General features: G+C 61.5%; 39 protein-coding genes (2 of these 39 cut by a window edge). 27 read left to right on the top strand and 12 right to left on the bottom strand.

Annotated elements, in window-relative coordinates:
- Positions 1–199 carry the end of a sulfate ABC transporter permease subunit CysW gene (gene cysW / locus J3P96_RS26995; RefSeq protein ID WP_434602451.1) on the top strand. The gene continues 671 nt to the left of window position 1, outside the view, so the window shows 199 of its 870 coding nt (coding positions 672–870); its start codon lies beyond the left edge, outside the window; it ends in the stop codon at positions 197–199.
- A gap of 3 nt (positions 200–202) precedes the next feature.
- Positions 203–1,192 (top strand): sulfate/molybdate ABC transporter ATP-binding protein, encoded by a 990-nt coding sequence (locus J3P96_RS26990; protein ID WP_434654275.1) that lies wholly within the window; start codon positions 203–205, stop codon positions 1,190–1,192.
- Positions 1,193–1,280: 88 nt separating this feature from the next.
- Here J3P96_RS26990 and J3P96_RS26985 read toward each other — a convergent pair whose 3' ends face one another.
- The gene (locus tag J3P96_RS26985) at positions 1,281–1,805 is read right to left on the bottom strand and encodes a DUF962 domain-containing protein (protein WP_434654272.1); all 525 of its coding nucleotides are present in this window, start codon (positions 1,803–1,805) and stop codon (positions 1,281–1,283) included.
- An 87-nt stretch (positions 1,806–1,892) separates the two neighbouring features.
- On the opposite strand from J3P96_RS26985, the gene J3P96_RS26980 reads away from it, so the two are divergent.
- The 3 genes from J3P96_RS26980 (at position 1,893) to J3P96_RS26970 (ending at position 4,172) form a co-directional block, all read left to right on the top strand.
- Positions 1,893–2,579, top strand: coding sequence for a Crp/Fnr family transcriptional regulator (locus tag J3P96_RS26980; RefSeq protein WP_434654270.1), 687 nt, complete (start codon positions 1,893–1,895; stop codon positions 2,577–2,579).
- A gap of 113 nt (positions 2,580–2,692) precedes the next feature.
- Positions 2,693–2,941 carry a helix-turn-helix domain-containing protein gene (locus J3P96_RS26975; RefSeq protein WP_434654267.1) on the top strand — a complete coding sequence of 83 codons (249 nt, stop codon included), beginning with the start codon at positions 2,693–2,695 and terminating at the stop codon, positions 2,939–2,941.
- Positions 2,934–4,172 (top strand): type II toxin-antitoxin system HipA family toxin, encoded by a 1,239-nt coding sequence (locus J3P96_RS26970; RefSeq protein ID WP_434654265.1) that lies wholly within the window; start codon positions 2,934–2,936, stop codon positions 4,170–4,172. Before J3P96_RS26975 ends, J3P96_RS26970 begins: the two co-directional genes overlap by 8 nt.
- A gap of 107 nt (positions 4,173–4,279) precedes the next feature.
- On the opposite strand, the gene J3P96_RS26965 is transcribed toward J3P96_RS26970, so the two are convergent.
- Complete coding sequence (locus tag J3P96_RS26965; protein WP_434654262.1) at positions 4,280–5,284, bottom strand: AraC family transcriptional regulator; 1,005 nt, start codon at positions 5,282–5,284, stop codon at positions 4,280–4,282.
- 99 nt (positions 5,285–5,383) lie between these two features.
- On the opposite strand from J3P96_RS26965, the gene J3P96_RS26960 reads away from it, so the two are divergent.
- Positions 5,384–6,457, top strand: coding sequence for a fatty acid desaturase (locus tag J3P96_RS26960; protein WP_434654260.1), 1,074 nt, complete (start codon positions 5,384–5,386; stop codon positions 6,455–6,457).
- 93 nt (positions 6,458–6,550) lie between these two features.
- Here the strand turns inward: J3P96_RS26960 and J3P96_RS26955 are convergent, their stop codons facing one another.
- The 3 genes from J3P96_RS26955 to J3P96_RS26945 all read right to left on the bottom strand — a co-directional run bounded on the left by J3P96_RS26955 (position 6,551) and on the right by J3P96_RS26945 (position 10,626).
- Entirely contained in the window at positions 6,551–9,055 is a 2,505-nt protein-coding gene (locus J3P96_RS26955) for a TonB-dependent siderophore receptor (protein ID WP_434654257.1), read from the bottom strand.
- A gap of 85 nt (positions 9,056–9,140) precedes the next feature.
- Positions 9,141–10,136, bottom strand: coding sequence for a FecR domain-containing protein (locus tag J3P96_RS26950; protein WP_434654254.1), 996 nt, complete (start codon positions 10,134–10,136; stop codon positions 9,141–9,143).
- On the bottom strand, positions 10,126–10,626 hold the full coding sequence (locus J3P96_RS26945) for a sigma-70 family RNA polymerase sigma factor (RefSeq protein WP_434654252.1): 501 nt from the start codon (positions 10,624–10,626) through the stop codon (positions 10,126–10,128). The genes J3P96_RS26950 and J3P96_RS26945 overlap by 11 nt, the downstream gene beginning before the upstream one ends.
- A gap of 261 nt (positions 10,627–10,887) precedes the next feature.
- On the opposite strand from J3P96_RS26945, the gene J3P96_RS26940 reads away from it, so the two are divergent.
- The gene (locus J3P96_RS26940; RefSeq protein WP_434570461.1) at positions 10,888–12,768 is read left to right on the top strand and encodes a methyl-accepting chemotaxis protein; all 1,881 of its coding nucleotides are present in this window, start codon (positions 10,888–10,890) and stop codon (positions 12,766–12,768) included.
- A 332-nt stretch (positions 12,769–13,100) separates the two neighbouring features.
- Here J3P96_RS26940 and J3P96_RS26935 read toward each other — a convergent pair whose 3' ends face one another.
- From J3P96_RS26935 to J3P96_RS26915, 5 genes are all read right to left on the bottom strand, one after another.
- Positions 13,101–13,565, bottom strand: a complete 465-nt coding sequence (locus J3P96_RS26935) for an SRPBCC family protein (protein ID WP_434654249.1) — start codon at positions 13,563–13,565, stop codon at positions 13,101–13,103.
- A gap of 31 nt (positions 13,566–13,596) precedes the next feature.
- On the bottom strand, positions 13,597–17,022 hold the full coding sequence (locus J3P96_RS26930) for an amino acid adenylation domain-containing protein (protein ID WP_434654246.1): 3,426 nt from the start codon (positions 17,020–17,022) through the stop codon (positions 13,597–13,599).
- Between the two features lie 10 nt (positions 17,023–17,032).
- Positions 17,033–17,965: a diiron oxygenase gene (locus J3P96_RS26925; protein ID WP_434654244.1), complete on the bottom strand. Its 933-nt coding sequence runs from the start codon at positions 17,963–17,965 to the stop codon at positions 17,033–17,035.
- Positions 17,962–18,738 (bottom strand): DUF3050 domain-containing protein, encoded by a 777-nt coding sequence (locus J3P96_RS26920; RefSeq protein WP_434654241.1) that lies wholly within the window; start codon positions 18,736–18,738, stop codon positions 17,962–17,964. The genes J3P96_RS26925 and J3P96_RS26920 overlap by 4 nt, the downstream gene beginning before the upstream one ends.
- A 688-nt stretch (positions 18,739–19,426) precedes the next feature.
- Positions 19,427–20,107, bottom strand: a complete 681-nt coding sequence (locus J3P96_RS26915; RefSeq protein ID WP_434626617.1) for a GntR family transcriptional regulator — start codon at positions 20,105–20,107, stop codon at positions 19,427–19,429.
- Positions 20,108–20,339: 232 nt separating this feature from the next.
- On the opposite strand from J3P96_RS26915, the gene lapG reads away from it, so the two are divergent.
- Positions 20,340–21,002 (top strand): cysteine protease LapG, encoded by a 663-nt coding sequence (gene lapG, locus J3P96_RS26910; RefSeq protein WP_434570450.1) that lies wholly within the window; start codon positions 20,340–20,342, stop codon positions 21,000–21,002.
- 14 nt (positions 21,003–21,016) lie between these two features.
- A complete protein-coding gene (gene lapD, locus J3P96_RS26905; RefSeq protein WP_434654239.1) occupies positions 21,017–22,963 on the top strand; it encodes a cyclic di-GMP receptor LapD in 1,947 nt (648 codons plus the stop codon).
- 184 nt (positions 22,964–23,147) lie between these two features.
- Here lapD and J3P96_RS26900 read toward each other — a convergent pair whose 3' ends face one another.
- Both J3P96_RS26900 and J3P96_RS26895 read right to left on the bottom strand, forming a co-directional pair.
- A complete protein-coding gene (locus tag J3P96_RS26900) occupies positions 23,148–23,486 on the bottom strand; it encodes a tryptophan synthase subunit beta (protein WP_305497599.1) in 339 nt (112 codons plus the stop codon).
- Positions 23,487–23,606: 120 nt separating this feature from the next.
- Positions 23,607–37,436 carry a retention module-containing protein gene (locus J3P96_RS26895; protein WP_434654236.1) on the bottom strand — a complete coding sequence of 4,610 codons (13,830 nt, stop codon included), beginning with the start codon at positions 37,434–37,436 and terminating at the stop codon, positions 23,607–23,609.
- A gap of 360 nt (positions 37,437–37,796) precedes the next feature.
- On the opposite strand from J3P96_RS26895, the gene J3P96_RS26890 reads away from it, so the two are divergent.
- The 18 genes from J3P96_RS26890 to J3P96_RS26805 all read left to right on the top strand — a co-directional run.
- The gene (locus tag J3P96_RS26890; RefSeq protein ID WP_434654233.1) at positions 37,797–39,146 is read left to right on the top strand and encodes a TolC family outer membrane protein; all 1,350 of its coding nucleotides are present in this window, start codon (positions 37,797–37,799) and stop codon (positions 39,144–39,146) included.
- Positions 39,147–39,182: 36 nt separating this feature from the next.
- Positions 39,183–41,339 (top strand): type I secretion system permease/ATPase, encoded by a 2,157-nt coding sequence (locus J3P96_RS26885; protein WP_305497596.1) that lies wholly within the window; start codon positions 39,183–39,185, stop codon positions 41,337–41,339.
- The gene (locus tag J3P96_RS26880) at positions 41,329–42,696 is read left to right on the top strand and encodes an HlyD family type I secretion periplasmic adaptor subunit (protein WP_434602468.1); all 1,368 of its coding nucleotides are present in this window, start codon (positions 41,329–41,331) and stop codon (positions 42,694–42,696) included. The genes J3P96_RS26885 and J3P96_RS26880 overlap by 11 nt, the downstream gene beginning before the upstream one ends.
- A 348-nt stretch (positions 42,697–43,044) precedes the next feature.
- Entirely contained in the window at positions 43,045–43,947 is a 903-nt protein-coding gene (locus J3P96_RS26875; RefSeq protein ID WP_434654231.1) for a TauD/TfdA dioxygenase family protein, read from the top strand.
- 37 nt (positions 43,948–43,984) lie between these two features.
- On the top strand, positions 43,985–45,010 hold the full coding sequence (locus tag J3P96_RS26870; RefSeq protein ID WP_434654228.1) for an ABC transporter substrate-binding protein: 1,026 nt from the start codon (positions 43,985–43,987) through the stop codon (positions 45,008–45,010).
- 5 nt (positions 45,011–45,015) lie between these two features.
- The gene (locus J3P96_RS26865) at positions 45,016–45,876 is read left to right on the top strand and encodes an ABC transporter ATP-binding protein (RefSeq protein WP_434626611.1); all 861 of its coding nucleotides are present in this window, start codon (positions 45,016–45,018) and stop codon (positions 45,874–45,876) included.
- A 12-nt stretch (positions 45,877–45,888) separates the two neighbouring features.
- Entirely contained in the window at positions 45,889–46,755 is an 867-nt protein-coding gene (locus tag J3P96_RS26860; RefSeq protein ID WP_434626610.1) for an ABC transporter permease, read from the top strand.
- 320 nt (positions 46,756–47,075) lie between these two features.
- On the top strand, positions 47,076–47,564 hold the full coding sequence (locus J3P96_RS26855) for a cell division protein (RefSeq protein WP_434654225.1): 489 nt from the start codon (positions 47,076–47,078) through the stop codon (positions 47,562–47,564).
- The gene (locus J3P96_RS26850) at positions 47,557–48,999 is read left to right on the top strand and encodes a TIGR01777 family oxidoreductase (RefSeq protein WP_434654222.1); all 1,443 of its coding nucleotides are present in this window, start codon (positions 47,557–47,559) and stop codon (positions 48,997–48,999) included. Before J3P96_RS26855 ends, J3P96_RS26850 begins: the two co-directional genes overlap by 8 nt.
- Positions 49,000–49,008: 9 nt before the next feature.
- Positions 49,009–51,444, top strand: coding sequence for an alpha/beta hydrolase (locus J3P96_RS26845; protein WP_434654219.1), 2,436 nt, complete (start codon positions 49,009–49,011; stop codon positions 51,442–51,444).
- A gap of 56 nt (positions 51,445–51,500) precedes the next feature.
- The gene (locus J3P96_RS26840; protein WP_434602476.1) at positions 51,501–51,746 is read left to right on the top strand and encodes a DUF2789 domain-containing protein; all 246 of its coding nucleotides are present in this window, start codon (positions 51,501–51,503) and stop codon (positions 51,744–51,746) included.
- 223 nt (positions 51,747–51,969) lie between these two features.
- Positions 51,970–52,551 (top strand): alpha/beta hydrolase, encoded by a 582-nt coding sequence (locus J3P96_RS26835; RefSeq protein ID WP_434570425.1) that lies wholly within the window; start codon positions 51,970–51,972, stop codon positions 52,549–52,551.
- Positions 52,552–52,598: 47 nt separating this feature from the next.
- Entirely contained in the window at positions 52,599–53,534 is a 936-nt protein-coding gene (locus tag J3P96_RS26830) for a sigma 54-interacting transcriptional regulator (RefSeq protein ID WP_434654216.1), read from the top strand.
- A 277-nt stretch (positions 53,535–53,811) separates the two neighbouring features.
- The gene (locus tag J3P96_RS26825) at positions 53,812–54,594 is read left to right on the top strand and encodes a MetQ/NlpA family ABC transporter substrate-binding protein (RefSeq protein ID WP_434602478.1); all 783 of its coding nucleotides are present in this window, start codon (positions 53,812–53,814) and stop codon (positions 54,592–54,594) included.
- Positions 54,595–54,994: 400 nt separating this feature from the next.
- The gene (locus tag J3P96_RS26820) at positions 54,995–55,660 is read left to right on the top strand and encodes an amino acid ABC transporter permease (protein WP_434654213.1); all 666 of its coding nucleotides are present in this window, start codon (positions 54,995–54,997) and stop codon (positions 55,658–55,660) included.
- Positions 55,641–56,300 carry an amino acid ABC transporter permease gene (locus J3P96_RS26815; RefSeq protein ID WP_434654210.1) on the top strand — a complete coding sequence of 220 codons (660 nt, stop codon included), beginning with the start codon at positions 55,641–55,643 and terminating at the stop codon, positions 56,298–56,300. The genes J3P96_RS26820 and J3P96_RS26815 overlap by 20 nt, the downstream gene beginning before the upstream one ends.
- Complete coding sequence (locus tag J3P96_RS26810) at positions 56,297–57,079, top strand: amino acid ABC transporter ATP-binding protein (RefSeq protein ID WP_434654207.1); 783 nt, start codon at positions 56,297–56,299, stop codon at positions 57,077–57,079. The genes J3P96_RS26815 and J3P96_RS26810 overlap by 4 nt, the downstream gene beginning before the upstream one ends.
- On the top strand, positions 57,076–57,671 hold the 5' portion of the coding sequence (locus J3P96_RS26805; protein ID WP_434654204.1) for a transporter substrate-binding domain-containing protein. It continues 286 nt past the right edge of the window; only the first 596 of its 882 coding nucleotides appear in the window; the start codon lies at positions 57,076–57,078; its stop codon lies beyond the right edge, outside the window. Before J3P96_RS26810 ends, J3P96_RS26805 begins: the two co-directional genes overlap by 4 nt.

Genomic DNA, 57,671 nt, shown 5'->3' with positions numbered 1-57,671 from the left:
GTCGGTGGTTTCCGGGCACATTCGCGGGGTGACCAACACCCTGCCGCTGCACGTCGAGATCCTCTACAACGAATACAACCATGTGGCCGCGTTCGCCGTGGCGAGCCTGTTGCTGATCCTGGCGCTCTTCATCCTGCTGCTCAAGCAGTGGAGCGAAAACCGAATCAACCGCCTGCGCGCCAGCGCCGCGGAGGAATAAGTCATGTCGATCGAAGTCCGTAACGTCAGCAAGAATTTCAACACCTTCAAGGCCCTCGACGATATCAGCCTGGACATCCAGAGCGGCGAGCTGGTGGCGCTGCTCGGCCCGTCGGGCTGTGGCAAGACGACCCTGCTGCGGATCATTGCCGGCCTCGAGACGCCGGACCAGGGCAACATCGTGTTCCATGGTGAAGACGTATCCGGCCACGACGTGCGTGATCGCAACGTCGGTTTTGTGTTCCAGCACTACGCCCTGTTCCGCCACATGACGGTGTTCGACAACGTCGCTTTCGGCTTGCGCATGAAGCCCAAGAACCAGCGCCCGAACGAAAGCCAGATCGCGACCAAGGTTCATGAGCTGCTGAACATGGTGCAGCTCGACTGGCTCGCCGACCGTTATCCGGAGCAGTTGTCCGGCGGCCAGCGCCAGCGTATCGCCCTGGCCCGCGCCTTGGCGGTAGAACCCAAGGTGTTGCTGCTGGACGAACCGTTCGGCGCCCTCGACGCCAAGGTCCGCAAGGAATTGCGCCGCTGGCTGGCGCGGCTGCACGAGGACATCAACCTGACCTCGGTATTCGTGACCCACGACCAGGAAGAGGCCATGGAAGTCGCCGACCGGATCGTGGTGATGAACAAGGGCGTTATCGAGCAGATCGGCTCACCGGGCGATGTGTACGAGAACCCGGCCAGCGATTTTGTCTATCACTTCCTGGGCGACTCGAACCGTCTGCATCTCGGGGAGGACCGGCATGTGCTGTTCCGTCCGCATGAAGTGTCGCTGTCGCGCTCGGAACTGGAAGACCACCACCCCGCCGAAGTGCGCGACATTCGCCCGCTTGGCGCGACCACGCGGGTGACGTTGAAGGTCGAAGGCCAGAGCGAACTGATCGAGGCCGAAGTGGTGAAGGACCATGACAGCCTGGTTGGGTTGGCGAAGGGCGAGACGCTGTTCTTCAAGCCGAAGGTCTGGCAGAAGGTTTCAAACCTTTAAAAGCTTCGCGAGCAGGGCTCGCTCCCACAAGGGATTTGTGTACGACGCCAATCCAATGTGGGAGCGAGCCCTGCTCGCGAAGGCGGCCTCAGGCTGCGGCCCGCTTCTGATTGACCCTTACCGGCCCGGCCTGCGCCTCGATCTGTTGTTTGAGGTCATGGCGCATGCCCAGCAGGAATCCCGCCTCGACCACGACGAACAACGGCCCGACAATCAACCCGGTCAGATCATCGACGAACGCCGGTTTGCGCCCTTCGTAATAGTGGCCGACGAACTGGATCACCCAGCCCACCACAAACATGCCCAGGCCGCCGGCCAGCCATATCGCCGTGCTTTGCGCGGCGAGCACCTGTCCCAGCCAGACGGCAAGCCCCAGCAGCACGGTCATCAGCACACCCAGGCGTAATTCCAGGCGCAGGTAGAACCAGGCACTGGCCGCTGCCACCAGCAGCGCGGGCGAAATCAAAATCGCGCCAACCGGCCATCCCGGTCGTGACAACAGCACGGCGACGGCAACGAAAATCAGCGGAATACCGATGAAGTGGCTGGCGATGTTGCGTGGGTCGCGGTGATAGGCCGCGTATTGACTGAGATGATCGACGAGGCTTTTCATTGTTGTTCCTCCTGAGGTGATGCCCGCATGATGCCCAGGTTCCACCAGGCGCTCTGTCAGCTAGCCGACACTTGTCCCGGAGTTTCCATGATTACTCATCCCTGGCATGCGCACTTGATGACCGGCCACTGGTACAGCCATCTGCCCGCCGAGTTACAGAATAGTCTGCTGGAGATGTCGCGGCTGCGTCGCCTGTCGCCCGGTCAGCGGTTGTTCAAGCGCGGCGATCCGCCGTGTGGCGTGTACGCTGTGCTCGAAGGGGCGGTGCGGATCGGCGCCGTCAGTGAGCAGGGCAAGGAAGCGCTGCTGAGCGTCGTGGAGCCACCCTATTGGTTCGGCGAAATCAGCCTGTTCGATGGCCAGCCACGTACCCATGACGCGCAGGGGGTCGGGCAATGCACGTTGTTGCATGTACCTCAGGCCGGGCTGTTGGCTTTTCTCGAAGAACAACCGGGTTATTGGCGGCAGCTGGCCTTGTTGATGAGCCACAAGTTGCGCCTGACCTTCGTCAACCTCGAACACCTGAGCCTGATGCCTGCTCCGGCCCGCGTGGTCCATCGCTTGCTGATGATTGCCGAAGGCTACGGTGAAATCGAACCGGCCCGCCGGGTTCTCCAACTGCCCCAGGACCAACTGGCGTTAATGCTTTCCCTGTCGCGCCAAACCACCAACCAGATTCTCAAGGATCTGCAGGGGCAGGGCATTCTTCAGCTTGGTTATGGCGAGATCGAAATCCTCGATATCGAGCGGCTGCGGCGCCTGGCTTCTACCTGATGTCGACCACTCGTACAGATCGTGATTGCGCTACACTCGGATAAAATGAATTAAATATAGTGCATTTTGTGTTTTTAATGATTTTTGCACTGTATACGATGCGGAGTTGGCGTATGGAAACCCTCGGTGCGTTGATCAGGCGATTGCGCAAGGAACACCGTCTTTCCCAGCAGGCATTGGCTGCGCAGTACGGCATGAGCCGCGCGACGATTTCCGGGATCGAAAACAATACTATTGCTGAAGTCGGCATTCGTAAGGTCGAAGCTATTCTCAACGGTTTCGGCTATGAGTTGACAGCGATTGCCCGTCCGGCGAAGCGCCCGACACTCGACACACTGAAAAAGGACTCTTTCCATGGCTGATGAACAAGGTCTGGACAGGTTGCAAGTCACCGTCAGCGAAGCGGCTATCGGCGTCCTTGGGCGAGGTCAACAGCGCAGCGATTCAGTGTTCACTTACGCATCTGACGCGGATGAGGAGCATTCGGTTTCGCTGACCATGCCAGCGCGTCTTGAAAGCTATAGCTGGGAGCCCGGCGTACCACCGATCTTTGAAATGAACCTGCCGGAAGGCGCCTTGCGTGACGAGCTGGTGCGCCGTTTCAGTAAGGCGGTGCGGGGCTTTGACGACTTCGCCATGCTTGCCATCGTGGGACCTCATCAGCTGGGCCGGGTGGGTATTGGTCGTTTGCGTACCGAGGCCGGGCCGCCCGAAACCAGTTTGGCGGACTTGTTGGTGCATGACGGGGCCGAGGGGCTGTTCGAGGATTTGCTGGACACCTACGGGCGATATTCGGGTGTTTCTGGAGTACAACCCAAAGTGTTGGTACGCGACAGCGCATCCGCTGTTGATCGCTTGACTCACCGGGGTGCTACACATCTGGTCAAGGCGTTTCGCTCGGACGAGTTCCCCGAGTTGGCCGCCAATGAATTCTTTTGCATGCGGGCCGCGTTGCATGCGGGGCTTGAAGTGCCGGAATTCGAGTTGAGCGAGCGCGGAAAATTTTTGATCGTCAAGCGTTTTGATCTGCCACGCACTGGCGAATATCTGGGCTTTGAGGATTTTTGTGTGCTCAATGGCTCGCCATCGAAAGCCAAGTATGACGGTTCGTATGAAGGCGCGGCCCGGCAGATCAAGGCGTTTGTTTCGCCTCATATGCTCAATCAGGCACTGGAGTCCTTGTTTAAAATCGTGGCTCTCTCGGCCGGATTGAAGAATGGTGATGCGCACCTGAAAAATTTCGGGGTGCTTTATAACCACTGTGGCGCGGATGCATCTATCCGGCTCGCACCCGCCTACGACCTCGTCAGCACAGCGGTTTATATTCGTAACGACAACATGGCGCTCTTGTTAGGCGGTTCCAAAGCCTGGCCGAAATATAAAATGCTGATGGGGTTTGGCCGCTCGGCCTGCAATCTGACGGAGAGGCGCTGCAAGGATTTGTTGGAGCAGGTTATTCATGGGATGGACCTTGCGCTGGCCGAGATGCGTCGCTACATGGACGCTAATCAAACGTTCAGAGCAACTGGCGAAGCAATGGTCGAGGCGTGGAAGGCGGGGCTTGCACGCAGCCTCAAAGCTGACAACGACTGACCTAGGCCATCCCAAACAGGCTCGCTCCCACAGGTTCTGTGGGCGCCGCAGATCAAATGTGAGAGCGAGCTTGCTCGCGATGAGGCCGGCCCAGGTACGGTAGATCCCTAACGCAAGCCATCCCGAAACTGCCCCGGCGTCATCCCGGTCCAGCGCTTGAACGCGCGGCTGAAGCTGCTGGTATCAGCAAAGCCCAGCAGATAACTGACCTCGCTCAATGAGCATTGCGGATCGCGCAGGTGTAGCAGCGCCAGGTTTTCCCGGCATTCATTGAGCAGCGCGTCGAAGCGGCAACCTTCGTCGGCCAGATGCCGCTGCAGACTGCGCAGACTCAGGTGCATGGTCTGGGCGATGCGTTCGGCGCTGGGTTCGCCTTCGGGCAGTTGTGCTTCGATGGCGGCGCGGACCTTGCGCTCCCAGGTCAACGGCTGGAGCTGGGCGAGGGTGCGCTTGAGCACGGTTTCGTTGTGTTCGGCCAGCTCCGGGTTGGCGTCGTCCAGGTGACTGTCGAAATCGGCGAGGCTGAACTCCAGGCAATCGTGTCCGGCATCGAAGTGCACCGGTGAACGGAACACTTTGTGCCAAGGGGCGGGGTCTGCCGGCTCCGGTCGCCGCAGATAAACCGCCAGCGGGGCGTAATCGCGGCCGAGGCGGTTACGGCAGGTGCGCACGTAGATCGCGGCGAACGCGTCGATGGCTTCCAGGGCCGGCGCCGGATGTCCCGCCGGTACGTCGAGACTGAAGCGGTAGCGATCCACGCCACGGCTCAGTTGCAGGGTCAGCGCATCGCTGACCACCGGGTGATAGCGCACGATCCGCTCGAACACTTCCCGCAGGCTGCCGCTGGCTACCAGGGCATAACCCAGCGCATGAAAGGTGGTGGGGCTGACAAAGCGCGACACCCGCAGGCCGATCGCCGGATCACCGCTGGCCTGCACCGCGAGCGCCCACAGGCGCGTGGTGGCCGAGAGCGGATAACGGGCGTTCGGGTCATCCATCCATTGTGGGTCCAGGCCCGCCTCCAGGCACAAGGCATGGCTGTCCAGGCCCAGTGCATCGAGCTGTTTGCGCAGGGCGCGGGTCCAGCTGGCGAGGGAGGTTGGTTCCGTCATGGCAATTGGCGCTTGCGGTCAACAGGTTGGCGTCTGCGGCTATCACCCTGTGAGGCAAGGCCCGGCAGGATTAGCTCATCGATAACAGAGGATTAAGCCATGCACGGCACTTGCGCAAGCCCCGAGCGATTGAATGCACAGCAGCGCTCCGCCCATATTCGCCAGGTGGTCCTGGCCCGGGGCGAAGAATTGCGCGAGCGCTATCCGATCCTGCGGCACCAGGATGCGCTGGGCGCGGGCATCCTGGCGTTCGCCCTGGCGGGGATGACCGGCTCGGCGCTGCTCTACATCAACGGCTATCTGGCCGGCTGGGCGTGCCTGCTGCTCAACGCCTTTTTTGCGTCCCTGACCCACGAGCTGGAACACGACCTGATCCACAGCATGTATTTTCGCAAGCAGCGCGTGCCGCACAACCTGATGATGGGCCTGGTCTGGCTGGCGCGGCCGAGCACCATCAATCCGTGGATTCGCCGCCACCTGCACCTCAATCATCACAAGGTTTCCGGCAGCGAGGCGGACCTGGAGGAGCGCGCGATTACCAACGGCGAGCCGTGGGGATTGGCGCGCTTGCTGATGGTTGGCGACAACGTGATGTCGGCGTTCATTCGCCTGCTGCGAGCCAGGACCTGGGCGCACAAGCGCAGCATCCTCAAGCGCACGCTGAAGGTGTATTTCCCGTTGGCGCTGTTGCATTGGGGCGCGTGGTACGTGTTCCTCGGTTTCCATGGCGCCAACGCGGTTGCCGGGCTGCTCGGCACTTCGATCGACTGGTCGACCAGCACTCTGGCGACCCTGCACGTCATAGACATCGCGGCGGTGGTGATCATCGGCCCGAATGTGCTGCGCACCTTTTGCCTGCACTTCATCAGCTCGAACATGCATTACTACGGCGACATCGAGCCAGGCAACGTCATCCAGCAGACCCAGGTGTTGAACCCTTGGTGGCTGTGGCCGTTGCAGGCGTTCTGCTTCAATTTCGGCAGCAGCCACGGCATCCATCATTTCGTGGTGAAGGAGCCGTTCTACATTCGCCAGATGACGGTGCCGGTGGCGCACAAGGTGATGCGGGAGATGGGCGTGCGCTTCAATGATTTCGGCACGTTTGGGCGGGCGAATCGGTTTGTGGGTAAGGAAGGCGTTGCGAGGGAAGAGGCGAAGGCGGTTCAGGCCTAGGGCAGAGATATAGCTTTGTGGCGAGGGGATAAATCCCCTCGCCACAGTAACCATTCTTCAGGCCAGACAAATGCGTCTGGCCTGAAGAGCGGGTCAGAACTGATAACTCACCGTAGCCGCCACGTTGCGCTCCTCGCCCATGTAGCAATAGCTGAGGCTGGCGCATGACGCGATGTAGGTCTCGTTGGTCAGGTTGTTCGCGTTCAGGCGAACATCCACGCCCTTCAAGCCGACCTTGCCCAGGTCATACCCCACCGAGGCATCGAACAACGTGTACGACGGCACCTTCATGGTGTTTTCCGCGTCGGCCCAGCTGTAGCCGACATACCGCACGCCGCCGCCCAGCCGCAGGCCATCGAGCGTGCCGCTGTCGAATTTGTAGTCGGCCCACACAGATGCCATGTGGCGCGGGGCCTGGGTCGGAGAGTTGCCTTTGTTTTCGATGATGTCGGTGGGCGTGCTAAGGGTGCTGACCATCGATTTCGAGTATTCGATGTCGGTGAAGGTGTAGCTGCCCAGCACCTTGAACTGCTCGGTCAACTGCATGTGCGCTTCCAGCTCCAGGCCCTGGGAACGAACAGCGCCAACGGCGCGGTAGAAGTTTTCCTGGGGCAGCTTGGTCGCCAGATTCTCCTGGTCGATGCGGAACAGCGAGGCAGTGTACAAGTCGTCGGTGCCCGGCGGCTGGTACTTCAGGCCCAGTTCCCATTGCTTGCCGTCGGTGGGCGGCAGCGGGTTGCCGGCGCTGTCGGCGTAGGAGTTGGGGTTGAACGACTCCGAGTAGCTGATGTACGGCGCCAGGCCGTTGTCGAACAGGTACAGCGCCCCGACCCTACCGGTGAGTTTGGTGCGCTTGTCGTTGATCTCGGTGCCTTCCGGACGGCCGAATTCGGCAATGCGGTTCTCGTCCGAGGTCTCGACCCAATCCTGGCGCAGGCCCAGAGAGAAGCGCCACTTGTCCATTTCGATCAGGTCTTGCAGATAGACGCCGGTCTGCTCCAGGCGCCGCAGGTAGCTGGTGGGGCTGAAGTAGCTGATCGCCGAGTTGCCGTAGACCGGGTCGAAGGCGTTGATCGGCGCGAGGCTGCCGCTGGTCCAGTCGACCACGGTCTTGCGCCGCTGGTAGTCGGCGCCCATCAGCACGGTGTGTTTGGTGGCGCCGGTGAAGAATTCCGCCTGGAGCATGTTATCGACGATGAAGGCGTGGAGCTTTTCTTCAGCGCCGGTGTAATAGCGGTTCAGCTCGTTGCTGGTCGGCGTGGTCCAGTCATAGGCATAGACCTGGTCATTGCTGACGTCCGAATCCAGGTAGCGGAAGTTCTGTCGGGCGGTGAAGACGTCGTTGAAGCGGTGTTCGAACTGATAGCCGAACGACTGCTGGTCACGTTCGTAGCCGTCGACGCCAGGCTCGCCTTCGAAGAAGTTCTCCGAAATCCGCCGGCCGTTGCGCTTGTGCAAGGTGCCGTTCGCCGGCATGCCGCCGTGGTAACCGCCGTCGGGGTCATGCTGCAGGTAGGCTTGCAACGTCAGCGAGGTGTCTTCGCTAAAGTCGATGCTCACCGTGGGCGCGAGGGCGAAGCGCTTTTCCTTGTTGTGGTCAAATTGCGTGTCGGACGTATCGGCCAGGCCGACCAGGCGGTAGGCGATGCGCTTGTCGTCATCCACCGGGCCGCTGAGGTCGAAACCCATGCCGCGTTGGCCTTGGGTACCGACCGTGGCCTGGATCTGGTGATAGGCCTCGTACAGCGGTTTCTTGCTGGTGAGCGCCACCAGGCCACCCGGCGAGCTGCGGCCATAGAGCACGGAGGACGGGCCCTTGAGGATGTCGACCCGCTCGAGGAAATACGGATCGACCTGAATCGAGCTGTAGGTGCCGCTGTCACCCATCGACTTCAAACCGTCCAGGTAGATGTTGTCCACCGAGCCATCGTTGAAGCCGCGCATCGCCACGTAGTCGTAGCGGTGGGTCGCGCCATAGGGGTTGGTCAGCACGCCAGGGGTGTAGCGCATTGCCTGGGACACGGTTTGCGCGCCCTGGTCGTCCATTTGCTCGCGCGTGACCACCGATACGCTTTGCGACGTTTCCCGCAGGGCGGTACTGGTCTTGGTCGCCACCTGGCTGTGGGTGGCGTTGTAGCCTTCCATGCTGCCGAGAGCGTTACCCAGGGCGAAGCCTTTGACGTCGGTGGTCGGCAACGCCAACGTGCTTTCGGGGGCCACGGTTTGCAGCACATAGCTGCCGCTATCCTGGCTGACGGCAACCAGCCCTGAGCCGCTGAGCAACTGCTGCAGGGCCTGGTCCGCCGAATATTCGCCTTTCAGGCCCGGGGACTGGACGCCGCTGGTTTGTCCAGGGGTACTTGCCAGGGTGATGCCGGCCTGGCGGGCGAACTGGTTGAGCACCTCGCTCAGCGGGCCGGCGGCAATGTTGTAGATCCGGGGGCCGGCGATCGCGCCATCCTGCGCCGCGACAGCGGACATCGGTAGGGCGCCGACACCGAGCGCAGTGCTCAACAGCGCGGCGCGGATGGCCTGGCGCAGCAGGCCGGTGGGCGAGGAACAGCCGAGGGAAGTCTTGAGAGTCACGCGCTCAGTCATTGTAGGTTTCCGTTGGAGTCGCTGGAGGCAGATAAGCGTTGCTTACTGTCCTAGCCGGACGCCCGCGCAAAACCCGCCAAAAAAATCAGGCCGTACGCTCCACCGTGATCCACCAGCGGGTTCGGTAGTGTATTTGCACGGGGAGCGTGTGCGGCAGGACGGCCAGCAGCTTGTCGGTGTCTGCCAGACGGAAGACGCCTGACAAGCGCAAATCGGCGATCGAGGCGGCGCATTTCAGGTAGCCCCGACGGTAACGTCCCACTTCGTTGAGGAAGTCTTCCAGGCGCATGTTGCGCGTGACGATCAAGCCGTCCGCCCAGGCGCCGGCGTCCATGTCCAGGGGGGGCGCGAGCGTCGCGGTGGATGCGCTGATCAGGTAGCTTTGTCCAGCTTCCACCTGGATCGGGGCGCCGTCGCTGCCGACATGCGAGCGGATGGCGACGTGTCCGCTGGCGACACTCAGGCGCGTGCAGTCGTTGTCCTGGCGCACGACGAAGCGGCCCTCCAGCCCCTCGAACAAGCCGTGTCGGCTTTTTACCAGTAATGGGCGTCCGGGATCGCGGCCGCAGGTGAGCATGATTTCGCCGCGCGTCAACGTGATCAGGCGTTGTGAAGCCGTGTAGTCGAGGTCGGCCGCGCTGTTGGTATTGAGCTCCAGTCGCGTGCCGTCTGGCAGTTGGAAGCCGCGTCGTTCGCCGGTGGCAGTCGCAAAATCGGCGCTCCACGGCTGCCAGCCCAGGTCCTTGCCCAGCCAGGCGGCGCAGCCCATCACCGCCACGCCTGACAACAGCTTCAGGGCCTGGCGCCGGCCGAGGCGCTGGGCGCTGGTCTCCAGGGTATCGAGGGCAGTCCGGGCACCAGGTACCGCCCGCAGGCTGGAAGTCAGTTCGCTGTGCAGCGATTGCACCCGTTGCCAAGCCAGTTCGTGGTCATGGTGAGCGATGCGCCAGGCCTCGCACTGTTGGCGCAGGGCCGGGTTGGCGGCATGGTTGCGCAGGCGCAGCAACCAATGGATCGCTTGCTTGACCACCTGCTGTGATGGGCCCCGGCCCGAAGACTGGTCCATCGGTTCAATCTTCATAGCGCAGCACATAGCAGTGGTACAACGCGTCGGCAACGTAGCGTTCCACCGAGCGCAGGGAAATGCCCATCTGTTCGGCGATCTGCTTGTAGGTCAGGCCTTCGCACTGGGCCAGCAGGAACGCCTTGCGCACGTTGGGCTTGAGGCCTTCGAGCATCCGGGCGATGGCCTCCAGCAGTTCCAGGATCAATGCCTGGGCTTCGGCGCCGGGCGTTTGCGCTTCCGGCAGGTGCGCGATGGTCTCAAGGTAGGCGCGTTCGATTTCCGCTCGGCGCCAATGGTCAATCACCAAGCCTTGGGCGATGGTGCGCAGGAAGGCGCGTGGCGCCTTGAGTTCCAGGCGTTCGGTGCGTTGCAGCAGGCGCACGAAGGTGTCCTGGGCCAGGTCCGCTGCATCGGCGGCATTGCCCAATCGGTTGCGCAGCCATGTGTGGAGCCAGCCGTGATGGCTGCTGTAGAGCGCCTGTACTGCAAACTGGGGGGATGACATGAACGCGACGGCCTGGAGTCACAAATGATAATAGGTCGCATTGTCATCAGCGCGGGTCAATTTTGCAACCACCATTCATTCGCCTGCGGCCGTCACGGGACGCCGATCAAGCCGTTCCGTCGGACAATCGAACAGCGGCCTAATTTTTTGTAGGCATTGGCCGACAGAGTGATATAGGTGCACCAAAATGGAGCGGATCCAATATCGCGCCCACCGGTTACATGGCAGTTGCACTCCACTTCCTGCATAAGAAGCCCACCCATGAATCTCAAGTTCAGTCACAAAATCCTCCTGGCCGCCTCTGGTGTGGTGGTCCTGGCTTTTGCCCTGTTCACGCTCTACAACGATTACTTGCAGCGCAACACCATCGGTCGAAGCCTGGAGTCGTCCATCGAGCAATCCGGCGACCTGACAGCCAGCAGCGTCCAGAATTGGATGAGTGGCCGTGTGCTGGTGTTGGAGAACCTGGCGCAGAACATTGCGCACCAGGGCGCCGGGGCCGATTTGCCGGGGCTCGTCGACCAGCCGGCATTGACCTCGAATTTCCAGTTCACCTATGTCGGCCAGAACACCGGCGTTTTCACTCAGCGGCCGGACGCCAAGATGCCCGACGGCTACGACCCGCGTCAGCGCCCTTGGTACAAGCAGGCGGTCGCCGCGGATAAAACCATGTTGACCCCGCCCTACATGGCAGCCGTCGGCGGGCTGGTGGTAACCATTGCCCTGCCGGTCAAGCACAACGGCGAACTGCTCGGTGTGGTGGGTGGCGACCTGAGTCTGGAAACCCTGGTGAAGATCATCAACTCGGTGGATTTCGGCGGCATCGGCCATGCGTTCCTGGTCAGCGGCGACGGTCAGGTGATCGTCAGCCCGGACAAAGACCATGTGATGAAAAACCTCAAGGACATCTACCCAGGCACGCCGGTGCGCATCGGCAAAGGTATCCAGGAAGTCGAGTTGAACGGGGAGGACCGCATCCTTTCGTTTACCCCGGTGGCAGGCTTGCCGAACGCCGAGTGGTATATCGGACTGTCGATCGACAAAGCCAAGGCCTACGCGCCGCTGAGCCATTTCCGTACGTCTGCGTTGATTGCGATGTTCGTCGCGGTGGCGGCGATTGCGTTGCTGCTGAGCCTGCTGATCCAGGTCTTGATGCGTCCGTTGACCACCATGGGCCGCGCCATGCAGGACATTGCCCAGGGCGAAGGCGACCTGACCCGACGTCTCGTCGTGCAGGGCAAGGATGAGTTCGCTGTGCTGGGTGGTTCGTTCAACCAGTTCGTGGAGCGCATCCATGCATCGATTGCTGAAGTGTCTTCGGCCACGCGGCAGGTACATGATCTGTCGCAGCGGGTGATGACGTCGTCCAACGCCTCGCTTGTCGGCTCGGATGAGCAGAGCGCCCGCACCAACAGCGTGGCCGCTGCGATCAATCAGTTGGGCGCCGCGACCCAGGAAATCGCCCGCAATGCCGCCGATGCTTCGCAACAGGCCAGCGGCGCCAGCGAGCAGGCCGACGACGGGCGCCAGGTGGTGGAAAAAACCATCCAGGCGATGACCGCGCTGTCGCAGAAGATCAGCCTGTCGTGCACCCAGATCGAAACCCTGAACGCCAGCACCGACAACATCGGGCACATCCTAGATGTGATCAAGGGCATCTCTCAGCAAACCAACCTGCTGGCGTTGAACGCCGCCATCGAAGCGGCCCGTGCCGGTGAGGCCGGGCGTGGCTTTGCGGTGGTGGCCGATGAGGTGCGCAACCTGGCGCACCGCACGCAGGAGTCGGCTGAAGAGATCCACAAGATGATCACTTCGTTGCAGGTGGGTTCTCGTGAGGCGGTAACCACCATGAACGCCAGCCAGGCCTCCAGCGAAGAAAGCGTGGAAGTGGCCAACCAGGCCGGCCTGCGCCTGGTCAGCGTGACCCAGCGTATCGGTGAGATCGACGGCATGAACCAGTCGGTGGCCGCCGCGACCGAAGAACAGACCGCCGTGGTGGAAACCCTCAACATGGACGTCAGCCACATCAACCTGCTGAACCAGCAGAGCGTCGCCAACCTCAACGAAACGCTGAAGGATTGCGATGCCTTGTCCCAACAGGCCAATCGGTTGAAGCAACTGGTGGACAGCTTCAAGATCTGATCAGCCGAACCAGCGCCATCGCGAGCAAGCTCGCTCCCACATTGGTCTTGGGTGTACTTGAAACCCAGGACCACCGCCGGTCTCCTGTGGGAGCGAGCTTGCTCGCGATGGCGATGCATGGTTCTCCATGGGTTTCCTTGTGGCGAGGGAGCTTGCTCCCGCTGGCCTGCGAAGCGGGCCCCGGCAGTCTCCAGGCGGACCGCAGCAGCCGGTTTGGCGACTGCTGCGCAGCCGAGCGGGAGCAAGCTCCCTCGCCACGGGGTTTTGGGTTGTCCATGAGGGGGCGGTGTCCGGGCTGACGCCTTCGCGAGCAGGCTCGCTCCCACAAGTGGTCAGGTGAACATCTTCACCACGTTCTCCATCGCTTCATCGGCGAACCCTTGCAGGAAATCCCTGAAGCCCGACGGGGTATGGGCGTCGGTGTGGTCGGCAATGATGGTCCAGGTGGCGCGGCAGCGGTTGTCCGCCAGGGGCTCCACGCGCATGGCCGCCCAGAGGTTGTCGATGCCCAGGGTGTTGTAGATCAGCGTCCAGGTCATGTGCATGGCCTGGTCGTCACGGCTGTTGAGCTGTTCCACCACCAGGTTCTGTCCGTCGACGAAGAATTTCTTGCGCAGGGATCTCACCCCTTCGCCGGTCATCTCGATGCGCTCAAGTGCGGGGATAAAGCGGTTGAACCCGCCAAAATCGCCGACCACTTCCCAGACTCGCGCCGCGTCAGCGGACACTTGCACCGAGGTTTCAACGTGGCAGGCTTGAGGATTCTTGATCAGTGTGTTGGGTTGAAATGTCGTCATGGTCTTGCTCCTTGCTTTGGGGTGGGATGGTTCAGATGAAATCAATGGCCTTGAGGTAGTCCGCGCCACGGCGTAGCAGGGCCGGGGATTTTTCCGGGTAGCGCGCGCCCATCTGCCGGACGCCGGACCGGGCGTTGTCATGGCGGATCAGCGAGATGTCGCCGATGTCCTCCTCGAAGCCGTTCAGATAGAAGCCCAGCACGCCGAACAACGCGTTGTCGGCATCGACCCGCGCCAATTGCCGTTGCCAGTCGGCGACGCTCACCAGGGAAAACGCCCGGCCGCTGTCACGGAACGACGCCACGTAGGCGTCCCAGCTCAGCGGTTCGGGGTTGTGCAGATTGAACACGGCCTGGTTCGGTTGGTAGCGGCTGGCGTGGAAGGCGATGAAACGGGCCAGGAAGTCCACCGGCATCAGGTCGAAGTTGAGCGACAGGGCCGGCACCTGGCCGAGCTGGATCGAGCCCTTGAGCATCAGCATCAACCGGTTCTTGTGGGGTTGGCAGACCCCCGTCTGGCTGTTGAAGCTGATGTTACCGGGGCGGAACAGGTTAACCCGCACGCCAAGGTCACGGGCCCGCTGCAGGATCCGCTCGCCGACCCATTTGGACAGGTTGTAGCCGTTCTTGATATAGATCGGCGGTGTCTGCGCCGCCGGTTGCTCCAACACCTGGCCATCGGCGTCCAGGGCGCTGGAAGCCGAGAGCGTCGAGACGAAGTTGAAGATCTTCTTGCGCCGGCCTTCGCACAGGCGCAGGCATTCGAAGATCGGCTCGACGTTGTCCCGCGCCAGGGACTCGTAGTCGAGCACGTGGTTGACGTGGGCCGCATTGTGCACCAGCGCGCCGAAGGTGCTGTCGATGCGTTGGTAGATGTCGTCCGGCAAACCTAGTTGCGGTTGGGTGATGTCGGCGGCGTAGACGCTGACGCGACTCAGGTCCAGGTGCTCCAGGCGATTGTCCCGCAGGGCCTGGGCGAACCGTTCGGCCGCGCTTTGCCCGCCGGACTCACGTACCAGGCACGCAACCTCGGTGGCGCCCCACGCCAGCAGCGCCTCGACGATGTGTACGCCGAGAAAGCTGTTGGCACCGGTCACCAACACTTTGTGGACGTCACCGCTCTGGCTGATGGGCAGTGGATCAAGGTTGAGCTCCGCCTCGGCATCGATGAAAGCCTGCGGGCTCAGCGTTGACGTACCGCTCTGTTCGGAGTCGTCGAGCAGCTTCGCCAGGGTGATCAGCGTCGGCGCTTCGATGAAGCGATTGATCGACAGGCTACGGCCGAACGACTGGCGGATGCTCAGCAGCAATTGCGACAACAGAATCGAATGCCCACCGAGGTTGAAGAAGCTCTCGTCGGTGGCGATGTCCTCGGCCGGCAGTTCCAGCAGCTCGGCCCAAAGCGCACGCAGCTGGTTTTCCAAGGCGTTCTGCGGCTGGCGTCCCTGGCCTTCGGCCTGGACCGGCCCCGCCGAGGCAAGCAACGCCCGGCGATCAACCTTGCCATTGCTGGTGTAAGGCAGGCTGGGCAACTCGATGTAGGCCGTCGGGTGCATGTAGCTGGGCAACCTGTCCTGCACATGCTCGCGCAATGCCTGAAGAGCCGCGCCGGGCCGCTCTTGCACAGGGTTCACCAGGAACGCCAGGATCCGCCGGCGTTCATCCACCCCCACCGCCACCTGACGAAACAGCTGGCTGTCGCGCAGGCAATGCTCGATCTCCTCGGGCTCGACCCGAAAGCCACGGATCTTCACCTGGTTATCGCGACGTCCACACAGCTCGATCCCATCGTCCGTCCACTGGCCGATATCACCGGTGCGATAGGCCCGCAGCGTCTGCCCGGTGGGCAGCGTCAGGTTGAGGTAGCGCTCGGCGGTCAATTCCGGAGCGTTCAGGTACCCCAGGCCGACACCCGGCCCGGCAATGTAAAGCTCACCGGGCGTGCCGTCGGGCACCGGTTGCCGTTGCTCGTCCAGAATCAGCAACCGGGCATTGGCTATGGGCCTGCCAAGGTTGCGATTGTTGTCGCCGCTGCCGAACTGCCGCGTGGTCGCCAGCACCGTGGTTTCGGTCGGGCCATAGATATTGTGGAAGCGGCACTGTGGCGCCAGTTGCTCGATCACATACGGCTCGCAGACATCCCCTCCGGTGACCAGGTGATCCAGCCCCAGCGGCGCGTCCAGCGGCAGTACGCTCAGCAGTGCCGGTGGCAGGAAGGCGTGGCTGACGCGCTGTGCGCGAAGCAACGCGACCAGTTGCTGCGGGTCGCGGCGCTGGTCTTCGCTGGGCACGATCAACAGTCCGCCCTGGATGAACGTCGGCAGGATGTCCAGCAGCGACGCGTCGAAGTTGATGGTGGAAAACTGCAGTGCGCGACTGTCGCGCCCCAACTCGACATGGTCGCAGTACCACGCGCAAAAATGGCTGAGGTTGCGCTGGCTGAGCAACACGCCTTTGGGCTGGCCGGTGGTGCCGGAGGTGTAGATCGCCACGGCCGGCTCGTCGATGCCCGCCACGCGCCGGATTGTCGAGAGCGGGATGGTCGGTTTCGAAGAGGGCAGTCGATGGACGTTCAGCCTGGGTATTGCGCAGTCGTCCAGGTCGCTTTGCACGTCATGCAGCAGCAGATCGGCCTGGGCATTTTCCAGGATGAAGCGCCGCCGCTGCGCCGGGTGTTGCGGGTCCAGCGGCAGGTACACCGCTCCGCATCCCAAAACCGCCAGGATCGCTGCATACAGCGGCGCGGATTTGGGCAGGCACACGCCGATCACCTTCGGGCGATCAGCCGCGCCCGGCAGGATTTCCAGCATCGATTGTTGCAACCTGAGCGTCAGGTCGCGCAAGGATCGGTAGTCGATGAGCTGACCATCGACCCACAGGGCCGGTTGCGTCGGCTGATCAAGCATGCATTGTTCGATGCTGTTTATCACCGGCACTTGGGCGGCGGCCAGGAGCCAGGGCACCGGGGCGCGGTTGAGGTGATGTTCGAAAGCCAGCGGCTCCAGCGCATCGAGCCCGTGCAGGAGCTCGTCTGCAACGGCGGTTTCCAGCGTCGGCCAGGTGTCGAAGCGGGTCTCGTCCCGCGAGAGTTGGCTGACCAGCCGGGCGCCGTGCTCGACCACCGCCGCCAGTGCGCAGAGGCGCAATGACTGGCCGTTGCCCCGGTTTGGCGGGGCAACCACAGCCTCGGATAACAGGCGCTGTGCAGCGTCGCGGAAAACCACTACCGGTTGCGGTAATGCCTGGCCTGGCAGGGCCTGGAGCGCCACGCGCACATGAAGTCGAAAGCGCGCCTGCGTGGCACACGGCAGCGTACCGTCATCGATCGACAGGTCGACCGCGCCGTGGGCGGTTGGCGATCGAAAATCCCTGACCGAATGACCGTGAAGTTCAAGTTCCCGGGCCAGTTCGGCTATGGCCTGGCTGGTGCCGGATAGCGCAATTTCGAGGCGTTTCATCGAAAGCTCCTCATGGGGTCAGGTAGTCGGCCAGGGCATCGCACACGCACGGTGATGCGAGCATCGAGCTGGTGCGAAAAAAGCGTGTGATGTTGCCCACCAGCGGGTGAAAACGATTGATCGGGTACGCCAACGCACTGGCATCATCCCGCAGCGACTGACGTACCGATTCATCGACGGGCAGATGGGCGATCAGCTCGAAATCGAACTGTTGTTGCAGGTCGCTCGCCAGGTACTCGGCAATGAAGCCGGGCATCAGTTGCGCGATGGCTTGGCGGTCTTCTTCCGGTGCGGTGCGCCAGTAAATCTGCACCAACCGTGTCCAGAAACCGGAGTGTCGGCCCTCATCCTGCAAGTGGTCCGCCATCAGACCCTTGATCGAGGCCTTGACCGAATCATCCCGGGCAAAGGCCGCCACTTCGTTGGTCACCGTGTTTTCAGCAATGGCGATGCAGATCAGCTCCACGGCACTGAGCAAATGCTCCGGTGCGCGCGCCAGCGTGGCTGGGACCGCGCGGCTGAGTTCGATCTGGTCGGGCAGCGGGATCGGCTCGATGCCGGTCATGTCGATGGTCTGTTGCATGAAGTCCATGGCGACCAGCGCGTGGTAGTCCTCATCCACCACCACAGTCATCGCGTCGTAGCGACAGGCGAACGGAAACTCGATGCCGAAGCGGTTCTTGGCGATGCGCCGCGCGGTGTGGTCCACCAGCTCAGTCTCGAAAATCACCACGTCATTGATGAATTTGTAGAGGCTCTGCACCAAGACAAAATCGCGCAACTGCGGGCAGTGGCTGAGAAAGGTCTGGCTGTGCACAAGAGGCTGACGGCTCATGGGGAAGATCAGCTTGTCGTCGTCCTCGACCCGGCGCCGTGGTCGGGTACGGATGGTGGCGCGGCTTTCCCAGGTGTCGGCGAAGGACTGGTATGAAATGGCGTTCATGGCGTCACCTGCGCAACGGGCAGGGCCATGCTCTGGCGCAAGCCATCCCACAACGCCGCGCGGCTGTGGACGGCGGCGAGGGCGGCGGCAAGGACTTCGCGCTCGCGCTGCGGGTCGCCATCGATCAGCCGTGCCAGGAGTTTTTCCGCAGCCGGGCCGTGGTCTTCGGAGTCCACTTCGATATGCCGTTGCAAGTAATAACGAAACGTCGGTGCCTGGTCCAGGCCGATGCCCCAGGCATCCAGCATGCGCTGGAACATCTGCGGGATGACGCTTTCGCGACCGTGCACGAACGCGGCGGCCACGCTGTGGGCCGGGGCGTGCAAGGCAGTATGCAAGGTCTGGCGTACGAAGCGCGCTGCGGCCGGGTCTACCTCGACGCTGTCCAGCGCCGTCTCTGGGCTGACGCCTTCCTGTTGCAGGGCAATGAATTGCTCAATGGGCCGGGTATCCGCGCCGACCTCGCGCATGGCGTCCAGGTACAGCTCGAAATGGCTGCAATAGCCCGCTCCGGGACGGTCATCGGATTCTTCCCCCAAGACGATTTCATTGATCAGCCGTGCTGCGTGCGGGTCGGCCGGAGGTAGCCACGGCAACTGGATACAGGTCAGCTCGCGTTGCAGGCGCTTGGTCAGGGACATGAAATCCCACACGGCAAAAACATGACTTTCCATAAAACGGCGCAACAGGTCGATTGATGTTATTTCAGAAAAAACCGGGTGTTCACCAAGTTCGAGTTTCTTCAGGAATAGTTGTTCTTTGGTTGGCTGCATTGGAACGTCCTCATCAATGATTTTTGTCCGGAAGTTGCTTCGCCAGTTTTTTCGGTGCGAGCGAGCGCGTGAACCGGAGTCCATGTTTTCTTGATACAGATGTTTTATTTTTGCTCAGGGTTGAAAGGCCTGCTGGAGGCCTTTCTGTCATGAGTCTTGGGGTCGAAGGCAACTCGACGTAGAAAAAGTTAGTGCATGTAACAAAGGCTCTGCAAGTTATTTTTTATATATTTAAGTTGGCGTATTTCTCGGGCGTGAAGAGGGTTGTTAAAACTTTTCATATAAGTTTTATTGGGTCGAAGTTGCTCCTTCCGATTTATAACTATCAGAATCGAATGGTACGAGTGAATGCCTCACCCGGAGCACTTCAGAGAACGGGAATTAAGTAAGTGATGTTTTGTGGGCGGGAGACCGACCAGACTTGCGGGTCATCTCGCCGTTCGGACGACGCTCCTTGCGTGATGGCTTCGATTCGCCTGGGCCACAGCCAGGCGCTGACTTCTTCAGGTCTTTTTTGAATCGATAAACGCAAGAGTGAGCCCAAATGGATAGCAGTTCCATCGGACTGACGTCGCGCTGGAACGCGGGCGCAGTCAGACCGCGCCGGGCAGGGCCATGGGGGGTGTAGGAAGGATGTGTAAGAAAGTGCTACGCCGGCCGCGTCGCCGGCGCAGAGATGGGGTTGCGCTTATTGGTTGAGGTATCGGCGCATGGTGACGGAGGCTTTTTCCAAGTGCTGCTCAAGCAAGGCGACCGCTGTGTCGACATCCTTCGCCACCGCGGCTGCGAGCATCGCGCGGTGGTCGTCCTGGGTCAGCGTGCCCAGGCCCATCGATGACATGTGAAAACGCAGGAAACGCTCTTCCTCATTGAGCTCGTGCTCGACCAGGTCAAGCAGCTTGGCGTTGGGTGCCCTGTGGTAAAGCGACATATGAAACAGCCGATTGAGCCTGGCGATCTCGGCGTAGTCGGTTTGCGCCTCGAGTTGCTCGATGTACTGGGCGGCCATCGTCAGGTCGTTGTCGTTGAGCAGCGGAACGGACAGGCGCAGGGCGAAGCTTTCCAGGACCGAACGCAAGGCATAGGTCTCGATCGCATTGCTGGTGATCAGCGGAGCCACCACGGCGCCCTTGTGCTGTACCACGTTTAGCAATGACTGCGCCTCGAGCTGGCGTAATGCCTCGCGTACCGGCATGCGGCTGACGCCGAACAGGTCGGCCAGTTCCTGTTGGCGTAGCGCCGTGCCACTGGGCAGGCGCCCATCGAGAATGGCTTCACGCAGGGAGCTCTCGATGATGGCGCGGGCCTGGGAGGCGGGAATGGGGCCGTTGACCTGGATAGTGCTTAACGGGTTGGGCTTCTTTGTCACGACAACACCCTGACTGGTAGTAACGAAATTGGATCCAAGCCAACATTAGTTACAGATTGCCAAGCCGTCAAAGTCTCGCGGCGCCGGTTCCTGAACTAAAGTTTAGACTGCTTGCGGTGATTGCATCCTGCCATTGTCTTTTGCCCGGCCAGGCTTCACCATCCAACGAATTTTCCAACGGCCCTTTTCGGACGTATTCCCCTTGGCTGCACCTTTTCCTGTCCTCAGGTCCATGCGTTGGCTGTGTTCGGCATTGTTGCTGGCCGGCCTGCTGCTGGGCGGCCTGCGGGCCGATTGGGACTTTGCGCAGATCAGCCGCCGGGCGCAAGCGTTATATGGGCCTTTGGGCGAAGGGCAGCAACGGATCGACGCGTGGCAGCAACTGTTGGCGACCCAGAAGCAGATTCCGGAACTGGAACAACTCAAGGTAGTGAATCTGTTTTTCAACAAGCAGGTGCGCTACGTCGAAGACATCGACCTGTGGCGTGAGGTTGATTACTGGGAAACCCCTATCCAGGCCTTATGGAAGGGCGCAGGTGATTGCGAGGATTACGCCATCGCCAAGTATTTCAGCCTGCGCCGGCTCGGGGTGTCCAGTGACAAGCTGCGCATCACCTACGTCAAGGCCTTGCGGCAGAACCGGGCGCACATGGTGCTGACCTACTACGCCACGCCCGATGCCATGCCCTTGGTACTCGACAGCCTGATCGACGGTATCCAGCCGGCCAGCCAGCGAACCGACCTGCTGCCGGTCTACTCTTTCAATGCCGAAGGGCTGTGGCTGCCGGGCGCCAAGGGCAACAAAAAAGTGGGTGACACCAAGCGCCTGTCCCGCTGGCAGGATGTGTTGAAAAAAATGCAGGCCGAAGGTTTTCCGGTCGAGACGACTAACTAGGAGCGCGCGCTCAGATGTCCTTGTTCAAACAGCTGTTGATCGCTATCTGTCTGTTCCTGGTGGTTGCCTTCAGCGGCAGCTTCATGGTCAGCCTGGAAAGCTCGCGGACCCAGTACGTCAATCAATTGCGCTCGCACGCGCAGGATGCGGCCACGGCGCTGGCCTTGTCGCTGACGCCGAATATCGACGACCCGGCAATGGTCGAGCTGATGGTCAGCTCGATCTTCGACAGCGGCTACTACGCAAGCATCCGCGTGGTCGACGTGAAGAACGACAGCACCATCGTCGAACGCACCGGCATTCCGGACGCCGGCAACGTACCGCAGTGGTTCATCAAGCTCATTGGCCTGGAGCCGGCCGGTGGCGATGCGCTCGTCAGTCGGGGCTGGGAGCAGGCGGCACGGGTCGAAGTGGTCAGCCACCCTATGTTCGCCCTCGCCAAGCTGTGGCAGAGCGCGCTGGGCAGCCTGGGTTGGCTGTTGCTGTGCGGCGCTGTGAGCGCGGTGTTGGGGGCCTTGCTGCTGCGCCGTCAGCTCAAGCCGCTGGATTACATGGTGCACCAGTCCCATGCCATCGCCCGTCGGGAGTTCCTCAGCTTGCCGGAGCTGCCGCGTACCCCTGAGCTGCGCCGGGTGGTGCAGGCGATGAACCAGATGGTCGAAAAGCTCAAGGCGCTGTTCCAGGAGCAGGCCGAGCGCAGCGAGAAGCTGCGGGTCGAGTCCTATCAGGACAACCTCACGGGCCTGGCCAACCGACGTTACTTCGAAATGCAGCTGCATGCCCGGGTGAGCAATCCCGAGCAGGCCAGTTCCGGTTATCTGCTGTTGTTGCGGGTCAGGGACCTGGCCGGGTTGAACCAGCGGCTGGGCGGGCAGCGCACCGATCAGTTGCTCAAGGCCGTGGGCGAGCAATTGCTGCGTGAGTGCGCGCGTTATCCGGAAACCCATAACCTGGTGACGCGCATCCGCGGCGGAGAGTTCGCCGTGTTGGCGCCCGGGCTGGTGCGCGAGGAAGCCTTGCAACTGGCGCAGAATCTCGAAGGCGCGTTGTCGAGCCTGCACGCCACCGGCGCGACGGACGTCGCATCGGTGGCCTCCATCGGGCTGGCGCCGTTCGTCCACGGCGACTCGCCGCAAGCGGTGCTCCAGCTCGGCGACCAGGCGCTGGCCCAGGCCGAAACCCAGGGTGAACCGGGCTGGGCCTGCCTGGATCACAGCGCGTCGGCCAGCGTTGGCGATGATCACCATGCCTGGCACAACCTGCTTGACCAGGCGTTGAGCAATCAGCGTTTCGAGCTGTATTTCCAGCCGGTGGTGGCCGCCCAGGACACCCAGGTGGTGCTGCATTACAAAGTGCTTTCGCGGCTGCTCGACGATCAGGGCCAGAGCATCCCCGCCGGGCGTTTCCTGCCATGGCTGGAGCGCTTCGGCTGGACTGCGCGCCTGGACCGCCTGATGCTCGAACAGGTGCTCAAGCAAATGGCCGGGCACGAGCAATCCCTGGCGCTCAACCTGTCCTCTGCCACGCTGGCCGACCCGCAGGCTTTGAACAAGGTCTTTGAAATCCTGCGGGCTCACGGCAATCTCGGGGCGCGCCTGACCCTGGAGATCGGTGAGGAGCAATTACCTGAGCAAGCGGTGCTGGAGCAGTTGACCCGGCAGTTGCGCGAGCTCGGTTTCTCCCTGAGCCTGCAGCGTTTCGGCGGACGGTTCAGCATGATCGGCAACTTGTCGCGGCTGGGGCTGGCGTATCTGAAAATCGACGGCAGTTATATTCGCGCCATCGACCAGGAGAGCGACAAGCGCCTGTTCATCGAAGCCATCCAGCGCGCCGCCCACAGCATCGACCTGCCGCTGATTGCCGAGCGGGTTGAGACGGAAGGCGAACTGGCGGTGATTCGCGAGATGGGGTTGTTTGGGGTGCAAGGGCAGTTGGTGGGCGAGCCTAAGCGTTGGGGATGAGTGCTGCGTTGTCTGTCAGTGAGCCTTCGCGAGCAGGCTCGCTCCCACATGGTTTTTTGTTGGGCTGAAGTTTGAAATCTACCCCCATCCACTGTAGGAGCGAGCCTGCTCGCGATGGCGCCAGCCCAGACACCGCACAACCCGTGGCGAGGGAGCTTGCTCCCTCGCCACGGTCAGCGGTGAATCAGATCAACCCCTTCTCATCGTCATCGATCAACCGACTCAACCCGCCCAGCGCTTCCCGTGCCTGGTTGCGGTCCATCAGCTTGGCCTGGGCCGCTGGCGGCAGGTCGGTGACGCGGATGACGCCTTTGCTGGTGAGTACCTGAATCAGGTCGTCGAGTACCCGGATCATCTCCAGGTCGCTCTGCTTGAGTTGCTTGAGGCTGTTCTCTACCGCCTGGTTGGCGAACCAGTCCTGGATCTCATGGTTGTCGGCCGGCAAGGTCTCGGTGGCCTCGGCATAAGCGGCGGCTTCGACGCGCACCAGCAGGCCTTGCGCATCGCGTTGCACATAAAACATCGGGCATCCCTCATGTATGAAGCGGCGTCATGCTGGGCAGCATAGGCCAACTGTGGGGATTATGAACACTTATCCTGTGGCGAGGGAGCAAGCTCCCTCGCCACAGAGTCTGTGTCAGGTTCAGCTGTTGTTGTGATCGATCTTGATGGTCGGGTCACTGCCAGCGATGAGCGAGTTCAGGTTGATGTTCGACCAGTTGTTGCCTTCCAGCTTGATCGTCACGTCCGGCGTCGCCGCAGTGTTGGCCGCGTTGAATTGACCGGTGGTGCTGACTTGCAGAGAAGACACGCCATCGACCGTGCTGATCTTCAGGAAGTGGTCGATGGTGCTGCCGGTTTCGCCCTGCAACAGGTCTCGCAGGTCGATCCGGTCACCTTCGGCGGCCTTGAAGTCCTTGATCACGTCAGTGCCGGTGTCGCCGGATTTCCAGACGAAGGTATCGCCGCCCAGGCCACCGATGAGCGTGTCGTTGCCCTTGCCGCCGATCAGGATGTCGCTGCCGCTGCCACCGAGCAGGATGTCATTGCCCTTGCCGCCGTCGAGCAAATCGTTGCCGCCTTGGCCGAAGAGGATGTCGTTGCCGGCGCCGCCCAGCAGAGTGTCATTGCCATCATGGGCACCGGACACATCGAACGCGGTGTAGTGCTCGGTGATGTACTGGTGCACGTTCGAAGTGCTGACCTTGCTGACGTCCACGCCGCTTTGTTGGGCCACGAACGACTGGATGGCCTGGTAACCCTCGCCGGCGATGCCGTTGAAGCTCACCAGGTCGCCGAACAGGATGTCGTTGCCGTCGCCGCCATTGACCGTGTCGGCACCTGGCAACGTCGCTTCGGTGTGGCCGATGATCGAGTTGGCCAGGTCCTTGGGGTCGATGTTGGTTTGCGGCTTGCCATCGGAGTCGTACGGCTTGAGGTCGTCCAGGGTGACGCCGTTGTTCAGGCCGATGGCTTCAACGTTGCTCAAGCCTTTGAGCAGGGTGAAGCTGGCCGCTGAGCCGGCTGCTGCCGAGGAGTCGCCCCACCCGCCGCCGTCCAGGTTGGAGAACTCGAACGTGCCGTTGCCCTCGGCACGCACCGTGCCGACGTAACTGTCATTCCAGTTGTTCTTGCCGCTCTTGGTCGACAGGTACATGTCGCCATTTTCTTCGATGGTGAATTTGTGTGTGCTGTCGATCGTCTGGGTGTAGTACTTGCCAACGGTATAGTTGGACGCACTCAGCACGTCGTCGAGCTTGACGGTGCCGTACAGCGTCGGGTTCGTCTGTTCGCCGGACTGGTAGCGCGTTGGCTCACCGTCGGTGATGAAGTACGTCAGGTTCTTCGCGCCGGTATTACTCAGGGCCTGGGTGCTGTTGAAGAAGTTCGCGGTGGTCTTGAACACGTCTTCATAGTTGGTATTGCCGCCGGACACCATCGAGTCGAGCACGCTCTTGAGCAGTGTCAGCGCGTTCGGGTCGTTGAGGTTGACCGCAACGTTCTTGTTTACCTGGTTATCGAAGTCCGCCAGGAAGATGTTCACCGTCCCGGAGTTGCTGCCCAGGCTCTGCTTGAGCGTGTTGAACACCTGGGTCAGCGAGTTCTTGGCGGCTGTGACGGACGACGAACTCATGCTGCCGGAGCTGTCGACCATGAACGCGATGTTGTAGTTGACGCCCGGTACCACGGTCAGGCCGCCGATGTCGGCGACCACGATGTCGTTGCCGTCGGTACCGGTGACATTGTCGCTGCCGGAGGTGGCGGTGACAGCGTTATAGGTCGCCGGGTAAACGGTGACCGGGATCTGCGCGGTCGTCACTGCCGACCCGCCGAGGGATTCGGTGGAGGTCGACGTTACGGTCAGGTTGATCTGGCCGCTGAAGTAGGTCGGTGGCGTCAGGTTGAGGCTACCCAGGTTCCAGCCGGTGAGCGAAGCTTCGCCGTTGGCGCCCACGGTTGCGGTGTGTCCCGCGCCATCGCTCAGCACACTGCCTTCCGGCATGCCGCCGATTTTCACGCTCAGGCTTTCGGAGCCATCGGTGTCGGTCAGGGCGGTGGTGATCTTCGACAGCTTCACGCTGCCGCCTTCAGCACCTTCGTTGAGCTTGTAGCCGTCGTAGTAGCCTTCGCCATTGGTGCCGTGCAGGTCGGAAACGGAAACCCCGGCACTCACCAAGTCAGCCACGCCGGTATACAGCGGTACGCCTGCGCTGCTCAGGTCCACCGGCGTGCTGCCGTTGACCGACAGGTTCACGTCATAACTGCCTGGGCCGGTCTGGTTGTGGTGGTAGATATCCAGGGTGTAATAGCCGCTGGTGGTCGGCGTGAACGAACCGTTCAACTGGCCGCCCGCACCCCAAGTGATGGCCGCGGCGGTCTTGCCGCCGATGGTCACCAGCAAACTGTCGTCGCCGGTGCCGCTGAAGGTGTAGGTCTTGCCGGCTTCCAGGAAGATCAGGCCCGAGGTCTTCGACGCGGTGCCCGGATTGACGTTGCCGTCGTTCTGAACGTTGCTCACATTGGTGCTGCTGTTCGGCGTGCCGGCGGCGTCGATCACCGACTTGAGCGTGCCGGACGGCGCGCCATTGCCGTCGGTGCCCAGGCCCGACAGGCCGGTCCAGACTTCCTTGATCAGGCCGGTAGAGGTCACGTTGTTGCCGGCGACGTTGAGGGTCGGCGCATCGGCGGTTGGCGTGATGTCGATCTTCACGGTGCCGGTGTTCCCCAGAGTCTGGCCGTCGGTTGGCTGGAACTTGATCTGCGCGTAGTCAGCCTGCTTGTTGCCCACGCCGCTGCCGCCGTAGCCATCGGCCCCGGATTCGTTGGCATCGGGTGTGAAGCGCAGCTTGCCGGCGTCGATGTCGGCCTTGGTGAAGGTCTGGTTGTTGGTCACGTCCTTCCAGGTTGCGCCGTCCAGGTACTGCAACTTGCCGTCACCCGGCAGCCCGGTGATTTTCACACCCTGGCTGGTGGCGGCGCTGTCCACGTCGCTGATGCCGAACGTCGACCAGCCGAGGACCAGTGAAGTGTCTTCGGTACCGGTCACCGCGCCACCGGTGGCTACGGGTGCGTCGTTGACTCCGACCACGTTCACGGTGGTGGTGGCGGTGTTGGAGTAGCTCGTGCCGTCGGTCACTGTCACGGTGATGACGCGCGGTACGGTGCTCGGATCTTCGCTGTTGTTGATGAAGCTGATGTTCTTGATCTGCTGCATGTAGTCGGCCAACGTCGCATTGCCCGTCAGCGTCAGGACGATTTTGCCGTCGGTGCTATTGGCGTTGATGCTGATGCCGTTGACGCTATTGCCCAGGTTCAGATGATCGCCAGGCTGACGGTTGGTCAGCACGATGGTGGCGCCGGTCAGCTGGGTGCTGTCCGGGTCGGTGATTTTCAGGTCAGTGTCGCCGATCGATACGCCTGGGCCCGCGGTGCCTTCGGTGAAGGTCACCTGGTAATCGGCGCCGGTCTTGCCGCTGGAATTGTTGGCATCCAGATCGAGTACCGGCGCCGCATCGTTGTCGATGATCGAAGTGCTGACGCTGCCATTGGTGCCGCTGACCGCCAGGTTCTCGAAGTTGCCACCGGTGGCCGAGTCGATCTTGACCACGAAGTTTTCAGTGCCTTCGGTGATCTTGTCGTCCAGGGTCGCCACGTTGAAGCTGGCGCTGGTGGCGTTGGCCGGGATCTTCACGGTGTAGACACCGGTGAAGTCCGAGCCATCGGCGGCGGTACCGCTGTAGACGATCTTGACCGTTACCTCGGTTTGCGCCGGGTTCGTCAGGTTGACCGTGTAAGTGGCGGCCTGGCCTTCGGTGACCGAACTGCTGCCGGTGATGCTGACGGTGGTGTTGTCAGGCGTGTCGGTCACGGCGGTCACGGCTGGCGTGGTGCTCGGCACCAGGTGCTCGAAGTTACCCCCGGTGGCCGTCTTGATCGTTGCTTCGACATTGCCGGCGTCTTTGTAGACATCATCTTTCGGCGCATCGACGGTCACGGTACCGGTCTTGGCACCGGCGGCGATGTTGATCACCGCGCCGTTGCTCAGGGTCACGGTCACTGGCGAGCCAGCGGCGTTGGTGAGGGTCGCGGTATAGGTGATCTGGCCGCCCTCGGCGACCGAGTTGGTGGCGCTCAGGCTCAGGCCGGTGGTGTCCTGGACATCGGTGACGGTGGTGCCGGCAGGCTTGCCGTCGATTTCCAGGTTTTCGTAATTGCCGCCCTTGGCGTCGTCGATCTTGACGCTCAGGTTGCTGCCGCCCGCCAACGCATCGTTAGGCGCGGTGAAGTTCACCGAGCCGGAGCTTGCGCCGACTGGGATGGTGATGCTTTGACCGTTGCTCAAGGTCACTACGAGCGGAGCGCCGGTGACTGGAGCGTTCACCGAAGCGGTGTAGACCACGGTGCCGCCTTCGCCAACAGTCGAAGTCGCGGTGAGCGAAACGGTGCTGGTGTTCAGAGTATCGGTGACGTCGGTCACGGCTGGCGTGGTGCTCGGCACCAGGTTTTCGAAGTTGCCACCGACAGCCTTGTCGATGCTGACTTCAACCTTGCCGGCGTCCTTGTAGACGTCGTCTTTCGGCGCGTCGACGGTCACGGTGCCGGTCTTGGCGCCGGCAGCGATGTTGATCACCGCGCCGTTGCTCAGGGTCACGGTCACTGGCGAACCAGCGGCGTTGGTGAGGGTCGCCGTATAGGTGATCTGGCCGCCCTCGACGACCGAGTTGGTGGCGCTCAGGCTCAGGCCGGTGGTGTCCTGGACATCGGTGACGGTGGTGCCGGCAGGCTTGCCGTCGATTTCCAGATTTTCGTAGTTGCCACCTTTCGCGTCGTCGATCTTGACGCTCAGGTTGCTACCACCCGCCAATGCATCATTAGGTGCGGTGAAGTTCACCGAGCCAGAGCTTGCGCCGACCGGGATGGTGATGCTTTGACCATTCGACAGCGTAACGACCAGCGGAGCGCCGGTGACTGGAGCGTTTACCGAAGCGGTATATACCACTACGCCGCCTTCGCCCACGGAAGGTGACGCGGTCAAGCTGACAGTCGAAGCGTCTAGCGTATCGGTGACATCGGTTACAACTGGTGCAGTGTTAGGCACCAGGTTTTCGAAGTTGCCGCCGGTAGCTTTATCGATACTGACTTCAACTTTGCCGGCGTCTTTGTAGACGTCATCTTTCGGCGCGTCGACGGTCACGGTGCCAGTGGTTGCGCCGGCAGCGATGTTGATCACTGCGCCGTTGCTCAGGGTGATGGTGACAGGCGAACCGGCAGCATTGGTCAGGGTCGCGGTGTAAACAATCGAACCACCCTCGGCGACGGTGTCGGTTGCAGACAGCGTCAGACCGGTAGTGTCTTGGGTATCAGTTACTGCGGTATCCGCAGGCTTGCCGTCGATTTCGAGGTTTTCGTAGTTGCCGCCCTTGGCGTCGTCGATCTTGACGCTCAGGTTGCTACCGCCAGCCAACGCATCGTTTGGTGCGGTGAAATTCACCGAACCGGAGCTTGCGCCGACCGGGATAGTGATGCTTTGGCCATTCGACAGCGTGACGACCAACGGAGCGCCGGTGACTGGAGCGTTTACGGATGCTGTGTAAACCACAGTGCCGCCTTCGCCCACGGAAGGGGAAGCGGTCAAGCTGACAGTCGAAGCGTCGAGCGTATCGGTCACGTCCGTCACGACTGGCGCAGTGTTAGGCACCAGGTTTTCAAAGTTGCCGCCAACTGCCGTGTCGATGCTGACTTCAACCTTGCCAGCGTCTTTGTAGACGTCATCTTTCGGTGCGTCGACAGTTACGGTGCCAGTGGTGGCGCCGGCGGCGATGTTGATCACCGCGCCGTTGCTCAAAGTGATGGTGACAGGCGAGCCGGCCGCATTGGTCAAGGTCGCGGTGTAAACAATCGAACCGCCCTCGGCGACGGTGTCGGTCGCGGACAGGGTCAGGCCCGTGGCATCAGTCGAATCGGTGACTGCGGTATCCGCAGGCTTGCCGTCGATTTCCAGGTTTTCGTAGTTGCCGCCTTTCGCGTCGTCGATCTTGACGCTGAGGTTGCTACCGCCCGCCAATGCATCATTAGGTGCGGTGAAGTTCACTGAGCCAGAGCTGGAACCCACGGGGATAGTAATGGACTGGCCGTTGCTCAAGGTCACTACGAGCGGAGCGCCGGTGACTGGAGCGTTCACCGAAGCGGTGTAAACCACGGTGCCGCCTTCGCCAACAGTCGAAGTCGCGGTGAGCGAAACGGTACTGGTATCGAGGGTGTCGGTCACATCGGTGACGGCTGGTGCAGTGTTCGGCACCAGAGTTTCGAAGTTGCCACCGGTAGCTTTATCGATGCTGACTTCAACTTTGCCAGCGTCTTTGTAGACATCATCTTTCGGTGCGTCGACAGTTACGGTCCCAGTGGTAGCACCAGCCGCGATGTTGATCACCGCGCCATTGCTCAAAGTGATGGTGACAGGCGAGCCGGCCGCATTGGACAAGGTCGCGGTGTAAACAATCGAGCCGCCTTCAGCAACGGTGTCGGTCGCGGACAGGGTCAGGCCCGTGGCATCAGTCGAATCGGTGACTGCGGTGTCCGCAGGCTTGCCGTCGATTTCCAGGTTTTCGTAGTTGCCGCCTTTCGCGTCGTCGATCTTGACGCTGAGGTTGCTGCCGCCCGCGAGGGCGTCGTTAGGCGCGGTGAAGTTCACCGAGCCGGAGCTCGAACCGACGGGGATGGTGATGGACTGGCCGTTGCTCAAGGTCACTACGAGCGGAGCACCGGTGACCGGAGCGTTCACCGAAGCGGTGTAAACCACAGTGCCGCCTTCGCTCACGGAAGGTGAGGCCGTCAGGCTGACAGTCGAGGTGTCGAGCGTGTCGGTGACGTCGGTCACGGCAGGTGCAGTGTTAGGCACCAGGTTTTCGAAGTTGCCACCGGTAGCTTTATCGATGCTGACTTCGACCTTGCCGGCGTCCTTGTAGACGTCATCTTTCGGCGCGTCGACAGTTACGGTCCCAGTGGTAGCGCCGGCAGCGATATTAATCACGGCGCCATTGCTCAGGGTGATGGTCACCGGCGAGCCGGCAGCGTTAGTCAGGGTCGCGGTGTAAACAATCGAGCCGCCTTCGGCAACGGTGTCGGTCGCGGAAAGGGTCAGGCCCGTGGCATCAGTCGAATCGGTGACCGCGGTATCCGCAGGCTTGCCGTCGATTTCCAGGTTTTCGTAGTTGCCACCTTTCGCGTCGTCGATCTTGACGCTGAGGTTGCTGCCGCCCGCCAACGCATCGTTAGGCGCGGTGAAGTTCACCGAGCCAGAGCTTGCGCCGACCGGGATGGTGATGCTTTGACCATTCGACAGCGTAACGACCAGCGGAGCGCCGGTGACTGGAGCGTTTACCGAAGCGGTATACACCACTACGCCGCCTTCGCCCACGGAAGGTGACGCGGTCAAGCTGACAGTCGAGGTGTCGAGCGTGTCGGTGACGTCGGTCACGACTGGTGCAGTGTTAGGCACCAGGTTTTCGAAGTTGCCACCGGTGGCTTTATCGATGCTGACTTCGACCTTACCGGCGTCCTTGTAGACGTCGTCTTTTGGCGCGTCGACGGTCACGGTGCCAGTGGTCGCGCCAGCGGCGATGTTGATCACCGCGCCGTTGCTCAGGGTGATGGCGACAGGCGAGCCCGCTGCGTTGCTCAGGGTCGCGGTGTAAACAATCGAACCGCCTTCAGCTACGGTGTCGGTCGCGGAAAGGGTCAGGCCCGTGGCATCAGTCGAATCGGTGACCGCGGTATCCGCAGGCTTGCCGTCGATTTCCAGGTTTTCGTAGTTGCCACCTTTCGCGTCGTCGATCTTGACGCTCAGGTTGCTGCCACCCGCCAACGCATCATTAGGTGCGGTGAAGTTCACCGAGCCAGAGCTTGCGCCGACTGGAATGCTGATGGACTGGCCGTTGCTCAAGTTCACCACGAGCGGGGCGCCGGTGACTGGAGCGTTCACCGAAGCGGTGTAAACCACGGTGCCGCCTTCGCCCACGGAAGGGGAAGCGGTCAAGCTGACAGTCGAAGCGTCGAGCGTGTCGGTGACGTCGGTCACCGCTGGTGCAGTGTTAGGCACCAGGTTTTCAAAGTCGCCGCCAACGGCCTTGTCGATGCTGACTTCAACTTTGCCGGCGTCTTTGTAGACGTCGTCTTTCGGTGCATCGACGGTCACGGTGCCGGTCTTGGCGCCAGCGGCGATGTTGATCACGGCACCGTTGCTCAGGGTGATGGTGACAGGCGAGCCGGCAGCGTTAGTCAGGGTCGCGGTGTAAACGATGGAACCGCCTTCAGCGACAGTATCAGTCGCGGACAGAGTCAGACCGGTAGTGTCTTGAACGTCCGTAACGGTCGTATCCGCAGGCTTACCGTCGACTTCCAGGTTTTCATAGTTGCCGCCTTTGGCGTCGTCGATCTTGACGCTGAGGTTGCTACCGCCCGCCAATGCATCATTAGGCGCGGTGAAGTTCACTGAGCCGGAGCTCGAACCAACTGGGATGGTGATGGACTGGCCGTTGCTCAGGGTGACGACCAACGGAGCGCCGGTGACTGGAGCGTTTACGGATGCTGTGTAAACCACAGTGCCGCCTTCGCCAACAGTCGAAGTTGCGCTGAGCGACACAGTGCTAGTGTCAAGGGTGTCGGTCACATCGGTGACGGCTGGTGCAGTGTTAGGCACCAGATTTTCGAAGTTGCCACCGACAGCTTTATCGATGCTGACTTCAACTTTGCCGGTGTCTTTGTAGACGTCATCTTTTGGCGCGTCGACGGTCACGGTGCCAGTGGTGGCGCCGGCAGCGATGTTGATCACTGCGCCGTTGCTCAGGGTGATGGTGACAGGCGAACCGGCAGCATTGGTCAGGGTCGCGGTGTAAACAATCGAGCCGCCTTCAGCTACGGTGTCGGTCGCGGAAAGGGTCAGGCCCGTGGCATCAGTCGAATCGGTGACTGCGGTGTCCGCAGGCTTGCCGTCGATTTCCAGGTTTTCGTAGTTGCCGCCTTTCGCGTCGTCGATCTTGACGCTGAGGTTGCTACCGCCCGCCAACGCATCGTTTGGTGCGGTGAAATTCACCGAACCGGAGCTTGCGCCGACCGGGATAGTGATGCTTTGGCCATTCGACAGCGTGACGACCAACGGAGCGCCGGTGACTGGAGCGTTTACGGATGCTGTGTAAACCACAGTGCCGCCTTCGCCCACGGAAGAGGGCGCCGTCAGGCTGACAGTCGAAGTGTCGAGCGTATCGGTGACGTCGGTCACGGCTGGCGTGGTGCTTGGCACCAGGTTTTCGAAGTTGCCACCGACAGCTTTATCGATGCTGACTTCAACTTTGCCGGCGTCTTTGTAGACGTCGTCCTTTGGCGCGTCGACGGTCACGGTGCCGGTCTTGGCGCCGGCGGCGATGTTGATCACCGCGCCGTTGCTCAGGGTAATGGTGACAGGCGAGCCGGCCGCATTGGACAGGGTCGCGGTGTAAACGATGGAACCACCTTCAGCGATAGTATCAGTCGCGGACAGGGTCAGACCGGTAGTGTCTTGGGCATCAGTTACTGCGGTATCCGCAGGCTTGCCGTCGATTTCCAGATTTTCGTAGTTGCCACCTTTGGCGTCGTCGATCTTGACGCTCAGGTTGCTACCGCCCGCCAACGCATCGTTAGGTGCGGTGAAATTCACCGAGCCGGAGCTCGAACCAACCGGAATGGTGATGGACTGGCCGTTGCTCAAGGTCACTACGAGCGGAGCGCTGGTGACTGGAGCGTTCACCGAAGCGGTGTAAACCACAGTGCCGCCTTCGCCCACGGAAGGGGAAGCCGTCAGGCTGACAGTCGAGGTGTCGAGCGTGTCGGTGACGTCGGTCACGGCAGGTGCAGTGTTCGGGACCAGGTTCTCAAAGTTACCGCCAACGGCCTTGTCGATGCTGACTTCGACTTTGCCGGCGTCTTTGTAGACGTCATCTTTCGGTGCATCGACGGTCACGGTACCGGTCTTGGCGCCGGCGGCGATGTTGATCACCGCGCCGTTGCTCAGGGTGATGGTGACAGGCGAGCCGGCCGCATTGGTCAAGGTCGCGGTGTAAACAATCGAGCCGCCTTCAGCAACGGTGTCGGTTGCGGAAAGCGTCAGGCCCGTAGCATCAGTCGAATCGGTGACTGCGGTGTCCGCAGGCTTGCCGTCGATTTCGAGGTTTTCGTAGTTGCCGCCTTTCGCGTCGTCGATCTTGACGCTGAGGTTGCTACCGCCCGCCAACGCATCGTTTGGTGCGGTGAAATTCACCGAACCGGAGCTTGCGCCGACTGGGATGGTGATGCTTTGGCCGTTCGACAGGGTGACGACCAGCGGAGCGCCGGTGACCGGAGCATTCACCGAAGCGGTGTAAACCACAACGCCGCCTTCGCCAACCGTCGAAGTCGCGGTGAGCGAAACGGTGCTGGTATCGAGGGTATCGGTCACGTCGGTGACGACTGGTGCAGTGTTAGGCACCAGGTTTTCGAAGTTGCCACCGACAGCCTTATCGATGCTGACTTCAACTTTGCCGGTGTCTTTGTAGACGTCATCTTTCGGTGCGTCGACAGTTACGGTGCCAGTGGTGGCGCCAGCGGCGATGTTGATGACCGCGCCGTTGCTCAAAGTGATGGTGACAGGCGAGCCGGCAGCGTTAGTCAGGGTCGCGGTGTAAACAATCGAGCCGCCTTCAGCTACGGTGTCGGTCGCGGAAAGGGTCAGGCCCGTGGCATCAGTCGAATCGGTGACCGCGGTATCCGCAGGCTTGCCGTCGATTTCCAGGTTTTCGTAGTTGCCACCTTTCGCGTCGTCGATCTTGACGCTGAGGTTGCTACCGCCCGCCAACGCATCGTTTGGTGCGGTGAAATTCACCGAACCGGAGCTTGCGCCGACCGGGATAGTGATGCTTTGGCCATTCGACAGCGTGACGACCAGCGGAGCACCGGTGACTGGAGCGTTTACCGAAGCGGTGTAAACCACAGTGCCGCCTTCGCTCACGGAAGGTGAAGCCGTCAGGCTGACGGTCGAGGTGTCGAGCGTGTCGGTGACGTCGGTCACGACTGGTGCAGTGTTAGGCACCAGGTTTTCGAAGTTGCCGCCAACTGCCGTGTCGATGCTGACTTCAACCTTGCCAGCGTCTTTGTAGACGTCATCTTTCGGTGCGTCGACAGTTACGGTGCCAGTGGTGGCGCCGGCGGCGATGTTGATCACCGCGCCGTTGCTCAGGGTGATGGTGACAGGCGAGCCCGCTGCGTTGGTCAGGGTCGCGGTGTAAACGATGGAGCCGCCTTCAGCAACGGTGTCGGTCGCGGACAGGGTCAAGCCCGTGGCATCAGTCGAATCGGTGACTGCGGTGTCCGCAGGCTTGCCGTCAATTTCCAGGTTTTCGTAGTTGCCGCCTTTCGCGTCGTCGATCTTGACGCTCAGGTTGCTGCCACCCGCCAACGCATCGTTGGGCGCGGTGAGGTTCACTGAGCCGGAGCTGGAACCCACGGGGATAGTAATGGATTGGCCGTTGCTCAAGTTGACTACGAGCGGAGCGCCGGTGACTGGAGCATTCACCGAAGCGGTGTAAACCACAGTGCCGCCTTCGCCAACCGTCGAAGTCGCAGTGAGCGAAACGGTGCTGGTGTCGAGGGTGTCGGTCACATCGGTGACGACTGGTGCAGTGTTAGGCACCAGATTCTCAAAGTTACCGCCAACTGCCGTGTCGATGCTGACTTCAACCTTGCCGGCATCCTTGTAGACATCGTCTTTCGGCGCGTCGACAGTGACGGTGCCAGTGGTAGCGCCGGCGGCGATATTGATCACGGCGCCGTTGCTCAAGGTAATGGTGACAGGCGAGCCCGCTGCGTTGGTCAGGGTCGCGGTGTAAACAATCGAGCCGCCTTCGGCAACGGTGTCAGTCGCGGAAAGGGTCAAGCCGGTAGCATCAGTCGAATCAGTAATCGTAGTAACCGCAGGCGTAGTGCTCGGCACCAGATTCTCGAAGTTGCCGCCGGTTGCGCCGGTAATCGTAGTGCTGACAGTGCTGCCATTGTTGTAGACGTCGTTGGCCGGGGTATCGACAGCCACGGTACCGGTGGTCTGGCCGGCGGCGATAGTGATCACCGAGCCATTGCTCAACGTCACGGTCACCGGCGTCTGGGCAGGATTGGTCAGCGTCGCGGTGTAAGTGATCTGACCGCCTTCGGTGATGGTTTCGCTGGCGCTGAGCGTCAGGCCAGTCGTATCAGCCGAATCAGTGACCGTAGTAACCGCAGGCGTCGTGCTCGGCACCAGGTTTTCGAAGTTGCCGCCGGTTGCGCCGGTGATCGTGGTGCTGACGGTACTGCCGTTGTTGTAGACGTCGTTGGCCGGGGTATCCACGGCAACGGTGCCGGTGGTCTGGCCAGCGGCAATGGTAATGACCGAGCCATTGCTCAACGTCACGGTCACCGGCGTCTGGGCCGGATTGGTCAACGTGGCGGTGTAGGTGATCTGGCCACCTTCGGTGATGGTTTCGCTGGCGCTGAGCGTCAGGCCAGTCGTATCAGCCGAGTCAGAGATCGTGGTGACCGCAGGCGTAGGGCTGGGCACCAGGTTCTCGAAGTTACCGCCGGTTGCGCCAGTAATCGTAGTACTGACAGTGCTGCCATTGTTGTAGACGTCGTTAGCCGAAGTATTTACCGCCACGGTACCGGTGGTTTGTCCGGCGGCGATGGTAATGACCGAGCCATTGCTCAACGTCACGGTCACCGGCGTCTGGGCCGGATTGGTCAACGTGGCGGTGTAAGTGATCTGGCCGCCTTCGGTGATGGTTTCGCTGGCGGTCAAAGTCAGGCCAGTGGCGTCAGCCGAATCAGTGATCGTAGTAACCGCAGGCGTAGTGCTCGGCACCAGATTTTCGAAGTTACCGCCAGTAGCGCCGGTAATCGTAGTGCTGACGGTGCTGCCGTTGTTATAGGCGTCGTTAGCCGGAGTATCGACAGCCACGGTACCGGTGGTCTGGCCAGCGGCAATCGTGATGACCGAGCCATTGCTCAATGTCACGGTTACCGGCGTCTGGGCCGGGTTGGTCAGCGTCGCGGTGTAGGTGATCAGGCCGCCTTCGGTGACAGTATTGCCGGCGCTCAGGGTGACGGTGGTGGTGTCGACGGTGTCGGTGATCTGCGTCAAGGCTGGCGTGGTCGGCAGGGTCACGGCGATGCCGGTGCCGCCAGTGGTGCCGGTGACGGTCACGCTGACTTGGCTGGGGTCGTTGTAGACCGTGTCGTTCGGTGCCAGGGGCACGTTGACGCTACCGGTCAGCTGCCCGGCCGGGATCACGATCACCGCGCCGTTGGACAGGGTTACGGTCAGGTTGGTTTGCGGCGCCTGGGTCACGGTCGCGGTGTAGACCAGCACGCCCCCGGCCTCTGTCAGGGTCGGGGTGGCGCTCAAGGTCATCGTCGCATTGAGCACGGCGTTGGCGGTGGTATCGGCGTTGTCGTCACCACCCAGTATGTTGTCATCGGCTGCCGCGGCCGCAGCGAGACCTTCGGTCGGGAAGCCGATGGTGGGGTCGACGCTGCCGGCCGTGGCATCCAGCACGACGAAGCTATGACCGCCGCCCACGGCTCCGCCTGTACCGGCAGCGGTGGCGCCGGCCGCGGTGGCTTCCAGGGCGGTGGTCGGGTCGACACCGGCGGCGATGGCTTGCTGCAGCTCTTCTACTGAGGGCGCGGCTTGGGCAGTGGCCTGTTCGAGGTCGGTGGAAGAGTCCGGCGCGCTGGCGCTCCACTGGGTATCGCGGCCCAGGTCGAGCGTGCGGCCGTCAGCCAGTTCCAACGTGACGGCGCCGGCAGGGCCGGTGTCCAACTGGTCGCCTACGTTAAGGCGATCGCCTTCAATGAGTACGCGCCGAATGCCCTCGGGGGAAACGACGAAAACCTGACCAACAATGCTTTTGACAACGGCAATAACACTGCTCATTGAAGACTCTCCGGGTACCACGTTCAGTAGACTTCCATGGACCCGACAGCCTCGTTGGCCATAGCGGTCTGGACGTTCATGCGCACAAAGGGATAATGTTTTGACGCTGGAAATATGACGATATTTTGACAGCTAGTTCGGCTTATTTTGTTTCTGCCAAACTATTGACCTTATGCTGGCCATCCTAAACAATCGCCCCTGTAATGTCACATTGATATTTAAGCGGCGACCTGTTCTTTCGGTGCGTGTTCCTGCCCCTGTTCTGAACTTTCCGACATACGGTCATTCCGGTTGCCATCATCCGATGCAGCGACACGTTTCGCTGTGATTCAAGACAAGAGTTTCGGGAATTTTCCAACCATGCGTTCGCACCTGTTCAAGGCTTTACCCTTCGCCCTGGCCGCCAGTTTCGTACAAGCACAAACCTTGCCGCAGGCCATGCAACAAGCATTGGATGTTCATCCGGAAATTCAGGCAGGCGTGAACAGCCGCCTGGCGGCGGACTATCAGTTGAAGGCGGCCAAGGGCGGCTACCTGCCTAGAGTGGACCTCGCAGCCGGTTACGGCCGTGAAGGCACCGACAGCGTGACGACCCGTTCGGGCAGTAATAATCATTGGGAAACCCTGAACCGCAGCGAATCGAGCCTGCGTCTGTCGCAAATGGTTTTTGACGGTTTTGCGACGTCCAGCGAAGTCGGGCGTCAACAAGCCAACGTCAGTGCCCGCGCCTATTCCTTGCTCGATGCCTCCGAGCGTACCGGGCTGACCGTCGCCCAGGTGTACCTGGACGTACTGACCCGTCGTGAGTTCGTGCGCCTGGCCGAGGAAAACCTCAAGAGTCACGAGCGCATCTTCGATCAAATCAAGCTGCGCACTTCTCGGGGCGTAGGCAGCGGCGCCGACCTGGACCAGGCCGAGGCGCGCATGGCCCAGGCCCGCAACAACCTGATCACCGAGCAGACCAACCTGGCCGATGCCGAGACCAACTACCTCAGCGCCGTCGGACAATTGCCTGACCAACTGGAGCGTCCCGCCGACTTTCTGGCGTTGCTGCCGGCCAACCTGACCGAAGCCCGTGCCCAGATGCTGGAAAACAGCCCGGTGCTGCGTTCAGCCGAAGCCGACATCGCCGCCGCCGAGAAGCAGTACGAGGCCGCCAAGTCGAGTTTCTACCCTCGCTTCGACGCGGAACTGGGCCGCACCGCCGACAACGACCTGGACGGCCAGAACGGCCACAACAACGAATGGCAGGCCATGTTGCGCATGCGCTTCAACCTGTACGCCGGTGGCAGCAACAAGGCCGACCTGGAATCCAAGTCCTACCTGTCCAACCAGGCGCTGGATATCCGCAACAACGCGCTGCGCCAGTTGAATGAAGAGCTGGGCCTGGCCTGGAACGCCCTGAACAACGCCAACGCCCAGGTGCCGATCGCCCAGCAATACGTGGATCGCAGTGCCAACGTGCGCACCGCTTACCAGAAGCAATTCAGTCTCGGCGAGCGGACCCTGCTCGACTTGCTCGACAGCGAAAACGAGCTGTTCAGCGCCTCCCGCCGTCTGGCGGAAATCAAGAACGTGCAGCTGTTCAGCCAGTACCGGATCAAGGCGACCATGGGCCAGTTGCTGAAAAGCCAAGGCGTGGTCGCGCCGTTGGCATCCGTTGTGCAGAACGACGTGAAACCCAAGGTCCAGTTGCCTGGGATGAATTAAGCCATCCATCCGTTTTTCAGCGAAAGAGTGCCGAGCGTGGAATCAGAAGTCAGTCCAGTCGAACTAGTTCACGACCCGCGCACGCTGCACGATGACCCGCTGCTGGATGGTTTGCTGGCGCTCTGCATGCTGCACCAGAAACCTGCCAGCGCGGCGATGCTGACCACCGGCCTGCCGCTGCCCAAGCAACGGTTGAGCGTCGACTTATTGTCGCGCGCGGCGGCCCGTGCCGGTCTGCAAGGCCGGGTGTTGCAACGCAAGCTTGAACAGATCCCGGCCATCGCCATGCCGGCTCTGCTGCTGCTCAAAGAAGGCCGCAGCGCCGTGCTGCTGGGCTGGGCCGGTGACGACCAGGCGCGCTTGCTGCTTAGCGAAAGCGATGGCGGAGAGGTCACCGTCAGCCGCGAGCTGCTGGCCGATGACTACAGTGGCAAGGTTTTCTTCGCCCAGCCGCAGCATAAATTTGACGTCAACCACGGCACGCTGATCCCACGGGCGCGTTCCTGGTTTCGCGACACCCTCAAACGCTCCCGCTGGTTGTACGCCGATGCCATCGCGGCCAGCCTGCTGATCAATATCATCGCCATGGCCGCGCCGCTGTTCGTGATGAACGTCTACGACCGCGTGGTGCCGAACCAGGCCGAATCAACCCTGTGGGTACTGGCGGTCGGCATTACCGGCGCCTACATTTTCGACTTGATCCTGAAGATGCTGCGCAGCCTGTGCCTGGATCTGGCAGGCAAGAAAACCGACCTGATCATTTCTGCGACGCTGTTCGAGCGCATCGTCGGCATGGCGATGAAATATCGTCCGGCGCGGGTCGGCAGCTTTGCCCAGAACATCCACGAGTTCCAGAGCCTGCGGGACTTCCTCGCCTCGCTGACCCTGACCAGCCTGATCGACTTGCCGTTCACGCTGTTGATCTTCATGGTCATCGCGATCCTGGGCGGGCACCTGGTGTGGATTCCGGTGCTGGCGTTCCCGATCGCCTTGCTGATTGGTTATGCCTTGCAGAAGCCGTTGGTAGCGACCATGGAACGAACCATGGCCCTGGGCGCCGAGCGCCAGTCCAGCCTGATCGAAACCCTCGCCGGCCTGGATGCGGTGAAGGTCAACAACGCTGAAAGCGAACGGCAGTACCAGTGGGAACAGACCATCGGCACCCTCAGTCGCCTCGAGCTGCGTGTGAAGATGCTGTCCGGCCTGGCGATGAACATCACCTTGCTGATCCAGCAACTGGCCGGGGTGATCATGATCGTCTTCGGCGTCTACCAGATCATCGCCGGCAACCTGAGCATGGGTGGGCTGATCGCCTGCTACATGCTCAGCGGCCGCGCGTTGAGTCCGTTGGCCTCGTTGTCGGGCCTGCTGACCCGCTATCAGCAAGCGCGGGTGACGATGACTTCCGTCGACCAGATGATGGAGCTGCCCCAGGAGCGCAATTTCGACGAGCGCCCGCTCAGCCGCAAAGTCCTGCAGGGCGCCATTGAATGCCGCCAGTTGAACTTCACCTATCCGAACCAGCAGAACGCCGCCCTGAAGAACATCAACCTGGTAATCAAGCCGGGCGAAAAAATCGGCATCATCGGCCGTAGCGGCTCGGGCAAAAGCTCCCTGGCAAAATTGCTGGTGGGGCTTTACCAGCCGGATGACGGCGCGTTGCTGGTGGATGGCGTGGACATTCGCCAGATCGACGTCAGCGAGCTGCGCTACAACATCGGCTACGTGCCCCAGGACATCCAGCTGCTGTCCGGAACCCTGCGCGACAACCTCACTTCAGGTGCCCGCTACGTCGAGGATGAATTGGTGCTTCAGGCCGCGGAGCTGGCAGGCGTACACGAATTCGCCCGCCTGCATCCACAAGGCTATGAACTGCAAGTCGGTGAGCGCGGGCAGAACCTGTCCGGCGGCCAGCGCCAGAACGTCGCCCTGGCTCGCGCGTTGCTGCTCAACCCGCCGATCCTGCTCCTGGACGAACCTACCAGCGCGATGGACAACACCGGTGAAGAGCGCTTGAAACAACGCCTCGCCGCCGTGGTGGAAAACAAGACCGTGTTGCTGGTGACGCACCGGGCATCCTTGCTGTCGCTGGTGGACCGCCTGCTGGTGATCGACCGCGGGCAGATTCTCGCCGACGGCCCGAAAGCCGCCGTCATGGAAGCGTTGAAGAAGGGGCAGATCAGTGTTGCTTAAATCCGGTTTCAAGGGCGCTGTGGGCCGTTACTTCAAAGGTTCCGACTCGCTGCATGGCCAACCGCTGCCCGAAGTCAACAAGGCGCTGATCGAGGACGCCCCCCGCGTGGTGCGCCTGACGATCTGGGGCATCATCGGTTTTTTTGTGTTCCTGGGGCTGTGGGCCAACTTCGCCGAGATCGACGAAGTGACCAAGGGCGACGGCAAGGCGATTCCTTCGTCCAAGATTCAGAAAATCCAGAACCTGGAAGGCGGTATCGTCGCCGAACTGTTTGTAAAGGAAGGGCAGATCGTCGACGCCGGTGCGTCGTTGATTCGCCTGGACGACACGCGGTTTGTCTCCAACGTCGGCGAAACCGAGGCGGATCGCCTGTCCATGCTGTTGCGGGTCGAGCGCCTGAGTGCCGAGGTCGATGACCGACCGCTGAATTTCCCGGCTGATGTACTCAAGGCCGTACCGGGTCAGGCTGCCAGCGAAGAATCGCTGTACATCAGCCGCCGCCAGCAGTTGCACGATGAAATCGGCGGCTTGCAGGAGCAGTTGATCCAGCGTCAGCAGGAATTGCGCGAGTTCGTCTCCAAGCAGTCGCAATACCGCTCCGGCCTGGCGCTGCAACGCCAGGAAATCAACATGTCCGAGCCGCTGGTGGCCCAGGGCGCGGTATCGCCGGTGGAAGTGCTGCGGCTCAAGCGCGCCGAGGTCGAGACCCGTGGGCAACTGGACGCGACGACGCTGGCGATTCCTCGCGCCGAGTCGGCGATCAAGGAAGTGCAGCGCAAGATCGACGAGACTCGCGGCAAGTTCCGCAGCGAGGCACTGACCCAGCTCAATGAGGCGCGCACCGACCTGAATAAGGCTCAAGCCACCGGCAAGGCCCTGGAGGACCGGGTGAGCCGTACCCTGGTGACATCGCCGGTGCGCGGCATCGTCAACAAACTGCTGGTCAACACCATCGGCGGGGTAATCCAGCCCGGTAGCGACCTGGTGGAAATCGTGCCGCTGGACGACACCATTCTGGTGGAGGCGAAGATCCGTCCCCAGGACATCGCCTTCCTGCACCCCGGCCAGGACGCCACGGTGAAATTCACCGCCTACGACTACACCATCTACGGTGGGATGAAAGCCAAGCTGGAACAGATCGGCGCCGACACCATCACTGATGAAGACAAGAAAACCACGTACTACATCATCAAGTTGCGCACCGAACGCAGCCACCTGGGCACGCCTGAAAAGCCCTTGCTGATCATCCCCGGGATGGTGGCGTCGGTGGATATCATCACCGGCAAGAAGACCGTGCTGAGCTACCTGCTCAAGCCCATCATCAAGGCCCGGGCCGAGGCGTTGCATGAGCGGTAAGCCCTGGACTCAGTGCTCGTAGCGTTTGTGGCGAGGGAGCTTGCTCCCGCTCGGCTGCGAAGCAGTCGTAAAACCAGGCAAGACGGTCAGCCTGAAAGAATGCCGGGGCCTGCTTCGCAGGCCAGCGGGAGCAAGCTCCCTCGCCACACGACCGTGTTGCCCCCACAGCTTCTGCCATATGGTTATGCATTTTCAGTATTTAAATTAACCTTCTTATACCCTTAAAGTCATCCCCCTGCGTACCTGCCGACCAATCGGCGCGCCGCACGACACAAACCGACACGGTGACCCCGTGAGTTTTTGATCGACCGCGCGCCCATTCAAGCGCGCCGTGCGTGGGAGTGATGTATGCCAGCCGTCTCTTTTTCTCCAGACTCAAATGCCGCGAACATCGCGCCGCAATCATTCGAAGTACGCCCATTCAGCGGTGCCGTAGGTGCCGAGATCGTCGGGCTGGACCTGTCGCGGCCGATCAACCATCAGGATTTCGCGCGCATCCACCGCGCGCACCTGGACTATCACGTCGTGGTGTTCCGCGAACAGCGCATCACACCCGAGCAGCACATCGCTTTCAGCCGCCGTTTTGGCGTGCTGCAAATCCATGTGCTCAAGCAATTTCTGCTGGCCGGGCATCCGGAAATTCTCATCGTCTCCAACATCATCGAGAACGGCCAGTCCATCGGTCTGGGGGACGCCGGCAAGTTCTGGCATTCGGACCTTTCCTATAAGGAACTGCCGAGCCTCGGCTCGATGCTCCACGCCCAGGAGCTGCCGAGCGAGGGCGGCGACACGCTGTTCGCCGACATGCACAAGGCCTGGGACGGTTTGCCCGAAACACTGCGTAAAGCGATCGAGGGCCGTTCGGCGGCGCATTCCTACACCGCGCGTTACAGCGAGACCAAATTCGAAGGCAACTGGCGCCCGACGCTGACGCCTGAACAGTTGGCCCAGGTCGCCGAAGTCGTGCATCCGATCGTCCGCACCCACCCGGAAACCGGGCACCAGGCGCTGTTCGTCAGCGAAGGCTTCACCACCCGCATCGTCGGCCTGCCGGAGGATGAAAGCAAAGCCATCCTGGCCGAGCTGTATGCCTACAGCGTGCTGCCCCAGAACATCTATCGCCATCAATGGCAGCCCCACGACCTGGTGTTCTGGGACAACCGCTCGCTGATCCACCTCGCCGCCGGTTGCCCTGGCCATCTGCGCCGCAAGCTGTATCGCACCACTATCCAGGGCGACGCCCCTTTCTGATCGGCTGCGCAGCGTGCAAAGAGCCCGGAGAAACACCATGTCCAAACGCATCGCTTTTGCACCGCTGGCTGCGGCTATCGGCCTGGGGTTCAGCTTGCTGGCCGGCAGCCTGGTCGCGCCGGCCAGCGCCCAGGCCGAGGGCGAGATTCGCATCGCCGAGCAGTTCGGCATCGTCTACCTGCTGCTGAACGTGGTCCGCGACCAGCAATTGATCGAGAAACACGGCAAGGAGGAGGGCATCGACATCAAGGTCGACTGGACCCAGCTGTCCGGCGGTGCGGCGGTCAACGATGCGTTGCTGTCGGGCTCCATCGATATTGCCGGGGCGGGTGTCGGGCCGTTGCTGACGGTCTGGGACCGCACCCGTGGCAAGCAGAACGTCAAGGCCGTGGCCTCCCTCGGCAACTTTCCCTATTACCTGTTGAGCAACAACCCGAACGTCAAGACCATCGCCGACTTCACCGAGAAGGACCGCATCGCGGTGCCGGCGGTGGGCGTGTCGGTGCAGTCACGTTTCCTGCAGTACGCCGCCGCGAAGCAGTGGGGCGACAAGGACTTCTATCGCCTCGACAAGTACACCCTGGCCGTCCCGCACCCGGACGCCACGGCCGCGTTGATTGCCGGCGGCACCGAGTTGAGCGGGCACTTTTCCAACCCGCCGTTCCAGGACCAGGCCCTGCAAAACCCCAACGTGCATGTGGTGCTCAATTCCTATGACGTGCTCGGGCCAAATTCGCCCACGGTGCTGTTCGCTACCGAGAAATTTCGCGATGAAAACCCAAAAACCTACAAGGCCTTCGTCGAAGCGCTGACCGAAGCGGCCGAGTTTGCTCAGAAAGACAAAGGCGCGGCGGCGGACACCTACCTGCGCGTGACCAAGGCCAAGATCGACCGGGCGACTCTGCTGAAGATCATCGAAAACCCGCAGATCGAATTTACCGTCACGCCAAAAAACACCTACCCGCTCGCCGAATTCCTCTACCGCGTCGGCGCCATCAAGAACAAGCCGGCCTCCTGGGAAGACTACTTCTTCCAGGACGCCAAACCGCTGCAGGGGAGCTGATTGTCATGAACGCGCCATTGCCAGGCCACGCGGCCAGCAACGCCACCCGCACCGACACCGCGCTGTTGTCGGTGGATAACGTCAGCCTGGAATACCGCACCCCGCAAAGAGTGGTGCGGGCCACCCATCAGGTGAGTTTCGAAGTCGATCCGGCGGACCGCTTTGTATTGCTCGGCCCGTCCGGATGCGGCAAGTCCACGTTGCTCAAGGCCATTGGTGGTTTCATATCGCCGTGCGAAGGCGAGATTCGTCTGCAAGGCCAAGCCGTCAACGCGCCGGGGCCGGACCGGATTGTGGTGTTCCAGGAGTTCGATCAACTGCCGCCGTGGAAAACCGTCAAGCAGAACGTGATGTTCGCGCTGCTGGCGTCGGGCACGCTCAAACGTCGCGAGGCCGAGGAGCGGGCGCTGCACTACCTCGATAAAGTCGGGTTGGCAGCGTTTGCCGATGCTTATCCGCATACCTTGTCTGGTGGGATGAAGGCACGCGTCGCGATTGCCCGGGCGCTGGCGATGCAACCGAAGATCCTGCTGATGGACGAGCCCTTTGCGGCGCTGGATGCGCTGACCCGCCGCAAGATGCAAGAGGAATTGCTGCTGCTCTGGGAGGAGGTGCGCTTCACGCTGTTGTTCGTTACCCATTCCATCGAGGAAGCGCTGGTGGTGGGCAATCGCATTCTGCTGCTGTCACCGCATCCGGGGCGGGTCCGGGCGGAAATCCACAGCCATCAATATGATCTGCACAGCCTTGGCGGCGTCGGGTTCCAGCACACGGCGCGGCGGATTCATTCGCTGCTGTTCGAACAAGGCCAGTCGCCGGATGCTGAACGCGAGCTGGGTTTTGCCGACATTCGTATCGCGTACTGAGGGGAGCCTTTCATGAGCCAGTTATCGCCTGCGCGCGAAGAATACGAAGTCGATCTGCAACCGCTGACCCACGTACCACTGGAGCGGGAATTGCCCCTGGGCCAGCGCCTTTGGCAGCAGGGTTGGTTGCGTAAATGTTTGATCCTGTTGGTGCTGGCGCTGGTGTGGGAGGGCGTGGCGCGTTACCAGAACAACGACCTGTTGCTGCCGAGCTTTTTGCAGACTGCCAGCGCGCTGTATGACGGTTTGCTCAGTGGCGAGTTGCTGGGCAAGGTGTGGATTTCCCTGGTGGTGCTGCTCAAGGGTTATTTGCTCGGCATCGTCCTGGCGTTTGGCTTGACCACCCTGGCGGTGTCGACGCAGTTGGGGCGTGACCTGCTCAGCACCCTGACGTCGATGTTCAACCCGTTGCCGGCCATCGCGCTGTTGCCGTTGGCGCTGTTGTGGTTCGGCTTGGGGCAGAACAGCCTGATCTTCGTGCTGGTGCATTCGGTGCTGTGGGCGCTGGCGTTGAATATGTATGCGGGGTTTCTCGGCGTATCGGAAACGCTGCGCATGGCCGGGCGCAACTACGGGCTCAAGGGCCTGCGCTTTGTGCTGTTCATCTTGATTCCGGCGGCGCTGCCGTCGATCCTCGCCGGGCTGAAAATCGGCTGGGCCTTCGCCTGGCGCACCCTGATCGCCGCCGAACTGGTATTCGGCGCCACCAGCGGCAAGGGCGGCCTGGGCTGGTACATCTTCCAGAACCGCAACGAGCTGTACACCGATAAAGTCTTTGCAGGGCTGGCGGTGGTGATCCTCATCGGGCTGCTGGTAGAGAACCTGGTATTCGACAGCCTGGAACGGGTGACGGTGAAGCGTTGGGGGATGCAAAGGTAAGCCATTCATGAGCATCCGTGGCGAGGGGGGGGGGGCTGGGCTGACGCCATCGCGAGCAAGCTCGCTCCCACAGGTTGGACGGTGTTGATCATATATTTGAGTTCGACACAAAACCCTGTGGGAGCGAGCCTGCTCGCGAAGGCGGTCTTCAATTCACCACAGGCCTTTCAACCTGACGCTTGAATTCCAGCCGTTCCATTTCCCCGCCAACTGACTCCAGGCAGTGGATTTTATTTATCGCTGCCCGGCTTGTTAGCCAAGTAAAGCCCCTTCCTTTTCCATTAGACTTGCCGCCTCCAAGCAAGCCTTCAGGACACGGAATGCCAGTCCCTCCCAGCCCCCTTCGCAAAGCCCTGGTCGTTTGGCTGTACGCTGCGGCCCTGATGCATCTGCTCGCCGGTCTTACGCTGACCTGGGCCGGTCACTCCGGCTTGCTCGATGATTACCTGAACACCATCGAGCAGGCGTTCTGGGGGGCGGACATCGTGCCGGTTACCGTCCGCACGCAACAAGTCTGGTGGCTGGCGCTGTTCGGCGCCACGTTGCAAAGCTATGCGTTATACATGCTCGCCCTGGTCCATCTCGGCGATCGCCTGAAAAGTGCCATGCCCTGGGGCTGGCTGATCGTCGGCATTCTGCTCTGGGCGCCTCAGGATATGCTGGTTTCCGCCCAGGCGCGGGTCTGGTCGCACCTGTGGTTCGACAGCTTTGCATTACTTGTTTTACTGCCGCCGCTGTTCTGGCTTTATCGCCATGATCGCCGCACCGCCCCGACCGACAACACATCGAGTGAGTCGAACCATGCCTGATTTTTCGCCGCTGGACTGGGCCATTGCCCTGCTGATTGCCCAGGCCATCCTCGGTGCGCTGGATACCCTGTATCACCACGAACTCACTGTCGCCTTGCCCTATCGCCACAGTGCGCGGCTGGAACTCTCCATCCATTCCCTGCGCTCGTGTTTCTACGGGATCCTGTTCCTGGGTATCGCGCATCTGGCCTTCGAAGGGACATGGGCGATCGTCATCGCGCTGCTGTTCGCCCTGGAGATCGGTCTGACGCTGTGGGACTTCGTGGTCGAGGACCGTAGCCGCAAACTGCCGCCCATCGAGCGCATCATGCACACCGTGCTGGCGGTCAACGGTGGGGCCTTCTTCGCGCTGTACGGCGTGCAACTGGCGCAGTGGGCGAGTCTGCCGACCGGCCTGAGCACGATCGACCTGGGCTGGCGCGGCTGGCTGCTGACGTTGTTTGCCATCGGCGTCACCGCCTCGGGCATTCGCGACGGCTTGGCCGCCTTGCGCATGCAGCGCCAGGGCAAGCCGGGTAACCCATTTGCCGGTGGTGCCTACAAGCGCGTGCTGGTCACGGGAGGCACCGGGTTTATCGGCGAGACCCTGGTCAATCAGTTGCTCGATGCCGGGCACACGGTCAGCGTGTTGGCCCGCGATCCATTGAGGGCGGCCTATCTGTTTGACGGCCGCGCCCGCTGCGTGCGTTCGCTGGGCAAGCTGGGCCATGACGAAACCTTCGATGTACTGATCAACCTGGCGGGCGCGCCGGTGGCCGGGCCGCGCTGGAGCCCGAGGCGCCAGGCGCAACTCATCGCCAGCCGGGTCGATACCACCGAAGCCTTGATGACATGGTTGAAGAACGCCCGGCACAAACCGGCGTTGTGGATTCAAGCGTCGGCCATCGGTTTTTATGGCGTGCGCGACGCCAGCGAAAGCCTCGATGAAAGCGCCAGCCAGGGCGATGGTTTCATGGCCGAACTCTGTTCGCGTTGGGAAGCCTCTGCGCGGCCCGCAACCGAGTTGGGCGTGCGACAGGTGGTGATGCGCCTGGGCGTGGTGTTCGGTCCGGGCGGTGCGTTGCTGCCGTTGCTGATTCCGTTTCGCCTGGGGTTCGGTGGACGGATGGGCGATGGTCGGCAAATCATGAGTTGGGTGCACCGCGACGACGTGATCCAGGTGATCGCCCGTGCCTTCGAGGACGAAAGCCTGAGCGGCACCTACAACCTGGTAGCGCCGGAAACGGTCAGTCAGGCTTTGTTCGCCGAACGTGTCGGCCAGGCGCTCAAGCGCCCGGTGTGGTTCCACATCCCGGCCGCGCCGGTGCGCGCCCTGGCTGGCGAGATGGCCCAGCTGTTTTTCGACGGCCAGCGCGTGGTGCCCGATCGTCTCGTTCAGGCCGGTTATACGTTCCGTTACCCCACACTCGACGCTGCCCTGCGCGACCTGGCCTGAGGACTGTCCATGAGCAAGCCGAGGATGTACCTGCTGGCCGGCAACGGTAGCGCTGCCGATTGGTGGGACGACGCGTTGCCGCACTTCAAACGCTACGACGTGGTGCCGCTGGAGCTGCCCGGTTTCGGCGACAACCCTCAGGCTCCTTGTGAAGACCTGGCGGCCTACGCACAGGCGTTGCTCGCGGCAACGGTAAAGGGCAGCGCGATCATGGCGGTCGGGGTGAACGCCTTGCTGGTGCTGCACGCCTTGCAACGCCGGCCCGGACACTTTTGCCGCAGCGTTTTGCTGGCGCCGGTGGGTGCGTTCTTGTGGCAGCGACGATTGCCGGCGCTGATGTCGCCGCTGCCGATTCGCAAGACCATTCACTGGCTGCTGGCGAACAAGCCAAGGCTGTTCGCCCACAAGTTCTCCCGCCAGCAATGGACGCCCGCGCAGTACCAGCGCATGGGTGCCGGCTATGCCCGCTGCCGGGCCTTTGTGCCGCATTGGGATCTGGTCCGCGCCGACACCGCGTTGCCGTTGCTGGAGTGGATCAGTGACCCGGTCGAACTGGTATGGGGCGATCAGGACAAGATGCTCGGCATCGCCCAGGCAGCGGCATGGTCAGCCATTCTCGCCCGCGCCGACTTGACCATCAGCTTGAAGCCCGGTTGGGGCCACTACCCGTGGATCGACTCACCGGCTGAATTCGCCGCCTGGCTGGAGTCCGGTGAGCGCGGGTTCGTCGCGCACACCAAAGGCGGCCGCTTGCGCCTGGCGGAGCTGGCCGGGCAGCCGGTGCCAGCGGCACTGTCACTCAACGATTGTCATGATCCACGCTTGCCAGGATTTTTGAGCAGCCAGCCGGATGCTGCCTGGGCCGTGCGTTCCTCCAGTTACGGGGAGGATCAGGCCGATGCGGCCAATGCGGGCTTGAGCACCACCTACTTGCGCGAGCCGACACACAATGTGCCGACACGCATTGCCGAGCTGAGCGCGGCGGGTGTCGAGGAAGTGGTGGTGCAGCGTTTCATCACCCCACGGCTGTCCGGGATCGCCTTTGTGCGTCACCTTTCGGTTGAGCTGGAATGGGTCGACGGCCATCTTGAGTCGTTGGCCGATGGCAAGGTGAGCCCTGAGCGAGCGATCATTTCCCGTCTCGGCGAGTCTTGGAACAGCGGCACATTCACGCCGGCCCTTGGCCTGACCGCCGAAGCGCTGTGGCAGTTTCTCCAGGGCGTGCTGCGGGTCTTCCACTACGTGCCCGGTGATGTCGAATGGGCCTGGGACGGCACGCAACTCTGGTTGCTGCAATACCGGCCGATCAGCGACTACGGCTGGCGCCGTCACCTGACCGCCGCCAACATCGCCGAGATCCTGCCGCCACAACCCAGCGTTCTGGTGGAGTACGCCCAGCGTCGCGCGGCGGCAAGTATTCCGGCGATCATGGCGCGTTGGGATTCACGGGTGTTGCAGGACAACGAGCCTTTCACCGCGGTGTTTGGTGGCGCCTCGTATATCAACAACGACCTGTTTCTCGCCCGGCTGGCCGACTGGGGCATCAGCGCCAGCAGCTATGCCGGCGAGGTCGGTGGGGCAACGCCGCACCTGCCTTGGCGGCCGCTGCGCCTGCTGCGGTCGCTGCCGTTGTTTTTGCGCATGCAGCGTATCGCTCGCGGGCATCTGCTTACCTTGGAAAACGGTTTGCGCCGTTTCGACCGAGAGCTGCACGAACTGACCGGACAAGGCGCTGACGGCCAGCAACTGGCCGACTGGTTTACCCGCTTCTACGTGTTCGTGGTGCAGGGCAACCTGTGCATCGCCAGCGCCTTGGCCAGCAGTGGCGGCGACTGGCTGGGACGACCGCCGACCGCCTATGACAATCTCGAACACAGCCCTCATCGCTTGCCCTGGGAAACCGATCCGGCCACGCCACGTCCGGCGCCAACGGAGCTGGCATTGCAACCCTTCCCGCAATGGCCGTTGGCGATTCGCCTGGCCCATGGCGCCGGCCTGCCAGGGCTGCGCGGCTACTACTTGCAGGTGCGCGAATGGTATCGCGACAACCTGATGCGGATCTTTTTCCGCCTGCACCACGCCATGCCGAGCGCCGACCGCGAGCGTTGGTTCGCGCCGCACCGGGACATCCGCAGCCGCGACGGCAGCTTCTGGCAGGACGGTCGTGAAGGCACCGAGCAGGCGAGCGGATTCCTGATCTACCCGGGCCAGGCCCAGGGCATCCTCGGCGAGGACATCCTGTTGGAAGACACCCTGGACCCTGGCCGCCACGCTCACTATCAAGGCGCCCGCGCCGTGATCGCGCGCATGGGCGGCCGCCTGTCCCATGGCTCGACGTTGCTGCGTGAACTGCGCAAACCTTCGGCGGTACTGCCTCAAGTAGACGTGGGATGGTTGGGGCGTGAGGTGGTGTATTGCGATGGGGAGTTGAGGCTGGTGGAGTAGGAGGGTCTAGACTGGGGAACATCAGCCAGCCATCCGTTCATGCTCAGGAGTCCCGCATGGAATCCCCAGTCCATACGCTGCCCGCGTTATTCAAACAACTCGGTCTGCCCGACGACGCCGTCAGCATCGATCAGTTCATCGCTAGCCACTCGCCGCTCAAGCCCGAGCTGCACCTGTCCGATGCGTTCTTCTGGAGCGAGGGCCAGCGGCAGTTGCTGCGCGACGAAATCCTTGAAGATGCCGACTGGGCGGTGGTGGTAGATCAACTCGACGTGCTGTTGCGCAAGGGACGGAGCGAGTGACTCGCGGTAAAAAAACTGTGGCGAACTGTGGGAGCGAGCCTGCTCGCGAAAGCGGCAGTCTGCCGCATCTATGTTGATTGATGGTCCTATTCGCGAGCAGGCTCGCTCCCACTGAGATAATCGTTTTATTCGATTTTAGTATTACCAAATAGCTTCTTATTCCTTAAATAATATAACTCTCCTCCTTATACTCGTCCGGGAACAGACACGCAGGAGAGCACCCATGCGCAACGAATCGATTCGCTACCTGATTGTGCCGGGCTGGCAAGGATCGCCGGAAAATCATTGGCAAACCCACTGGCAGAACAGTCTGCCCAACAGTGCCCGGGTCGAGCAGGCTGACTGGCTGACGCCACGGCGTGAAGACTGGGTCGCCGCGCTGGCCGAAGCCATCGCCAGCGACAGCACACCGGTGATCCTGATCGCCCATAGCCTGGGTTGCATCACGGTGGCCCATTGGGCCGCCACCGCGCCGGTGCCATTCCTGCGGCAGGTGCGTGGCGCGTTGCTGGTGGCGCCGGCGGATGTCGAGCGCCCCGCCTGTGCCCCGGCGCTACGCAACTTCGCGCCGATTCCCACGGACCTGTTGCCGTTTCCCAGCCAAGTGGTCAGTTCCGACAACGACGCGGCGGTCAGTGCCGCGCGCGCCATGGAGCTGGCGCGGAGTTGGGGGGCCGAGGCCGGGATCCTGGCCGGGGCGGGGCACATCAATGTGAAGTCCGGCCACCAGCGCTGGGAGCAGGGTTTCGCTTATCTCTATCGTTTGCAAAACCGCATGGAGCATCACGCCCTGCGTCGCGCCTGAATTTTAATGCCCTCCGTCTCGCCGGCGGTTTGGGGCGGGAGCCTGCCATGAGCCTGCATGAAACCTTCGGTCAGCCCTTGCTGACCTTTCCCGGCTCGGAAAAAAGCCCCCTGAGCATCCGTGCCAAGGCACTGGTGTTCGTCGACCCGCGTTCGCGACAGTTGCGCCAGGAGCTGGAACAACTGGCGCCACGGGCGATTTCGGTGCTGATTCGCGGCGAAACCGGCACCGGCAAGGAGCTGCTGGCCCGGCATATCCATCGCGAGAGCAATCGCGGTGGGCTGTTTGTTTCGGTCAATTGCGGCGCTATCAGCCCGACCTATGCCGACGCCGAATTGTTCGGTTATTCCGCCGGCAGTTATAGCGGTTCGGCCAGCAGCCGGGCCGGGTGGTTCGGCTCGGCCAACGGCGGCACGCTCTACCTGGATGAGATCGGAGACCTGCCGCTGCCGATCCAGATCAAGTTGCTGGCAGCGCTGGAGAATCATGAGGTCACGCGTGTTGGCGCCCAACAACCGAGCCCGGTGGACGTGCGCCTGGTGGCGGCCACCAGCATCGATCTGGCGCAAGCGGTGGCCGCTGGAAAATTTCATGACCGGCTTTATCACTACCTGAGCGAGGGACAACTGGAGTTACCCGCCTTGCGCGAGAGAGTGGGCGATGTCCTGTCCCTGGCCGAATACTTCCTGGGCATCTACAGCCAGCGCCTTGGCCTGGCCGTGCCGCTGATCAGTGAAGCGGCGCAACGGGCGCTTGAACGCCACAGCTGGCCGGGCAACACCCGCGAGTTGGAGAACGTTGTTCATTTTGCATTGCTGGTGAGTGCCGGCGATGAGATTTTGCCGGAGCATCTGAATTTGCCGTTCCAGCTTTCGGCCTTGGAACTGGTCGAACGGCAGGTGGAGCAGGTTATTGCACAGGGCTCGCAAGCTGAGCGCACCGCCCTCAAGGCGCTGCTCAATCGACTGGACCAAACGCTATAGATCAGGATATCCATTTGTGGCGAGGGAGCTTGCTCCCGCTGGGCCGCGTAGCGGACCCCGATTTTTGCGATGGCTGCGCAACCGAGCGGGAGCAAGCTCCCTCACCACAAGAGCGGTTTCCTTATATGAGCAAAATGAATATGAACTTGAATAAAAGATATTGTTAAGGCATAAAAAATATCGGTATCTTCCGCATCACGCCAGCGATAGCACTTCGCTGGCACATCCACATTTGGCCGTCGTCCATGACGACAGTGATATTCGATAAGGACACTGCATGAAAAAGGTTCTGTTGTTCACCGCATTGGCGGCAGCCCTGACCTCGGGCCTGGCCCAGGCGGCGGAAAAACTGGTCGTGGCTGCCACACCGGTACCCCACGCTGAAATCCTCGAGCTGATCAAGCCGGCCCTGGCCAAAGAAGGCGTGGACCTGGAAATCAAGGTGTTCACCGACTATGTCCAACCCAACGTACAGGTTGACCAGAAGCGCCTTGACGCCAACTACTTCCAGACCCTGCCTTACCTCAAGAGCTTCAACGAAGGCAAAGGCACTAACCTGGTGACGGTGATCGGCGTCCACGTCGAACCGTTTGGCGGCTACTCGAAAAAAGTAAAAAGCCTGGCTGAGCTGAAAGACGGCGCGACCATCGCCATCCCTAACGAAGGCAGTAACAGCGGTCGTGCCCTGATCCTGTTGCAGAAGGCTGGCCTGATCAAACTCAAGGACCCGAAAAACGCCCTGGCAACGCCGAAAGACATCGCCGAGAACCCGAAGAATTTCAAGTTCAAGGAACTGGAATCGGCCATGCTGCCGCGTGTGCTGGATCAGGTCGACCTGGACATGATCAACACCAACTACGCCCTGGAAGCAGGTCTCAACCCGGCCAAGGATGCCTTGGTGATCGAAGGTTCGGATTCGCCTTACGTGAACTTCCTGGTGGCCCGTCCGGACAACAAGGACAGCGCGGCCATCCAGAAACTGGCCAAGGCGCTGACCAGCCCGGAAGTGAAGGCATTCATCGAGAAGAAATACAGCGGCGCGGTACTGCCGGCGTTCTGATTGGCGCGGTAGACCTTAACGCAGTTACAAACGCCGACGGCTGATACAGCGTCGGCGTTTTTTTGTGCTCCACATATCGTGTAGGGGCACGGCTTACCCGTGGCGAGGGAGCTTGCTCCCGCTCGGCTGCGCAGCAGTCGCAAAACCGGCTGATGCGGTCTACCTCAAGAACAGAGGGGCCTGCTCCGCAGGCCAGCGGGAGCAAGCTCCCTCGCCACAAGATCAAAGGTGGCTTCACGCCGCCTTATCGACAAGGGATAGTTTTTCGGGTGATATCAATATGCTTTAACGGTATTTAAATTCCAATTCTTATACCTTTAAAGTCAGCACTTGCCGGGCGGCTACCCGCTGCCCAAGGACCGCGCTACCGCCGCTTATCGAGCGGCGTCCAGGATGTTCAATGAACTTCGATTACGCTTTTATCCTCAGCACCCTCCCGGCGTTTCTCAAGGCCGTGGGCGTGACGCTGCAGGTCGGCCTTGTCGCCATCGTCACCTCGCTGCTGGTGGCGCTGTTGAACGCGACAATTTTGGTGTCGCGCACGCCTTACCTGCAACGCCTGGTCGGCCTGTATGTGGAGTTGGCGCGCAATACGCCGCTGCTGATCCAGTTGTTCTTCGTCTATTTCGCTTTGCCGGCGCTGGGTATCAAGGTTTCAGGGTTTGCCGCAGCGATCATCACGATGACGTTCCTGGGCGGTGCCTACCTCACGGAAGTGCTGCGTGCGGGCGTGGACGCGGTGCCGCAGGCGCAATTGGAATCCGGTCGTTCCATTGGTCTGTCCCACGGGCAATTGCTGCGCTACGTGATTCTGCCGCAGGCCGGGATTCTCAGCCTGCCGTCGCTGTTCGCCAACTTCATTTTCCTGCTGAAGGAGACCACCGTGGTCTCGGCCGTGGCGGTGCCGGAAATTCTCTACACCACCAAAAGCTACATCGCGCTCTACTACAAGACTTACGAAATGCTCGCCGTGCTGACGATGATCTGCGTGCTGTTGTTCTTGCCGCTGTCGCTGTTGCTCAGCCGTCTGGAAAGGAGGCTCCAGCATGGCCAGTTCGGGTCTTGAGTTGTTGTGGGTGTCGTTGCCGCAACTGGGCAAGGGCGCCGCGCAGACGTTGTCGATTTCTTTCCTGGGCATCGCCTTCAGCACCGTCGGCGGCGTGCTTTACGGCGTGTTGCGTACGCTGGGCGTGAAGTGGCTGGACGCTGTTCTGCGGATCTACCTGGAGCTGTTCCGGGCGATCCCGGTGCTGGTCTGGTTGTACCTGCTGTTTTTCGGGCTGCCGATTTTTTTCGGCCTGAGTATTCCGAGCTTCTGGTGCGCGGTTCTGGTGCTGTCGCTGTGGGGTTCCAGCGAGGTCGGCGAGGTGGTGCGCGGCGCCTTGCATTCGTTGCCACGCGGCCAGCGTGAGGCGGGATTGTCGATTGGGCTCAACGGTGCGCAACTCTACGGCCATGTGCTGTTGCCGCAAGCCCTGAGGCGCATGACGCCGCCGACCATCAACGTCTACACGCGCATCATCAAGACCAGTTCCCTGGCGGTGCTGATCGGCGTGGTGGACGTGATCAAGGTCGGCCAGCAGATCATCGAGCGGACCTACGAATCGGTGCTGATCTACGGCGCATTGTTCCTGTTTTTCTTTTTCATCTGCTACCCGCTCTCGGCCGCCTCCCGCGTGCTGGAGCGGCGCTGGACGCAAGCATGAGCGCATTGATCGAGTTCAAGGGTTTCAACAAGTTTTTCGGCGAACAGCAGGTACTGGACGGCGTCGACCTGCAAGTGCAGGCCGGGGAAGTGATCGTCATCCTCGGCCCCAGCGGTTGCGGCAAAAGTACCCTGTTGCGGTGTCTCAACGGGCTGGAAGTGGCCCACAGCGGCAGCCTTAAGTTGTCCGGTCGTGAGTTGCTGGACAAGGGCACCGATTGGCGCGAGATACGGCAACGGATCGGCATGGTGTTCCAGAGCTACCATCTGTTCCCGCACATGAGCGTGCTCGATAACCTGCTGCTCGGCCCTGTCAAAGTGCAAAAGCGTGACCGCGGTGAAGCGCGCGCCCAGGCCGAAGCCTTGTTGGCCCGTGTGGGCCTGTTGGACAAACGCGATGCTTTCCCACGCCAGCTCTCCGGCGGTCAGCAACAACGCATCGCCATCGTTCGCTCGCTGTGCATGAACCCTGAGGTCATGCTGTTCGACGAAGTTACCGCCGCCCTCGACCCGGAAATGGTCAAGGAAGTGCTGGAAGTCATCCAGGGCCTGGCCCGCGAAGGCATGACGCTGTTGATCGTCACCCACGAAATGGCCTTTGCCCGCGCCGTGGCTGACCGCATCGTGTTCATGGATGCCGGGCGGATCCTTGAACAGAACCCTCCCGAGATTTTCTTTACGAACCCGCAAACCGCACGAGCGCAGCAGTTCCTGGAGAAGTTCTCCTACGTCGCCGCACTACCCCAATCGACTCTAACAAAGGAACTGCAACTGTCATGAAAACTGCCAAGTCGTCTCTGCTGCTATTGCCGCTGCTCGCTGGCCTCTTGCTCGCCGGCTGCAACAAAACCGAAGAGCCTCCCAAGCCCAATGCCGCCAGCCAAGGCACCGCACCGGCCAGCTATCTGGAAAAGATCAAGGCGCGGGACAAGCTGATCGTCGGGGTCTTCACCGATAAGCCGCCGTTTGGCTTCGTCGATGAGGCGGGGCGTTATGTCGGCTTTGATACTGACATCGGCCGTCGATTTGCCAAGGACTTGCTCGGCGACGAAAACAAGGTCGAATTCGTTGCAGTCGAGCCGGCGAGCCGTATTCCGTTTCTGCAGAGTGACAAAGTCGACCTGATCCTGGCCAACATGACCGTGACCCCGGAGCGCAAGGAAGCGGTGGATTTCACCAATCCGAACCTGAAAGTGGCGGTGCAGGCGCTGGTGCCGCAAGCCAGCGAAGTGAAAACTCTCGATGACCTGGCGACCCGCACCACCATCGTCACCACCGGCACCACGGCGGATATCTGGCTGACCAGGAATCACCCGGACTGGAAGCTGCTCAAGTTCGAGAAAAACTCCGAATCCTTGCAGGCACTTGCCAA

This window comes from Pseudomonas sp. R3-56 (genome assembly GCF_051132075.1).
In the GTDB taxonomy this organism is placed as follows: Bacteria; Pseudomonadota; Gammaproteobacteria; order Pseudomonadales; family Pseudomonadaceae; genus Aquipseudomonas.
Note: the sequence above shows the minus strand (reverse complement) of the source record. Positions and strands in the feature narration are given on the sequence as shown.

Bases quoted from the DNA above. Each gene is read 5' to 3' on its own strand.
- J3P96_RS26990 (WP_434654275.1), top strand. From the start codon at position 203: ATGTCGATCGAAGTCCGTAACGTCAGCAAGAATTTCAACACCTTCAAG.
- J3P96_RS26985 (WP_434654272.1), bottom strand. From the start codon at position 1,805: ATGAAAAGCCTCGTCGATCATCTCAGTCAATACGCGGCCTATCACCGC.
- J3P96_RS26980 (WP_434654270.1), top strand. From the start codon at position 1,893: ATGATTACTCATCCCTGGCATGCGCACTTGATGACCGGCCACTGGTAC.
- J3P96_RS26975 (WP_434654267.1), top strand. From the start codon at position 2,693: ATGGAAACCCTCGGTGCGTTGATCAGGCGATTGCGCAAGGAACACCGT.
- J3P96_RS26970 (WP_434654265.1), top strand. From the start codon at position 2,934: ATGGCTGATGAACAAGGTCTGGACAGGTTGCAAGTCACCGTCAGCGAA.
- J3P96_RS26965 (WP_434654262.1), bottom strand. From the start codon at position 5,284: ATGACGGAACCAACCTCCCTCGCCAGCTGGACCCGCGCCCTGCGCAAA.
- J3P96_RS26960 (WP_434654260.1), top strand. From the start codon at position 5,384: ATGCACGGCACTTGCGCAAGCCCCGAGCGATTGAATGCACAGCAGCGC.
- J3P96_RS26955 (WP_434654257.1), bottom strand. From the start codon at position 9,055: ATGACTGAGCGCGTGACTCTCAAGACTTCCCTCGGCTGTTCCTCGCCC.
- J3P96_RS26950 (WP_434654254.1), bottom strand. From the start codon at position 10,136: ATGAAGATTGAACCGATGGACCAGTCTTCGGGCCGGGGCCCATCACAG.
- J3P96_RS26945 (WP_434654252.1), bottom strand. From the start codon at position 10,626: ATGTCATCCCCCCAGTTTGCAGTACAGGCGCTCTACAGCAGCCATCAC.
- J3P96_RS26940 (WP_434570461.1), top strand. From the start codon at position 10,888: ATGAATCTCAAGTTCAGTCACAAAATCCTCCTGGCCGCCTCTGGTGTG.
- J3P96_RS26935 (WP_434654249.1), bottom strand. From the start codon at position 13,565: ATGACGACATTTCAACCCAACACACTGATCAAGAATCCTCAAGCCTGC.
- J3P96_RS26930 (WP_434654246.1), bottom strand. From the start codon at position 17,022: ATGAAACGCCTCGAAATTGCGCTATCCGGCACCAGCCAGGCCATAGCC.
- J3P96_RS26925 (WP_434654244.1), bottom strand. From the start codon at position 17,965: ATGAACGCCATTTCATACCAGTCCTTCGCCGACACCTGGGAAAGCCGC.
- J3P96_RS26920 (WP_434654241.1), bottom strand. From the start codon at position 18,738: ATGCAGCCAACCAAAGAACAACTATTCCTGAAGAAACTCGAACTTGGT.
- lapG (WP_434570450.1), top strand. From the start codon at position 20,340: ATGCGTTGGCTGTGTTCGGCATTGTTGCTGGCCGGCCTGCTGCTGGGC.
- lapD (WP_434654239.1), top strand. From the start codon at position 21,017: ATGTCCTTGTTCAAACAGCTGTTGATCGCTATCTGTCTGTTCCTGGTG.
- J3P96_RS26900 (WP_305497599.1), bottom strand. From the start codon at position 23,486: ATGTTTTATGTGCAACGCGATGCGCAAGGCCTGCTGGTGCGCGTCGAA.
- J3P96_RS26895 (WP_434654236.1), bottom strand. From the start codon at position 37,436: ATGAGCAGTGTTATTGCCGTTGTCAAAAGCATTGTTGGTCAGGTTTTC.
- J3P96_RS26890 (WP_434654233.1), top strand. From the start codon at position 37,797: ATGCGTTCGCACCTGTTCAAGGCTTTACCCTTCGCCCTGGCCGCCAGT.
- J3P96_RS26875 (WP_434654231.1), top strand. From the start codon at position 43,045: ATGCCAGCCGTCTCTTTTTCTCCAGACTCAAATGCCGCGAACATCGCG.
- J3P96_RS26870 (WP_434654228.1), top strand. From the start codon at position 43,985: ATGTCCAAACGCATCGCTTTTGCACCGCTGGCTGCGGCTATCGGCCTG.
- J3P96_RS26865 (WP_434626611.1), top strand. From the start codon at position 45,016: ATGAACGCGCCATTGCCAGGCCACGCGGCCAGCAACGCCACCCGCACC.
- J3P96_RS26860 (WP_434626610.1), top strand. From the start codon at position 45,889: ATGAGCCAGTTATCGCCTGCGCGCGAAGAATACGAAGTCGATCTGCAA.
- J3P96_RS26855 (WP_434654225.1), top strand. From the start codon at position 47,076: ATGCCAGTCCCTCCCAGCCCCCTTCGCAAAGCCCTGGTCGTTTGGCTG.
- J3P96_RS26850 (WP_434654222.1), top strand. From the start codon at position 47,557: ATGCCTGATTTTTCGCCGCTGGACTGGGCCATTGCCCTGCTGATTGCC.
- J3P96_RS26845 (WP_434654219.1), top strand. From the start codon at position 49,009: ATGAGCAAGCCGAGGATGTACCTGCTGGCCGGCAACGGTAGCGCTGCC.
- J3P96_RS26840 (WP_434602476.1), top strand. From the start codon at position 51,501: ATGGAATCCCCAGTCCATACGCTGCCCGCGTTATTCAAACAACTCGGT.
- J3P96_RS26835 (WP_434570425.1), top strand. From the start codon at position 51,970: ATGCGCAACGAATCGATTCGCTACCTGATTGTGCCGGGCTGGCAAGGA.
- J3P96_RS26830 (WP_434654216.1), top strand. From the start codon at position 52,599: ATGAGCCTGCATGAAACCTTCGGTCAGCCCTTGCTGACCTTTCCCGGC.
- J3P96_RS26825 (WP_434602478.1), top strand. From the start codon at position 53,812: ATGAAAAAGGTTCTGTTGTTCACCGCATTGGCGGCAGCCCTGACCTCG.
- J3P96_RS26820 (WP_434654213.1), top strand. From the start codon at position 54,995: ATGAACTTCGATTACGCTTTTATCCTCAGCACCCTCCCGGCGTTTCTC.
- J3P96_RS26815 (WP_434654210.1), top strand. From the start codon at position 55,641: ATGGCCAGTTCGGGTCTTGAGTTGTTGTGGGTGTCGTTGCCGCAACTG.
- J3P96_RS26810 (WP_434654207.1), top strand. From the start codon at position 56,297: ATGAGCGCATTGATCGAGTTCAAGGGTTTCAACAAGTTTTTCGGCGAA.